Raw genomic sequence first — 46,530 nt, 5'->3', positions numbered from 1 at the left:
CCGCGACGTCGATCTCTGCGTTGGAGCCTTCAAACCCTTCCGGCAGGTGGGTCCTTTTTGGACGCCGATCCTGGGTCCCGATTGGACGCCGATTGACAGGCTGAGCTACGGTGACCTCTCCGCCCTCGTGGCCACACGCATCGGCCGACAGGCCTCGAACCTGCTGTGGGAACTCGCCCGAGATCGGCTGAGCCTCACCGATGAGGCGGCATTCGTGGATGCCGTCAGCGACAGCTTGAGCGCCGGCGCCTTCGACCTCGTGGTGCTCGGGGACGGTATCCGCTTGGAGAGCGTGGATGCCTTCGTGTCGACCGACGAAGAGGCTCAGCTCGCATGGTTGGTGCAGACGAGCGATCGGCTCGTGTCAGCCTTTCGGCCGCGCTTGTCCGCGCTCGGTTAGCGATCAGGCATTTGTCTGATGGCAGACAGTCGGTGATATGGCGTTGGGCGGGGCGAATGCCAGCGACGGTGCAGTCGTGCGGATCAGGTCCTCCACTGCCTCCGTAAAACGCTGCACGGCTTCCTCGGCTTCGCGGCGGTGGTCGTCGTCCCTCGTGAGCGGGCTTACAGTCACGTCGAGGTCGCGCGCGGCCTGCGCGACACTGACACCCCGTTCCCGAACCAGTCGAACCGCCTTGATCTTGAACTCACGTCCGAACTTGCGACGCTGCATGGAGCACCTCCTGCTTCACCATCACACCTAAACCAGGTGTCCGTGAAACCGCAGCAGGCCAGTCTGCACCTCGATCTGGCGCAGCTTCACAACGACCTGCTCCGCGCTCGTCTTCTGTCCTCGCCGTATGTCCGACTCCTTCGATCCTGGCTGATCCTCTCAATCGGCCTGGTCCAAAGCCAGCTGGTCAGGTCAGTAGAATTATAAATATACATTTCACTATGACATTATCAAACTTGCGGAAACTTCGGGAGAATAAAGAACTTGGCGATGTCCATCATGTGTACCGAAAAAAATGCTCAGGCAAGTTTGTATGGTTTGCGAGCAGGCAGCGCTCAATTGCAGTTTCTTGACGGACTCCGGCGTAAACACCAAACAATGGTACGGAGCCTTGCGAGCCAAATTTCCATGCATACGGTAAGAAAAGCTGGATATTTCTATGTATTGCTCGATTTGCGATGGAGTTAAGTCTTCGGGCAAACTGTTTTCCTGCGTACTAATTTCTGCTGTGTAGAGACGGCCGGTGAGGACGTCAAAATGACCTTCCCGCGCGGCGGCGGCATAGACCTGCTTCCAGCGGCCTGAGAGCACATACTCAGCATTCACCAGCAGCAGAGATGACGCGCGCAATCCATCGCAGTGGGCGGCAAGTGCTGCCGACACGCTCGGGAACGCGGTCGCCTCTCCATCCGGACCGACGCCCGCAGCACCTTCGCTGCCCTGAGGCCAAGCGGCCGCAAGATGGCGATAATTGGCGACGACCGCGCGATTGGCCTGCCGCCAACGCGCGAACGCCGCGGCATCGCGGGCGTGGACGAACACCGCCAACGGCGTGACCGGCGCATCGTCGGCATCTCGCAGGTCGGGCAACCGCATCCGCAGACGCAGCCGCGCCAAGTTTGAGACGTAGTCCTCGACGAAGGTGATCTGATTGTCCGCCCGAGCGATCCGGTAGCGACACAGCGTCACCGGCAGGAACACCGGCGGACGACACGCGGTGTAGCGTAGGATCAGTTCCCAGTCGACGAGGCGGCGCATGCTCTCGTCGAAGCCGCCGAGTTCGTTGTAGCAGCCGCGGCGATGCATGAAGACGTTGAGGTCGATGAAGTTGCGTCGTTCCAGACGGCTGCGGTTGAATGGCGCCGCACGTAGGAAGCGGAACTCGTCGCAATCGAGGTGCGGTAGATATTCCCAGACTTCCTGACCGGCGTAGGCCGTTGTCGCTTCAGGTGCCGTGCGGAAGGCGTCGAGCATGCAAGCGAGATAGTGCGGGCTCCAGATGTTGTCGGAATCGAGATAGGCGACGAATAGTCCGCTAGCCGCGCGCAAACCGGCGTTGCGGGCGGCCGAGACACCGCCATTCTGGGGCAATTCGATCAGGCGGATGCGCGGATCGTCGAAGCTCTTCGCCACGTCGGCGCTGCCGTCGGTGCTGCCGTCATCGACGATCAGGAGTTCGAAGTTCCGATAGGTCTGGTCGAGGACGGACCGCAACGCCTCGCCAACAATCGTCTCCCGGTTGAACACCGGCATGACGACGCTAACAAGATCGGTCTGCGGCGCCGACTCGGAGCGGGCGATGCGCAACATCCGCTCCAGCTCGACCGCACCGAGGATGGCCGGAATATCGTCCATTTGGCCGTAAGGCATCCGATCCTCATTGAAGGACCAGCGCAGAAATTGCTCGAAGTCGAAATCAGCGTTAAACCCTCGGCTCGGATTATCAACCCGAAGCTGCTCTTGAAGCAGGATTTCTTGTTGTCCGGACCGACGCACCACTACATCCAATGATTTTTCCTTGAAAACAGAATTTGGAAGCGCAATTTCAAATCCGTGATGTCCATTGCCGACTCCCGCCTGTTCGAGATCCGACCGAAAAATATCAGCACGCACTCCACTTATGAATACATCCTTTCCAATAGAAACATCCAATATTAATGGAATTTCAGGAAATAATTGGTTCAACGCCCAGCCCTTGAGGCGGCCGGCAAAAAGAGTTCCGAGCCTGATCTTATACATCAACTAATTTTCCGAACCTCAACAGCCTGCTTTCGGCTCGTAATCTTTTTTAGAGCGCATCGGTCGAATGGCGATGCCCATGGCCGTGCCGAGTCTGGCCAACAAGTCTTCATAACCATCAGTGCATTGGCTGCCAAGCTGCAAGGCACCGCGGAACGTCGGCGGTGGTGTCACATTCACCGGCGATATCGGGAGCGGCAGGGCTTGGCCTGCTCGTTCGGCAATCGCTGAGTTGACCGGACCGGCGGTTTAATCTCGCCGAGCGGTTGCGAGGCGCCGATCGTTTGATCCGCCCCGGTGGTGAATGTCTCGTTTGCGCGACAACTCGACGCCCCCGACAGCCTGGCGCTCGATGTACCAACAAATGATGGCAACCGTTCCCTGCTAAGCGGTCTACCGGAAGGCGGCGACCAGTGGGACGCCCTTAGTGCCTAGACGATCAGCAGAATACGCAGCTGAAGCGCGAAACGCGGTGGACATCGACCGTGCCGGAGGGCATGCGCATCGTTGGCGCACGGTGCCGAGCCGCGCCCGCCGTATTGAGCCCGGCATTTCCTCAATCGAGGCTGCAGCGGATGAACACAGCCTTCGCGGCACCTCGTTGACAGCCGATCGTGGCAGACGATCAGAACACGTCGATCAATCGGTTCGTTCGATGGTGGTCCCTTACAGTGCCGCTCGCTCGCGATAGACCGCCAGCGCGCCGGACGATTTGTGGCACTGTCGCACGCCTATTGCGTGCAACGCGCGGAAAGTACAGTTTCAGTTGGTGCACTGGCGGAGCGGCAACCGTGCACTTCCGGTGCATGGGGCTTCGCCGACGCCGGGCGCCTCATAGACACCGAATCGTGACGATTTAAACGCTGAAAGTGGCGCGATCCGGCGGTAGGTCGTGCCCACAGCGCGTTCGAGGATGCAGGAAGCCATCACGATGTCGGGTGACGTTCAAGCTGATGAGCCGCTGCCGCGTGTCACGCTCACTGAGACGTTGGAAGCGCAGCCCACCATCAAGCCGGTGAGCCACCATCCCAACGCGAGCCTCGCCAACCTCGACGCGCCCCCTGCCTATCGCGGGATGATCGATTCGTTCGACGGGTTTGTCTTGAAAGGTTGGGCCTTGTTCGCCGCCGATCCAACAAAGCCTGTCGGGCTCGAATTATGGATCGCGGACGTCCTGGTGGTCCGGTTCACGACGGAGCAGGCGCGGATCGATATCGCGCAGATCGTGGGCCTGCCGGTGCAGGCGGGCATCCTGTTCGATCTCGAGGCCGCGCCTCGGATAGAGGCCCATCGGGCCGTTGCAGCCCTGCAACGACTTGCCGTCGACGTGGTCGAGTTGAGCGAAATCCTGTCCGTCCGGATCGAGGGCACTTCTCTGCAGTTGCCACTGAGCCGTCGCGCCCGTGCGATGCATGTCGAGATCGCCCGACTCGTCGGGCACCTCGCCGTGGGACGTAGAGATCTCGCACCCGATGTCCGAGACGTCGCGTCGACGAACGCTGTCGTCGATCGCGAACCGCTCGGCTGCAGCCTCAACCTCGAATCCTCTCCACATGGCGTCCGCGGCGCATTGCGGGCGGCGGAGTTGGTTCTGGCCGGGCGACCGCGCGCCGGGCTGCTGCTCGACCTGTCGGGCGCCGTCGAAGGCGGGTGCCTCGTACTGGAACGCCGCGAAGGCAAGTCGCCGCTGCTGCTCGACCTGATCTTCCGCGCCGCGCCGGAGGTGGTCGTCGAAGCAAGGCTGGGTTTGGATCAGATTGCGCAGCCCGCAGCCGATGCCGAGGGATGGTGTCGTCTTCTTGCTTTCTGGCCGGCAGACAATGGCCAGGCCGAGTTCGCCCTGGAACTACCCGGTGGTGGTGAGGTCGAGTTGGCCCTGCTCCAATTCACCCCTCTGCCCCCGGACAGTCCCGGGCTGCCGACGACCTCGTCCCTGCGATGGGCCGAGGCGGGATTGGCGGCTCAGCCCGACCTCTCCGTCCTGGCCCTCGGGGGCGGGTCGAACGGGGCGCGCCGCTTCCTGATCGTCGGCCCGGCCGCGGAGGGTCGCCCCGGCGGAGTCGTGGCCCGCACCGAGGACGGCGCGGCCCGCTGCTTCTCCGAGATGCGCGTGCTCGGCCCGAACTTGCGCTACCTCGAAGTAGTGGCCGGCCGCCCCGGGGCGGGGATCGAGCTTCTGGGCGTGACCGGGGACGGTTCGCCGCTCCCTCTCGAAGTGATGCCGGGGCTCGACGGCGCGGTGCTCTCGGCGGAGGCCACCTACCACGCGGGCGTGCTGCGCGCCGAGATGCGCTTCGCGGCCGATGCGGTTCCCCCCGGTACGACGGTCGAACTGCAGTCCGGCGGCCTCGGACTGTACCGCGCCGTGCTGGAGACCGACCCCCTCGCCCCCGACGCCAGCCGAGCCGCGATGGAGGTCCGCGCCTCCCGGCGCACGGCGGAACTCGGCCTCGCCATCGTCCTGCCGACGCTGGGCTTCTCCACCCCCTGCCGCCTCCTGGCAGCGGACGAGATGCCGACCAAGCCCGCGCTCCTGCCGCCCGCCGAGATCGATGCTGACGGCGAGGTCACCGGCTCGGTCGATGGACTGCGCATCGATTCCGCCGGGCGGCGCTTCGTCACCGGTTGGGCGCGCAGCTCGGACGTGGGCGGCGGTCCGGTCACCATCGACTTCGCGATGGACAGGTTGCCCGTCGCCGGCGCGCTCGCCGACCGCAACCGGCCCGACGTCGTCGCGCGCCTGGGCGGCTCCCCCCATTGTGGCTTTCAGGTCGAGGTTCCGAGCAACTTTCTCGCGGGCCGCGATGTCGCCGTGGTGGCCGCGCCGCGCTCCATGGCCGACAAGGCCGGCATGCGCGACCGCAACTGCCGCCTGCCGCCGTACGGCACGCGCCTCGACACCCGCCCGCGCGGGCCGCGCCTGCTCGTCGCCCCGCCCGCCGCGCGGGAGTCCACCGCGAGCGTCGCCGCGATCATCCTCAACCAAGACGGCTCGGCGCTCCTCGACGCGATGCTGGAGAGCGTCGCGCGCCACGACCCGAGCGGGTTCCGCCGCATCCTCGTCATCGACCACGGCTCCGAGGACGACAGCGAGGCGGTCGTGGCGCGCCACGCCGCCGGCCTGCCGGTGACCTTCGTGAAGCGGCCACGCGACGCCTCGTTCTCGGAGTCGAACAATCACGGCGCGGCTCTGTGCGACGAGGAGGTGCTGCTCTTCATCAACAACGACATCGTGCTGACGGAGCCGCTCGCGGGCGCGATGGCGCGCGCCCTGGAGCCGGGGGTCGGCCTCGTCGGCATCCGCCTGATGGACCCGGTCGTCGCCGACCGGACCGTGACGCACCAGGCGCAGCAGCATGTCGGCGTGCATTTCGAGCCGCTCGGCGGCGGCGTGATCCAGCCGATCGAGTCGCGCTACCTCACCGATGTCCCCGGAAGCGACACCGACCGGATCGCCACCCCGGCGACGACGGCGGCCTGCGTCGCCATGCGGCGCGACCTGTTCGCCACGCTCGGCGGCTTCGGCGAGGAGTATTACTACGGCTGGGAGGACACCGACCTCTGCCTCAAAGTGCGCGCCGCCGACCTGTCGGTGCTCACCCTGAACGACCTTTCGGCGGTGCATGTGCGCGGCGCCTCGCGCCGGCTGATGACGCAGCGGCAGATCGCCCGTCGCCGCCAGAACGAGCCCGCCTTCCGCGACCGCTGGACCTACGCCCTGCGGCGGGTGATGGCGCAGGCCGGGCCGGACGAGCACGGCTACTGGACCGGGCGGCGGATGGCGATCGGCTTCGTCGTCTCCGAGGTCGGGGAGAACGCGGTCGCAGGCGACTACATGACCGCGCTCGAACTGGCGCTAGCCTTCTCCGAGCGCGGGCCAATCCAGTGCTTCTTCTACGCCAAGACGCAACCCGTCGATGCGCTCGGCCTCGACAGCCTGATCGTCATGACCGACGATTTCGACGTGCGGAAGGTCGCCAACCGCTCAACGACGTGCCTGCTGATCGCCTGGGCGCGCAACTGGTTCCACCGCTGGGCGGCCCAGCCCTGGCGCGAGCTGTTCGGCCACTGGTTCGCCTCGTCCGAGCGCGCCTGCGAGTATTTGCGCACCGAACTCGGCCGCGATATCGGCCTCCTGCGGATCGCGACCAACCCGGCCCGGTTCTCGCCGGGCCCGGCGACCGCCGCCTTCCGCTGCACGGTGAGCTTCACCGGCAACAACTGGAACAGCCCGCGCGACATCAACACGCTGCTGCCGCGGGTGCGCGACCTCGACCTGCGGCTGTTCGGCAACGGCTGGGACCGAGACGAGGGCACACGGCCGATGGACGGCGGCTTCCAGCCCTATCACCGGCTGCCCCAGGTCTATCGCAGCAGCGACCTCGTGATCGACGACAGCAACTTCGCCACCGTCGCCTGGGGCTCGCTCAATAGCCGGGTGTTCGATGCCCTGGCCACGGGCACGCTCGTCGTGACGAACAATGCGGTGGGCGTGGCCGAAGCCTTCCCCGACCTGCTCCCGACCTACCGCGACGCGGCCTCGCTCGAAGCCACGATCCGCGAGGTTCTGGCCAACCCGGAGCAGCGTCGCGCGCTCGCCGACCAAGCCCGCGCCGAGGTTCTGCGCCACCACACCTACACGGTGCGCGCGCAGGAGATGTTCGAATACATCACCCGGCGGGCGGAAGCCGGCCTGCGCATCGCCATCAAGATCGCGGCGCCTTCGCTCGAACGGGTCGAGGGCTGGGGCGACTGGTACTTCGCCCGCTCGCTGCGGCGGGAACTGGAGGCGCTCGGCCACACGGTCCGGATCGACTGCCTCGACATGTGGAACGACGCCCAAACCCACGGCGACGACGCCGTGCTGGCGATCCGCGGCCTGTCGCGCTACCGGCCGCGCAAGGACCAGATCAACCTCCTGTGGATCATCAGCCACCCTGACATGATCAGCGCCGAGGAACTCGGCGAGTACGACCACGTCTTTGCCGCGAGCGAGGTGTTCGTCCGGCACTTCGACCGCATCGTGAAGAAGCCGGTCGAGTTCCTGCCGCAATGCACCGACCCGCAGATCTTCCATCCCGAGGCGCAAGCCCCCGCGCCGGGGCAGGAACTCGTGTTCGTCGGTAATTCCCGGCGGGTGCGCCGCCAGGTGGTGGCCGGGGCGGTGGCCTCCGGCCTGCCGCTGCGCATCTACGGCCTCGACTGGAAGGGTGTCGTGCCGGATGCCAATCTCATGGACGGCACGGTGCGCAACGAGATGGTGGGTGACCTCTATCGCGGCGCCGGCATCGTCCTGAACGACCATTGGGACGACATGCGCCGCTGGGGCTTCATCTCGAACCGGCTGTTCGACGCGGTGGCCTGCGGTGTGCCCGTCGTCTCGGACGCCATCGAGGGCCTCGAAACGCTGACGAGCGGCATCATTCGCACCTTCGGCCGCGAGGAGGATTTGCCGGGCCTGCTCGCCAACACACTGTCCATGCCCCCCGACGCCGCGGCTCTGCGGCGGGCGGCCGAGGCGGTGATCGCCGACCACAGCTTCGCCCGCCGTGCCGCCCGGTTCGACGAGGTCCTGCGCGGCGAGGATGCCCTGCGGGCGCGGTTCAAGCCGGTGCGGGCGGCTTAAGCCCACTCCCTGCGCTGAAGCGGCCGGCAGCGGTGTATCAGGCCGAGGCCGCCGCGCCGGCACCCGCCGACGCGGCAGCCACCGGCGGCGGCGGTGCCGGCTCGGGGCTCGCCAGCACCGCCGCCGCGGCCGGCGTCTCCTGGGCCGGCGCCTCGACGATCTGTAGCGTCTGCAGCAGCGCCTTCAGCACGCCGACATCCACGCGCATGTCGCGGTTGGGCGGCGACAGGCCCTCGTCCCCGGCCTCCTCGCACCCTACGACGTGATGCACCGCGCCGGACAAGGCAGCGAGTTCGCCGTACATCTTCGTCCGGTAGCGTGCCTTCTGCGGCATCAGCTCGACGACGACGGCGCCGCGCTTGGTGAAGACCGTGTGGGCCAGGGCCGAGCCGTGCGGGGCGACGATGACGTCCGCCTGCCGGAACAGCGCCACCTGCTCCTCGAAAGGGATCCGCTCCATCGCCACGGTGACGAAGCCGGCCTCCGTGAGCAGCGCCGTCACCTGGTCCTCGTTGACGATGCGCCGCGCCGTGGCGAGCGACCGGCTGATGAACACGCGCCTCGCCGGCTCGCCGGAGGGGGGCCGTTCGAGCGCGCAACGGCGCATCGGATGGAGAGCCTCCGCGATGCAGCTCGCCTTCGACGCGCAGAAGATCGCCTGCGCCAGAACCTGCTCCTCGCCCGGCAAGACCATCAGGCTGCGCTCCAGGCCGAAATAGCGCAGCATGTCGAAGAACAGGTCGCCCCACTTGGCTTCGAGATGGCGGAGCATGTCCTGTCGGACGACGACGACGGCGTCGGGATAGCTCTCCCTGGCCAGGATGGCCCGCGGGATCATGCCGATCAGCAGACGGTAGAAGTTGAGGTACCCGTAGGACAGGAACAGGATCGCTGGCCGCGCCACCGGGAACGGAGCCAACGCCGATTCGCCGCTTCGTCCGGCCGCCCGCTTTTCGACCCAGCGGGCGAGGTCGTTCTCCGATATGGCGACGTGGTTGAACGAGGCCGGCGCTCCGCCGACGTGGCGGGCCACCCCGTCCTCGTCGAGGCGGAGGGTGTCGACGCGCAGACGACGGGAGGTCCCCGCGACATCGACCGGATAGCGGTGGACGAAGGCCGGCTCCCGGTCCTCGAACGACTCGTACGTCGTCGCCTCAATCGGGTGGCGGCGCGTGGCGCGGCGGTTGCGGTCGATCCGGTCGCGGATGGCACCCCGGAACACGGTCAGATCGCGATCGATCGTCTCGTTGCGATCGTGGTCGGCGAAGTAGGTCCCGATGCGGCCGGCATACTTGTCGGTGCTCTCCGGCGGCCGGTTGGCGTTGCCGCGCTCGCGCTTCTGCTGGAATTCCTGGTTCGATTTCAGGACGTAGTGGTTGACCTGCGCGACGGCGTGGACGACCGACCGGGTGAAGCCGTTGCGCTCGATCTCGATTGGGCGGCCGAGCGTATCGACGTAGGCGCCGCTCTTGAGGAACGAGCGGTGGATGTGGACGTCGCCGGTGCAGACGACCTTCGAGAAGGTCTTGCAGTGGCGGTTGACGTGATAGTCCCGCGCCGCCGCACGATCGAACCGCGTCGTGATGAGTTCGTCCTCGAAATACGCATTGCCCGAGGTTCCGAACACCTTCCAATTGATCGCAACGGCACCGACGTCGGGCGCGAAGCGATTGAGGAAATCACTCACGACGGTATCGGATTTCAGGTTCAGGAATTCGTCGATGTCGACAAAGAGGATCCACTCCGCCGATGTCCGGCCCAGCGCGTCGCGATAGGCGGTGAGTTGCGGCGAGGCGCCCGGAACGCTCGGCCAGTCCCGATAGACGATGAGGCCTTGCGTCTGCATCGCGTCGAGCGTCGCTTGGCTGCCGTCGGTGCTGTCGTTGCTGTAGATCAGGATCTCGTCGAAGCCGAGCAGCTGATAGTAGGCAACCCATTCCTCGATATACATCGACTCGTTCTTCGCGATCGCGCAGACGGCCGTTCGGATGTGGGGGCTGTACATCGATGAGTTCCTCAACGTTCGGCGACCTCCGAGGGGACGGACTTACGGGGGCGGCAGGCGCAGGACCCGCTCAATCTTCTCCCGCGGGAACCCGCGCGCGCGAAGGCGGTCGATCTCGGCCTGGACCTTAGTCCGGTCCTGCCGGAAGGCCGGATTGCGGACCAACTTCGCCATGTAATGCTCGAAGCTGAGCACCGGATGGTAGATCTTGTCGTCCTTGTCCTTGGTCTCGACGAACGCTTCCTCCAAGAACGGCGGATCAAACTTGAATGTGGAACTGTCGTACATCGGCTTGATGCTGTTGAAGTCGCGCACCGTGAAGCCGGCCGCGACGGCGGCGGAGGCGAAGAACGCCTCGTCGTTCGGCCACAGCGTGTTGTCGGTCAGCATCGTGTTCGGCATGGCGTCCGATTGCTCCCGACGCAGCCGGTAGGCCGCCTGGATGACCGGGGGCTTGGCGAAGACCAGGGGGAAGCGGCAGCGGAACACCGTCATGCCGAACCTGTGGCAGGCCGTGTGCCAGGGCCAGTGCGCGTTCGCCTGGATGAAGTCAACGAGGAAGCAATCGCCCTCGGCGGGGAGGCTTCCGAAAAAGTGATCCGGCGCCCGATCGGTCGAGAAGCGCACGTCGCCTTCGGTCAGCAGGATGTCGTCGGTGACGCCCGTCTCGGCGACCAAGTACAACACGTAGTCGCCGCACTGCCACAGCGGACGCCGGAGGTTGGTGAATAGGCCGAGCTTCTCGACCTTCGCGACGCTGATCTCGACGACATCGTGCGGCCCCGTATCGAACCGGCCGGCAGCGAAGTCGGCGGCGAAGACGACCCGGTAGCCGCCGTCCGACAGCCATTGGGCCATGCGCAGGGTTTCGTCCGACCCGTAGTGTGCGCGAATGACGACCGTTATCATAGGACTTTCCAACCCAATCCGTCAGGCCGATTCGGCTGTGAAGATTGAGATTGCAGCGATCGAATGCTTGTCGCGCGTGGGCCGGCGCGAAAACATGCCTCCCTCATGCTGGTTCTGTTGCGCCATCGTCTACTCATGAAGGCCCATCTCGGATCGAAGCTCCCGACGACCCTACAGCCCCTCGACAAGCACGATCAACTCCCGAGAAAATTTCACCTTTCGATTGCATTTCACCCGATCGCATGGGCTCAGCAGTTCGGGCGTGCTTTCCGACGGTCGCCTTACCCCTCGGGCGGCCTGCGGGCGGCGTTCGAGGGTCTCGGGATACGGTGCCCGAGGAGCCGTCAGGGCCCGTGCCGAAGCCTTGCTAGGGCTTGCGTCGAAGGGTAGATGCATCCTCTCGACAGCCTTGAGGCCGGTGGAGCTTCCCGCAGGGGCTCGGCCGGGAAGCAAGTCGAGCCGGCGCCGACATCCAGTCGATTGCCGTCATCGCTCTTTGCAAACATGTGCCGCAGAATGATGCGGCATCAAGGTGTCCAGATGGAAAAGGTTTTCGACGTCTCTGTAGTCGCGATTGTCAAAGACGAGGAAACTTATCTGGAGGAATGGATCGCCTACCACGTCGCCATCGGTGTGGAGCACTTTTTCATCTTCGACAACAACTCGACCGACAATACCCGGCAACTGCTGCGGAAATACATCACCCTCGGCCTCGTCACGCTCATCGACTGGCCAATGAAGCCGGGGCAGATCTTCGCCTACAATTACGCGATAAAGATATTCGGGCTGACATCTAAGTGGATGGCCCTTATCGACATCGACGAATTTATCAACGTCGTCGATGACGTGAAGATCGATAAATTTCTGGAAGGGTACGCCGATTACAGCCAGTTGCTGGTGCCGTTCCTGTTCTACGGTAGCTCCGGGCACATCCTGCGCCCCGACGGCTTGGTGACGCAGAGCTACCTGCACGCCGAGGCCGAGACCGACAAGGTGGTGAAGTGCATCGTCCAGCCCTCCCGGGTAGCCTATGCCGACGTCCACCAGTGTTTCACCATCGACCGGCAGACCGTGAACGAAAACCGCGAGATCGTCCACGAGGGCTACCGCGTGGAAGCCGCCTCGGGCAAGAAGATCTCCATCAATCATTACTATACGAAGTCGATGGAAGAGTGGATCGGCAAGATCCGCAAGGGCCAGGACGATGAGAAGAAGAAGACCCTCGAACTGTTCCACGCGAAGGACTTCAAGGTCCCGAACACGTCGATGACCCGGTATCGGGATGCGATCACTGGCACGATGGCGCGGCTCGATGCCTACGAGGCGTCGCCCGCGACCTTCGCTCCGCTCTCCAACCTGTCGCGCCTGTCCTATTCGCGGGCGTGGTTCACACGGGCGCATCAGAGCATCCTCGGCTACCGGAGCGCGCTGGTCGAGCGGAAGCGCGACGCGGTCGTCAACAAGGTCGATCTATCCCGGGATCAGGCGATCCTGAACCTCAAGCCGGAGATCGACGGCGACGAGGTCGTCTCCGGTGCGGCGAGCGCGATCGAGGACGGCTTCCGCGGGTTCTTCAAGGAGGTTCTGTACCAGGCGTCCGCCCCCGGTCCCGAGGTCAGTGCGGCGATCACGGCGAGCGATTTCGGGCGGTACAGCTTCAATGCCGTCGTCACCTCCACGGAAGGAACTGTGCTGAAGGTCGTCATCGCCGGGCTGTCGCCGAACGGGGACGCCATCGAGCAGACCCGGACCATGCGCATCCAGCCCGGCCGCTCCGTGATCGTCGCCTCGATCGGCGAAGCCAGCCATCGCTGCACGTCGTTGACGATCGACGTGAAGGACAAGCAGAACACGTCGATCAACAGCTTCGATCTGCGGCGCTACTTCTGAGCGTTGGGCGCGGGGGCACCGGCGCGCACGCGTAGAGAACCGGTTCGGTCCGCCGCTGCTTGGCGGAAGGGGTCTCACTCATACTATCGTCCGCCGGCGTTCGCGGACAGGTGCCTGCGTTGCATATTTCTTATATGAAACAGCGGCTTATGGTGCCGGCTCCGGTGGCTGTGTTCGCTGGCGTTGACCTGACCGGCATTTTGGACCGAACCAATAACCTACTTCCTTGGCAGCGTGGTGCTGATCAAGGCGGCCGGCATGCCGCTGGCTCGGGTCGTCGACGACCAGCACCGCAAGACTGGATAGAGTAGCGCGGACCAAACTATAGCGGCCAAGATCAAAAAAAATTAAACATAATTTGCGATCTCTAGTCCGCATTCCAATTTTCAGCTACAGATTTATGAAGCAGTTCCGAGTTGACGTAGACTTAAGTTTTGTTGGCTTTTTGCGACTTAGGTGATCCGCTCCGAGGTGAACGGGTTCGGTGCCTGCGCTTAATCGTGCGCCCCAGAGGGGCTTCCAGCTTGATGGTGAGTTGCCGATGTCCAATGAAAGCCGAGAGGAAGGATGAACCGGCGCACGGAGGTGGAACGTCCGTTTCGGGGCAAGCGGCCGGGGTCCGGTCACCACCCTCAGCAGACTTTTACACAATCAAGCTGAATGGGTATTGGCCCTGAGGGTGAACGCGCGGGCCGAGGCGTTGTCCATCGACAAGGGGGCACCGCTCCGCTAGCGGTCCGCGCCCATGGCCGACCGACCTCCGGTTCGGGGCGTGGCGCGATTACGGCGCGCGGGTCCGGACACCGTCCCGTCCCCGCCGGTTCGGATCGCGCCACACGCTGTGGGACGAGGAGAAGGACGCGCATGCCGCTGCTGGAGAAGATCCGCCGAACGTTCGCGGAAAGCGGTGTGCGGGGCGCGTTGAACCGGGGCCTCGGCTTCGGGTACCGTCGCGGCCTGCGCCCGCTCCTGCCGAAAGGCCCGCCGGCGCGCATGGGCGGCGTGCCCACCTGCTATGAGATGAAGCGGATGGACGCCCACGTCCCGCTGTCGTGGCTGCCGTGGTGGGCCACCGATCCGACCGGCTGCCCGAGTTACGAAGCCGCCCTTGTGGCGGGCCTCAACGCGCATGTCCGGCCGGGCGACCGGGTCGTCGTCGTGGGCGGCGGCATCGGCGTCACCGCGGCGGTGGCCGCCCTGCGCGCCGGACATTCGGGCCGTGTCGATTGCTTCGAGGGCAGCCTGACGAACTGCGGGTTCGTCCGCGAGACCGCGGCCCTGAACGGCGTCGCGGAGACCCTGCGGGTCCATCATGCCGTGGTCGCGCAGGGCATCGCCGTCTACGGCATCGCCGCCGAGGCGGGCGCCGTCGTCCCCCCCGGCGACCTGCCCGCTTGCGACGTTCTCGAACTCGATTGCGAAGGGGCGGAGGTGCAGATTCTGCGCGAGATGACGATCCGGCCGCGTGTCCTGCTCGTCGAGACGCATGGGATCTACGGGGCGCCGACCGCGCTCGTGTCCGGCCTGATGCAGGCCGCCGGATACACGGTCTCGGATCTCGGCTGGGCGGAGCCGCTCCTGGCCGAGGCTTGCGCCCGCGACGACGTTCGAGTGCTTCAGGGCCTGCGCGACGGGCACGCCGGAGGCTGAGCCCGGCGTGCCCGGACCGGCCGAAGGCAATTCCCGACGAACACGGCCCGGAGGCGCACCGGGCTTTGTGTAAAAAGCTCTTAACCCCTGAGGCGAAACGACGATCTCGTTTCCATGCTGCACAGCATTAACGCCCGCGTAACCGCACTGCCTCTACCGTGACATCCAGAGAGTGCGGAATTCGGCCAGCCGGCCATCCGCGGACGACTGGTGCGAGCCGGGCCCGAGCCCCGGCGGTCGAGGCGAAGGTTTCGAGATGCGTGGCGTAGAAGGCCGGACCACGGGATCCCGTGCTGCCGCCGTCCTCCTCCTGGCGGCGGGCGTCCTCACCGCGGCGGTGGCCCCCGCCGAGGCGAGGAAGCGCGGCGGCCATCACCGCCCGGCGGGCGGCGGCTACAGCCCCCCCTACGCCGCCATGGTGGTGGACGTGAAATCGGGCCGCACCCTTCACGCGGTCAACGAGGACGCGCTGCGGCACCCGGCCTCGATCACCAAGGTGATGACCCTCTACATGCTGTTCGAACAGCTGGAGAAGGGCCGCTACGAGCTCGATTCCGATCTCGACATCACCGCCAACGCCGCCGCGCAGGCGCCGTCGAAGCTGGGCCTGCGCCCCGGTTCGACCATCACGGTCGAGGAGGCGATCAAGGCGCTCGTCACCAAGTCAGCCAACGACGTGGCCTGCGCCATCGGCGAGAACATCGCCGGTTCCGAGCCGCGCTTCGCCGAGATGATGACGCGCAAGGCCAAGTCGCTCGGCATGAGCCGCACCAACTATTCCAACGCCTCCGGCCTGCCCGACCCGGACCAGATCACCACCGCCCGCGACCTGACGATCCTGGCGCGCGCCATCCAGGACCGCTTCCCGCGCTACTACCGCTACTTCCAGACCCGCTCCTTCGCCTTCCGCGGCCGGGTCATCGGCAACCACAACCGGCTGCTCGGCACCGTCGAGGGCGTGGACGGCATCAAGACCGGCTACACCCGCGATTCCGGCTTCAACCTGATGACCGCGGCCCGCCTCGGCGACCGCCAGATCGTCGCGATCGTGCTCGGCGGCAAGTCGGGCGCCAGCCGCGACCGGATCATGGCCGACCTCGTCCGCTCCAGCCTGCCGCGCGCCTATGCCGGCGCCCGCCAGACCAACCCGGTCACGGAGGTCGCCGAGCGCGGCCGCCCGGCCGTCATTGCGGAAGCCGGCTCGCGCACCCGCACCGAGGTCGCATCGGCGGACGACGACGAGGTCGAGACCACCAGCTCGACCAGCCTTTCTCCTCCGGCCTCGATCGGCACCACCACCCCCGGCATGCGCCGCCCCGGGCTTCAGGCGCTGCCCGGCGCCGCCCAGGCCTATGCCGGATCGGCCGCCCAGGCGCCGTTCCCCTCGGCCAGTGGCAAGACCACGGCGCGGCTGCCCGCCGTCGAGGGCGTGGCCTCCCGCACGGAAGCCCCGCCGAAGGACGCCCGCACCGACGCGTTCCGCCCGGTCACGCCGACCCCGTGGGTGATCCAGCTCGGCGCCATGGACGACGAGGACAAGGCCAAGTCGATCCTCTCCGACGCCCGCACCCGCACCGGCGCGCTGGCCAAGGCCGCCCCCTACACCGTGCGGGTGACCCATGGCGGCACCACGCTCTACCGCGCCCGCTTCTCCGGCTTCACGGAGCAGGGCGCCGCCCAGGACGCCTGCGCCGCCCTGAAGAAGAACGGGTTTACGTGTTTCGCCACCCGGAGCTGATTTTTTGAAAGTATGGGGCCGGCCCTCGTTCAGGGCCGGCTCTGACGTCTTCCGCTGACTCACCGATTCGGGTGGGGCGCTCTCCTCCCCCTTGTGGGGAGGAGGAAGGAGATGGGGGTGGTTCGGGAGGCACCGTAACGCCTCATCCTGAACCACCCCCACCCCCAACCCCTCCCCACAAGGGGGAGGGGAGAGGCGGCACGACACCCAAGTCCCAAAAGAAATCTGACAACGCGCGTGGAGTATCAGCGATGTCGGTCCAAAAGCCTGTCCCGCGCCGCGTTGACGCGCGCCGCCCGTTCGACGCTGCCGCCCTGGTCGGGGTGGGCGCTCTTCATCAGCGCCCGATGGGCCGCCCGGACCTGCTCCAGGGTCGCCCCGCGCTCAAGCCCCAGGACCTGATAGGCCTCCTGCTCCGACATCGTCCCTGGCTGCGCCGGGCGGCCCGGCCGCGGGTGCGGATCGCGATCAGCGTCTACACGCCAGCCGGGATGCCGGCGGTCGAGATACGCCTGTAGCAGCCCCGCGCCCTCCGGGTCGTTGCCGGCCAGCAGCAGCGACAGCTCGGCGAGGTCGGCCGGCGGCACCTCCGAGAAGCGGCGTCCGGAGTAGGGACCGACGAAGATGTGGCCGTCGAGCGGCGCGCCGTCGGGCGCGAAGTCGAGTTCGACGGAAGCCGTGCGCCGCCGCTCGGGCTTGGGCTTGCCGCGCAGGCCCGGAATCCGCTGGAGCACGCCGTCGCGCCCCTCGTGCAGCCACACGCCCGCCAGCCCGATCACGCCCGCGAGCACGAGGCTGCCGCGCAGCGACAGCAGGAAGGCCGCGGCGAACGCGGCGTAGCCGGCGAGCCGGCGCGGGGTGAGCCCGAACGGAAGGCGCCCGCCGCTTCGGCCGAGCCACCAGAACCCGACGAGCGCCAAGAGGCCGAGGGCGATGAGCATGGTTGGCTCATCGACCGGTTCGACGCCCGCGTAAAGCGGCTGTGGAGCCGCAATCGGTTACAACCGCGGAGTCACAACCGCGATTGCGCCACGTCGGCGGTCGTCACCCGCACCGTCCGCACTCGCCCGTCGCGCTCGACCAGGAGATTGACCGGCTTGTCGAGGCCGGCATCCTCCACCACCGCGGTGAGGTCGGCGAGCCGATGCACGGGGCGGCCGTTGGCGCCGACGATGACGTCGCCGATCTCGCCGGTGCGGCGGTCGATGCCGGTGAGGCCGGCCTGGGCCGCGGGCGAGCCCGGCAGCACCTGCACCACCACCACGCCGTCGATGCCGAGCCGGGCCGCCGCCGCCTCCTGGCCGGCGATGATGCCGATGCCGGGGTTGCGCACCCGCCCGTTCTTGATGAGGTCCGGCACCGTGCGGTTGACCACATCGACCGGCACCGCGAAGCCGATGCCCGCGCTCGCCCCCGAGGGCGAGTAGATCGCGGTGTTGACGCCGATGAGCCGGCCGGCGGAATCGAGCAGCGGCCCGCCGGAATTGCCGGGGTTGATCGCCGCGTCCGTCTGGATCACGCCGGCCAACTCGCGCCCCTCCTGCGTCGGCAGGCGGCGCTGGAGCGCGCTGATGACGCCGGTCGTCAGCGTGTGGTCGAGGCCGAACGGGTTGCCGATGGCGAAGGCCGATTGCCCCACCTTCAGGTCGGCGGAGGTGCCGAGCGCCAGCGGCGGCGGCATCTTGGCGACGCGCCCGAGCTGGAGCACCGCGAGGTCGTAGCTCTTGGCGGTGCCGACGAGGCGGGCGCCCACCACCTCGCCGGAGGCGAGCCGCACCGAGATCGATCCGCCGCCCTTGGTCGCGGCCTCGACCACGTGATTGTTGGTGACGACGTGGCCGGCGGCATCCCAGACGAAGCCGGTGCCGGTCTGCGAGCCGCCGCCGCCCTGCTGCTGCCGGCCGCCCTCCTCGCCTTGCCCGTATCCTTGCCCGAACTGCCCGAACTCGTCGTCCGGCTCCATCAGGGACTGCCCGCGGGCGGCGGCCTTGGCGAAGACGTGGACCACCGACGGCGAGGCGCGGGCGAACAGATCGACGGTGGATTTTTCCAGCGCCGAGAGGTCGCCCCGCGCCGTGACCGCGCGCGGGCTGTCGGCGGAGTAGAGGAAGGCCAGGATGTAGGGCTGCGCCACGAAGACGACGAGCAGGCCCAACGTCACCCCGAGGGCGATGCGCACGAAACGATCAGGCACCGGTCGAATTCTCGCGGAACGGGTCGGGCCGCCCTCGGCACCGAATTTGGGCTTAGCTGTGTCGGGTGTGGCCGGCTTTCAACGAATCCCCGCTTTCCAGACCCGTCCGGGAGGGTGCGGCAGCGCACGGTCACGCTCGGGCCGTGAGGGTAACCAGTTGGTCACTGTTTCATATGCAGTGTCGAAACACTGATGAAAAAGCATCGGTGGGCGGGCGCGGACCAATCCTTGACCAAACCAAGGCAAGGTCGGCGTGAGGAACTGCGACGAAACGGTGACCGCTCGGATGACGAGCACCCGAATTGATCGCAAAGCCGCCCCAGAGATGCTTCGATCACCCTGGAAACTCTTCGCAGATCGGCTCGGCGACACTGTTCGCCGGGGCGGTCCTCTGCGGACGGACACGGTTCGAAAGGAAGAACAAGAGATGGAAACCGAAGCTCTCGAACGACCTGCAGACCTCACCATCTGGCGCACCCTGCCGGCCTCGTCCCCGCTGGCCCAGCCGCTGCGCTACGACACCCTGCGCGAGGCGCTGCTCGCCGCCCAGGGCGCGATGCGCGACCCGGCCCAGCAGCCCTGGATCATCACCGAGGAGGGCGAAATCCTCTCCCCGAACTGGATCCGCACCTACCTCAACTGATCGTTCCGGCCACCGTGCCGGGCAAAGCGGGATCGGAGGCCGGCGCGGCCTCCATCGGCTCCGGCCGGTTCACCGGCGTGGTGGACACGATCATCAAGAGGAACCACGAGCCGCGCTGGGCCGCCGAGACCGGCGGCCCGCCGGCCGCCTGGCTCGGGTAGAGCCGGACGCGGGCGCCGGTGCCGATCGTCTCGGCCAGCCCGAAGCCGACCAGAAGCGGCCCGTCGCGCGCCGCGCTCGATTCTTGCGCCCACGACTTTCCCCGCGCCGCGCGATTCGCCCGGCCCTTGCCTGTCCCTGAGAGACGAGCGGAAGCAGCGGCTGCAAGGCCGGTCCGAGCCTGTTTCCTGCTCAAACGGCGTGCTTTCGGCGTTCTGGATAACCGGCACGATCACAGCGGACCGGGCTGGGAAACCGGCCTGAGGGTTGAATATTTATCCAGAATCATTTTACCAAAAACATTCCTTTTATACTCAAGCTCCACCGTCTTTCCAGGGGTGAAGTCAGGTCCGCAATACTCTCGCTTTGTAAGGTTTTGTAGTAAATCTGTTTTCCCGTGTCTAATGTATATTTCGCACTGATTCGAAGAATTGAACCCTTTCGTCGTGCGATGATTTATCGTGCCGGTGGCGGTTTCCGAAATGCCGAATCCTTGGCTAAAAAATAAAACGAATACGCCGATGGGGATTATGAGCGATGCAGCCAGCGCAACTTGTTTGATGAATTCGAATATTTCTTTCCTCGTCCATCGATGAAACTTCACGCGCATCGCAAAAAGGCCTGATGCAAAAATTCCATGTCGGAGCGCGTGGCTGTGCCGGGTGAGATGACGATCAACGACACGTGTGACGGGGCCTGCTCGCGATGCCGGTGCCTGCGATCCGTCAGGAGGCACGCGCCATGCACTTGAAAGAGGGCATTTTGACAGGCCGAAGCGGCGGCGTGGACCAGAGGGGCGCTTTGGCGTTGGTTGTCCCTCGAGCCGCAAGCGAAATCGCGGATTCGTGATCCGAGGGAGGGGGCGTGCAGGCAAGCATCGAGCAACCCAAAACGGTGCGGCGCGTGGAGCGCGAACTCGCCCGGCTCGACGGGCTGATCGCGCGGGCTCGCCTCAGGCGGCGTCTCTTCCGGGGGCTGCGCGGCGGGCTCGGCGCCGGGGCGACGTTGCTGGTGCTGCTCAAGGCCAAGGTCGCGGCCTCGCTCGGGCTGAAGCTGGTGATCGCCGGCGTGGTCGGGCTCGGCTTGGCGTGGCCGGTGGCCGTGCTGGTCTTCGTGTTCGTGGCCGGGCTCGTCGTGACGATCCTCGGGGCGCTCACGGGGGAGGGCGGCCTGAGCGGGAGCGACTTCGACTGCTCGTGGGATTGCGGGTGCAAGCGCGAGCGGATGAAGCGGCTCAAGCATCTCATCGCTCTGCGCCGGGCGTGGCTCGCGGCGCCCAATGGGCCGGCGCCGAGCATCCGGCGCGATCCGGGCCGGCGCTTTCTCACGAAGAGGCGGCGCGCGTGAGGGCCGCCCAATGGACAGTAGCCGCGTTTGGTGGCTTGCCTATAATGCCAAAAGAAATTTGCCGTCCTCCGAACCCGCCGAGACCACCGCATGTCGTCACGGATTCCCGATTTCGCCGCGCTCAGCCTGTCAGACCGGTTGTTCCAGGCGCCGCCGCCCCCGGTCGGCGAGCCGTGGATGACGCCCGAGGGCATCCCGGTGAAGGGGTTCTACGGCCCGCAGGACCGTGAGGGGCTGGAGGGGATCGGCTCGTTCCCCGGCCTGCCGCCCTACCTGCGCGGGCCGTACCCGGCGATGTACGTCACCCAGCCCTGGACGATCCGGCAATATGCCGGCTTCTCCACGGCCGAGGATTCGAACGCGTTCTACCGGCGCAACCTCGCGGCGGGGCAGAAGGGCCTCTCGGTCGCCTTCGATCTCGCGACCCACCGCGGCTACGATTCGGACCATCCCCGCGTCTCGGGCGATGTCGGCATGGCGGGCGTCGCGATCGATTCAATCTACGACATGCGGACCCTGTTCTCCGGCATCCCGCTCGACGAGATGACGGTGTCGATGACGATGAACGGCGCGGTGCTGCCGGTGCTCGCCCTCTACATCGTCGCGGCGGAAGAGCAGGGCGTGCCGCCGGAGAAGCTCGCCGGTACGATCCAGAACGACATTCTCAAGGAATTCATGGTCCGCAACACCTACATCTATCCCCCCAAGGGATCGATGCGGATCATCTCGGATATTTTTGGATATACGTCCAGAAATATGCCGAAGTTCAATTCGATCTCGATTTCCGGCTACCATATGCAGGAGGCCGGGGCGACGCAGGATCTCGAACTCGCCTACACGCTCGCCGACGGCGTCGAATACATCAAGGCGGGTCTGGCCGCGGGCCTGACCATCGATCAGTTCGCCCCGCGCCTGTCGTTCTTCTGGGCGATCGGGATGAACTTCTTCATGGAGATCGCCAAGATGCGGGCCGCGCGCCTGATCTGGGCCAAGCTCGTCAAGGAGTTCGATCCCAAGAACGACAAGTCGCTGCCGCTTCGTACCCATTCGCAGACGAGCGGCTGGTCGCTCACCGCGCAGGACGTGTTCAACAACGTCACCCGCACCTGCATCGAGGCGATGGCGGCGACCCAAGGCGGGACGCAGTCGCTGCACACCAATGCGCTCGACGAGGCGCTGGCCCTGCCGACCGACTTCTCGGCCCGCATCGCGCGAAACACCCAGCTCTTCCTTCAGCAGGAGAGCGGCACGACGCGGATCATCGATCCGTGGGGCGGCTCCTACTATGTCGAGCGCCTGACCGCCGACATCGCCGCGCGCGCCTGGGACCATATCCGCGAGGTGAACGAACTCGGCGGCATGGCGAAAGCCATCGAGGCCGGCATCCCGAAGCTGCGCATCGAGGAGGCGGCGGCCCGCGCCCAGGCGCGGATCGATTCCGGCCGCCAGACCATCGTCGGCATCAACAAGTACAAGCCCGACGACGAGATGAAGATCGAGCTGCTGCGGGTCGACAACCATAACGTCCGCACGATGCAGATCGACAAGCTCAAGCGCCTGCGCTCCGAGCGCAGTCAGGCCGACGTCGATGCGGCGCTCGCCGCGCTGACCAGGGCCGTGGACACGAGCGACAATCTGCTAGAACTCGCGGTCAACGCGGCGCGGGCGAAGGCCACGGTCGGCGAGATCTCGGAGGCGCTGGAGAAGGCCTGGGGCCGTCACCGCGCCGAAATCCGCTCGATCTCAGGCGTCTACAAGCGGGAGGTGGGCGGCATGTCGCCGGTGGTGGAGAAGGTGCGCGGCCTCGTCGAGGCTTTTGAGGAAAACGACGGGCGCCGCCCGCGCATCCTCGTCGCCAAGATGGGTCAGGACGGGCACGACCGCGGCCAGAAGGTGATCGCCTCGGCCTTCGCCGACCTCGGCTTCGACGTGGATATCGGGCCGCTCTTCGCCACCCCGGCGGAGGCCGCGCGGCAGGCGGTGGAGAACGACGTGCACATCGTCGGCGTCTCCTCGCTGGCGGCGGGCCACCTGACCCTCGTGCCGGAGCTGAAGACGGCGCTGAAGGAGGAAGGTCGCGACGATGTGATGATCGTCATCGGCGGCGTGATCCCGCCGGGCGATTACGACGCCCTCTACGCGGCCGGCGCCTCGGCGATCTTCCCGCCCGGTACCGTCATCGCCGAGGCCGCGGTGAAGCTCTTGGGAGAGCTCAACGACCGCCTGGGATACGGCGAACGGCAGGCGGCGGAGTAGCGCCGTATTCCGCGCGCGATGAGCGCCCCGCGCAGCGGGCCTCGGTCAAGCCGAGGCCGTCGAGCGGAGCGAGAAGCCTGAGGTCGCGGACGCGACCGCCAGCGCTCGATGCCTGAGTAAGGCCACGCCCTTAAGCCTAACCGTTGGTTCGGCCGGCGCGGCCGCACGCGCGGGCCGGTTCCCCGTGGTGCGGCGCGGCATGTTGGGCTAAGACTCCCCGATTGAACGGGCGGCGACCGGCATCCTCACGGGGCGCACCGGTCCGGTTCGCCTTCGGCGACGGAGGGTTCGCAGGTCCGCATCGGCGTTTTGCGCTGCGGCAGACGAACCCTTCGCGAACGGCCGGCACGGTTTGAGAGGGATGGCGTGATGTCCGACGGGGGCCGGATTCTCCCTGTGATCCTGTGCGGGGGCTCGGGCACGCGGTTGTGGCCGGCCTCGCGCGAAAGCATGCCCAAGCAGTTCACGCCGCTGGTCGATCCGAATTCCTCGACCTTCCAGGCCACGGCCCGGCGTGTCGCCGACGCGGCCGTGTTCGCCCGGCCCACCGTCATCGCCTCGGCCGAATCCCGCTTCATCGTCGCCGAGCAGCTGGCGCAGGCCGGCGTCTCCGCCGACATCGTGCTGGAGCCGGATCGGCGCGATTCCGCCGCCGCGGTCGCGGTCGCCGCGCTCCATGCCGCGCGGCAGGGGCCCGAGACGGTGGTGCTGATCCTGGCCGCCGACCACGTAATCGAGGATGCCGCCGCCTTCGCCGAGGCCGCACGCCAAGCCGCCGCCGGGGCCCGGCTCGGCCAGATCATGACGCTCGGCATCGCGCCGCACCGCCCGGCGACCGATTACGGCTATATCCGCATGGGTGCCGCGGTGCCCGGCGCGCCCGGCGTCCACCGGGTCGAGCGCTTCGTCGAGAAGCCGGACGCGGCCGGCGCCGAGCGCCTGATCGACGAGGGCGCCCTGTGGAATTCGGGCTACTTCCTGTTCCGCGCCGACGTGATGATCGGCGAACTCGAGACTCACGCCCCCGACATCCTCGAAGCGGCCCGCGCCGCGCTCGACGCCGCCACCACCGATCTCGATTTCGTGCGCCTCGACGGCACCGCCTTCTCGCGTGCGCCGAAAACCTCGATCGACTACGCCGTGATGGAGCGGACCACCCGCGCCGGCGTGCTCAAGGTCTCGTTCGCGTGGTCCGACGTCGGCACCTGGGACGCGGTGTGGCAGGTGCTGGCCCGCGACGCGCAGGGCAACGCCGTGCGCGGCCGGGTGGAACTCGTCGAGACCACCGGCAGCCTCGTCCACAGCGAGGGCGAGGGCCTGACCACCGTGGTCGGTCTCGACGACGTGGTGGTGGTGGCGACCCCCGACGCCGTGCTGGTCTCGTCGAAGTCGCATTCCGGCAAGGTCAAGGACCTCGTCGGCGTGCTGCGCGAGAAGGCCCATCCGGAGGCCGACGCCCATCGCCGGATGTACCGGCCCTGGGGCTGGTACCAGCGCATCGACATCGGCGAGCGCTTTCAGGTGAAGCGCATCATGGTGACGCCGGGCGGCCGGCTATCGCTGCAGAAGCACTTCCACCGGGCCGAGCACTGGGTCGTGGTCAAGGGCACGGCCGAGGTGACGCTGAACGACCAAATCATCCTCGTCCACGAGAACGAGGCGGTCTACCTGCCGATCGGCTCGATGCACCGGCTCACCAACCCGGGAAAAATCCCGCTGGAGCTGATCGAGGTTCAGGTCGGTTCGTACACCGGCGAGGACGACATCATCCGCGTCGAGGACGTCTACGGGCGTTGAGGCTCAGCCCGCCTCGATCGTCCGCCCGGCCAGATGCCGGGCGAGCCGCGCCACGCCCGTCCGCCCCGTCCGCAGGCCGAGCTTGGTCCGCCGCCACAGGATGTCGTCGGGCGAGCGGGCCCATTCGGCACGCACGAGGTAATCGACCTCGCGGGCGGTGAGGCCGCCCTCGAAACTTTCGCCGAGGTCGGCCAGCGTGCGCGCGGCGCCGACGATGTTTTCGGCGCGGGTGCCGTAGGCGCGGGCGAGTCTCAGCGACAAGGCATCGGGTAGGAACGGGTAGGTTTTCCGGAAACTCTCGAGAAACGCGTCGAAATCACCGCCCGGAACATCGCCGCCGGGCAGCGGCGCGGTGCCGGTCCAGGCGGGCTTGAGGCCGGGTAGGTTCAGCTTCTCCAGGGCATGCTCGGCGAGCCGCCGGTAGGTGGTGATCTTGCCACCGAACACCGAGAGCACCGGCGGGCCCTCCGTATCGAGTTCCAGCACGTAGTCTCGGGTGACGGCAGACGCGTTCTCCGTGGCGTCGTCGTAGAGCGGGCGCACCCCCGAATAGCTCCACACCACGTCGTCCGGGCCCATATTCCCGGCAAACGACCGGTTGATGCAGTCGCAGAGGTAGCGCGTCTCTTCGGGAGAGATCGTCACCCGGCCGGGGCCGGCCTCGTAGGGCACGTCGGTGGTGCCGATCAGGGTGAAGTCGCGCTCGTAGGGGATGGCGAAGACGATCCGCCGGTCGGGCTGCTGCAGGATGTAGGCGTGCTCGCCCTCGTAGAGCTTGCGCGTGACGATGTGGCTGCCCTTGACGAGCCGCACCTTCGGCCGCGCCTCGACCGAGAGGGTGCGCAGCAGCGTCTGCGCGACCCAGGGGCCGGCGGCGTTGACGATCGCCCGCGCCCGCACGCTCTCGCGCCGCCCGGTCTCGGCATCGTGCAGGGTCGCGGTCCAGGCGCCGTCTTCGCGCCGCGCCGACTCGACGTTGGTGCGGGTGCGGATTGTTGCACCGCGTTCAGAAGCGTCGAGAGCGTTGAGGACGACGAGGCGGCTGTCCTCAACCCAGCAATCCGAATAGGCGAAGCCGCGGGTGAGACGCCGTTGCAGCGGCGCGCCGACCCCCTGCGCGGTGAGCTTCAGGGATTGCGAGCCCGGCAGCGCCCGCAGCCGCGAGAGGTGGTCGTAGAGAAACAGCCCGATCCGCAGGAGCCAGGCCGGGCGCAATCCTGAATCGTGCGGCAGCACGAAGCGCAGCGGCCAGATGATGTGGGGGGCGAGCCGCATGAGCCGCTCGCGCTCGGCCAGAGCCTCGCGCACCAGCCGGAACTCGTATTGTTCGAGATAGCGAAGCCCGCCATGGATCAGCTTGGTCGAGGCCGACGAGGTGTGTTCGGCCAGATCGCCCCGCTCGCACAGCAGCACCGAGAGGCCGCGCCCGGCGGCGTCGCGGGCGATGCCCGCCCCGTTGATGCCGCCGCCGATGACGAGGAGGTCGTACACGTCGCTCACCGCCTCACAGCAGACCCGCGAGGCTGAGCGCGAGGCCGAGAAGTCCGGCGGCGCCGAGGAAGCGCCTCCAGGGATTTACCCCCCTCGCGACCTCATCGACCGCCCAGACGGCAAGACCGATCAGAGCGGCGATCCGCAAGCCCAGGAAGAGCCAGGGCGGCAGGCCGGGAGTCACCGCCCCCAGCAGCCACTCCGCCGTGGAGGCCGCGATGAAGATCCAGAGCGGCGTGTTCGGCCACTGGCCGATCACGATCGCCCCGGTGCTGCGGTCCCGGAAGGCCCAGTCGATGAAGCTCTGCAAGCGCTCGCTCAGATCGGCTGCGTGTTCCGCGCGGCGCGGATCGATTCGCAAATCTGCGGGCTGATCTTGTCGAGATGCGGGCAGGCGTTGGTCTCGTACCAGCCGCGCAGCTCCGGCTGCTTGGGCGCGACGAACATCGCGGTCAGCACGAAGCCGCCCGCGATCAGGACGAGGAGGATGAGAAGGCTGCGCACCGGACGACTCCAATCGGGGGAGCCGGGTTGGCGGGCGCCCTCACCGCGCAGACGCGCCAGGACAGCCGGAGGTTCCCTCAGGTCAAGGGAGCGTGGCCTTATGGTGTCTCCGGCGCCGTCTTCGGCCCATCCAGCAGGGTTGGAGGCCGGGTATCGCTGTAGGGGCCCTGGCTGCCGGGCAGCAGGCCCATGTTCTGCATCCAGATCATCATCAGGACGGCGGCGATCAGGCTGCCCAGCGACATCAGGAAGCCGAGGTTGCGCTGCCGCACCACGATCAGCCCCAGCACGACGGCCAGGGCCACGGCGAGAAGGATCGTCAGCATGCAGCCTCCTCGCCGGGTTCAGACGCCCGCATACATCCGGCCCGGATTGAACAGCCCGGCGGGATCGTGCGCCGCCTTGATGCCGGTGGTGAGGCGCATCAGCGGCTCGGGCAGGGGCTCGAACACCGGCATTGCGGCCCGCACGGTCTCGGGGGCACGCACCAGGGTGGCGTGGCCACCCGCGGCTCGCACCGCCTCGCGGATCGCGACCGTGCCGGCATCCTCCGCGGCGTCGGTGGCGAGCCAGATCAGGCCGCCGCCCCAATCGTAGAACCAGCGCGCGGAACGCTGGCGGGCGACCGCTGCCGTCACCTCCGGCCCGCGGCCCGGCACGGTGGAAATTCGCCATACGGCCGCCTCGCGGGGCTCGGCCAGCAACGCGGCATCGCGCACGGCGCGCCACAGGGCGGCGCTGTCCTCGCCCTCGATCAGCGTCGCCTCGCCCCGGCGGCGGAGCAGGCGGCGCAGCTCGCCGAGGCGATACTCCACCGACTTGGAAAACCCCTCGATCCGCATCAGCGTGCGCGCCTCCGCCCCGCCGATCCCGGCGGGCAGGTGGGCGGCGCCGGTCAGCTCGAACGGCGAGCCGAGCGCCGCGGACAGGGCCTCGACCGCAGCGGTGTCGTCGAGGCCGGTCAGCACCAGGGTCACGACCCGCTCCTGCACGGGCAGTACCTTGAAGGTGACCTCGGTCAGCAGGCCGAGGGTGCCCCAGGAGCCCGCCATCAGCTTCACGAGGTCGAGGCCGGTGACGTTCTTCATCACCCGGCCCCCCGACTTGATCGCTTGCCCACGCCCGTTGACGAAGCGCACGCCGATCAGGCTGTCGCGGGCCGCCCCGGCATTGATGCGCCGGGGGCCGGAATTGTTGATCGCCGCCACCGCGCCGAAGGTCGGCGCCCCGGTTGAGCCCAGCAGCGGGCGGTGGTCCATCGGCTCGAACGGCAGCATCTGGCCGCGCTCGGCGAGCAGCGCCTCGACTTCGGCGAGCGGCGTGCCGGCGCGGGCGCCCACCACCATCTCGGCGGGCTCGTAGAGGGTGATGCCGGTGAGCCCCGTGCTCGCCAGCGTCGCCTCGTCCTGCGGCGGGCGCCCGAACGCGGCCTTGGTGTTGCCGCCGACGAGCCGAAGCCGCTCGGACCGGCCGGCAGCCTGCGCGACGATGGCCGTCGCCTCCCCCTCGCTCGCCGGCGCGTATGTCGTCATGATCCCGGTTTCCGTCCCGCCGGGCCTTCTTGAAGCGGCCCTCGCGGGTGACAAAACCCGGATCGGGGGGCGGTTGCAAGCGCGCGTGTTACTCCGCCGCAGCCGGCAACGCGGGCCGCAGCCGCTCCATCACGGCGCTGCGCAGGCCCGCGATGTCGAGGAGCCAGACCAGGGTGCCGTAGACGAGCACGCCCGTGCCGATGCAGGCCGGCAGCGCGAGCCAGGGGGCGAGGGTGCGCAGCGGCCAGACCGCGGCGGCCATCGCGACGGTGGCGAAGGTCGCCGTCGCGAGGTCGCGCCAGGGCAGTGCGATGCGGCCGGGGCCGGTCACCGCCAGGAAGGCGAGGAGGCCGAAGGCGGCCAGAAAGCCTAGCGTCTGCGCGACGGCGATGCCGGTGCCGCCGTAGGGGCCGGCGAGCGCCAGCAGGGCGAGCGCGTTGACGAGCGCGCCGAACAGGGCGGCGACGATCACCGGCATAGTGCGGCGGCGGATCTGGAAGACCGGGTTGAGGGCGTAGTTCATCGCGGCAAAGGCGACGAGGCCCGGCAGCATCGGCAGCAGGTAGGCGGTGAAGTGACCGCGGAAGGCGTCCGGGACCACGATGGCTTCGAGGGCGGGGAGTACCGCCCAGACGCCGGCCATGCTCGGCAGGATCAGGGCGGCGACCACGGCGAGGTTGCGGGCGACCTGGGCCTCGCCCGCTTGGCGCCCGCCTTCCTCCTCGGCACGCACCGCGATCTGGAACAGCAGCACGTCGAGGGCCGCGCCGAGCGTGCCGAAGATGCGGGTGCCGATGTCGGAGGCGAGCGAGAAGTAGCCGGACTCGGAAAACCCGCCGACGGCCGCGATGGCGCTGCGGTTGGCGAACGGCAGGAGCTGGTAGACCACGTTCGCCGCGATCAGCGGCAGGCCGTAGGTGACGAAGACCCGCAGCATCGTGCGCCCGCGCTCGACATCGGGGCGGTGGCGCGGATCGGTGAGGCCGCGGTGGATCAGAATCGCGGCGAGGAACTGGCTGACGCCCGCCGCCGCGATCACCGCGGTGGCGTCGCCCGTGGCCCAGGCGGTGCCGACCATGAGGACGAGCGCGAGCCCGCTCTTGACCAGCACCAGCTTGAGATACAGCCCGCCAATGAAGCGGGCGCGGGCGAGCGTCGTCTGATAGTCGAAGACGCCGATGCCGATGGCGGTCGCGACCGCCGCCGCGGCGAGCGTCGCGGGCGGGCCGGCCAGCGGGCGTCCGGCGAGGCACAGCAGGGTCGCGGCGACGAGGCACAGCGCCGTCGCCGCGTAGGCCCGGTCGAGCACGGCGCGAATCCACGGCTCCTCGCCGCGCACCCGCTCGGAATAGAACCGCGTCGCCGACAGCCGCAGCCACTCGAAGAACAAGGTGGTGAGCACCACCGAGCCGGCGATGCCCAGCGCGAAGCGGCCGAAATCCGCCGGGCCCAGGATCTGCGCGAGCAGCAGGCCGAGGGCGAGGTTCAGGACCGCGTTGACGACGTAGGCTGCGATGACCGCCATGGGTTTCGGTGTTCTGGTGGGTGCGGGGCGTGTGCCGGACGGTTGAGACGGATTTACGTCAGCGGGGCGCTACGCAAGGACGCAGCCGGGTTCCGACGCGCGGCTTCGTGCGCCGGCCGTAGCGCCACCTCGCGATAGATGCGCTCCAGCCGGTCGAGGTGGCGGTCGAGCGTCAGCGGATCGGCCCAGAAGCTGTCATAGGCGGCCCGGCTCATGGCGCGGGCGGTGGCGTCGTCGGCGAGCCGCGTCATCGCTTCACTGAGTGACGTGGGATCGCCGGAGCGGAACCACAGGCCGCTGAGCCCGTCTTCCACCGCTTCACGGCCGGCGCAGATGTCGCTGACGATCACCGGGGTGCCGAGCGCGAGCGATTCGAGCACGGTGAGCGGCTGGCCCTCGTACCAGACCGAGGGGAACACCAGGGCGCGGGCGGCGCGCAGGCGCTGCTTCACGCCGGCCGGGTCGTGCCAGCCGAGGAACTCGGCCTCCGGATAGGCGGCTTCCAACTCCGCCCGTTGCGGGCCGTCGCCCACGAAGATCGCCCGTTGCCCCGAGAGCCGCGCGGCCTCGGCGAACAGGCCGGCACCCTTCTCCGCCGAGAGGCGGCCGACGAAGACGAAGCCGCCGAGCGGGCCGTCGTCCTTGTGCCCGAGGGGCTCGGCGTCGATCGGGTTGCCGACATCGTACCATTGGGTATCCGCGGGCAGGTGCGGGGCCAGCACCTCGCGCTGGAGCCGGCTGATGGTGATGACGGCGGACAGGTTGTCGATCATGCCGGTATTGCGCATCAGCACGTGGCGGCCCACCCGCATCAGCTTGCGGGCATAGCCGCGGGAATCGCAGTTGTGCGAGATGCAAGCTAGCGAGACCGGGGACCGGTGGCAGGCTGCCGAGACGGGGTAGTCGTAGAAGCCGCCATTGGGGCAGGCGAGGTAATACTCGTGCATCGTGAACACGACCGGCGCCCGGCTGCCGGCCAGCACCGGCCCGATCGAGGGCGAGAGCGCTTTGGCCCAGGCATGGACGTGGACGACCGTCTCCTCCGGATCGTGGCGGGCCAAAAGTTCGCCGAGCGCGGCCGCCGCCTTCTGGTTCCACAGCCACTGCACGCCGAAGCGGGCGAGCGAGTTCGTCGTCGTCACGTCGGCCTGATCGAGCAGGATCGTCTCGATGCCGGCGCCCTCCATCCGCGGGTCGGCCGGGCCGACGGCGGCGAAAAAGGTCACGCGATGGCCCCGCGCCGCGAGGCCGAGCGCGCTTTCGATCGCGACCTTCGCCTGCCCGCCGTTGATGTGGGCGTGATCCGCCACGACGATGATCGGCATGGGAAGCGGCCTACTTGCGGGCGATGACGTAGGCGAAGCTCGTGAAGGTGCGCCAGTCGCGCGCCCGCGCCACCTTGGTGAAGGCGGCATCGACCTGCTTGAGGCCCGGAATCTTCCAGAAGTAGCTGTAGCCGTAGAACGGCAGCACCACGACCTCGCGGAAGCCGATCTCCCTCAGCACCGGCGCGATCACCGTCTCGCTGCCGCGGCAGAGATTGTAGTGGGCCGGAAATTTCGGGTTGTCGCCGTCGTCGGCGCGGTCGGGGAACAGGGTGTGCAGCACGGCGCGCGAGAGGCGCTCGGGCATGATCTGGTTGGCGGCGAAGGGCGGCGCGAACAGGGTCGGGAAGAAGCTCAGGGCGACGCCGCCGGGGGTGAGCAGGTCATGCACGTTGCGCCACATCTGCGCGACGTCGGGCAAGTGCTCCATCACCATCCGGCAATAGGCGAAGTCGAACTGTTCGCGCCCCGTGGCCCGCACCGTGTCCTTCGCTGCGATGTCGCAGCACAGCTTGGAGAAGGCGGGCGGAGCCAGATCGAGTTCGCGCTGCGACAGGTCGTTGATGGTGACCGCGATGTCGTGCTCGGTCAGCTCCGCCGGGCCGAACACCGGATCGCGCCCGCCGCCGATTTCGAGATGCTGGCGCAGGCCGTATTCCCGGCTCAGCGCCAGGATCATCGCCTTATAGTTCTCCCACGACCAGTTCCAGTCGGGCGAGTAGCCGAGATCGTCGGCGATCGCCTTCAGCCCGCGCGGAGCGAAGGCCTGGACCGGCTGCGCGATCTCGAAATTGTGGCGGACGTTCATCGGGCAAACCCCAATCGTGCGGCTGGCCCCGACGATGGGGGCCGCGCGATTTCGAAACGATTAAGCGGGGTTTACGGGGCCGCGGGTCTCGCGTCGGATGCTGTCCAAGACCTTAAAACGGGTCGGTCGGACGTGGCCGGGTCACAGCCACCCCTTCGACTTGAAATACACCAGCGGCACGATCGCCGAGATCGCGATCAGCGCCAGGCCGTAGGGATAGCCGTAGACCCAATCCAGCTCAGGCATGTGCTTGAAGTTCATGCCGTACAGCGACGCCACCAGCGTCGGCGGCACGCCTACCACCGAGACGACGGTGAGGATGCGGAAGGCATTGTTCTGCTCGACGTTGATGAGCCCGAGCGTCGCGTCGAGGAGGAATTGCAGCGTCTCGGAGAGCCGGGTCTCGAACTCGTCCAGCGAGGCGATGTCGCGGGCCGCCGTCTCGAAGCGGGGCGCGTCGCCATCGTCGAGGTGGTGGCCGCACTCGCCCTTGGCGAAGGCGACGATGCGCTCCAGCCCGAGCAGGCTGGCCCGGACCTTGGAGAGTGACTTGCCGTGGCGACCGATCGAGCGCAGCAGGCGCCGCAGCGCGAGGTCGCGGCGCTTCGGCGCGGTGGCGTCGCCTTTGCGGGCGCCAGGGCGGGCACCGGCGTCGAAGTCGAAGATGCGGGTCGAGAGGTTGTCGAGGTCGGCCGACATCTCCTCCAGCAGATCGGCGAGGTTGTCGACCAGTTCCTCGACCACCAGCAGGAACATCCGCGCGGCGGTGCTGCCGTCGCCGTCCTCCTCGTCCACGCGTTTGCGCACCGCCGCGAAGGCCCGCATGTCGTGGTAGCGGACGGTGACGAGGTGCGTCTTGTTCAGGAGGAAGCCGAGCGGCTTCAGGCTGAAATCCGAGCGGTCGAAGGTCACCATCGGGGTCGAGAGCGAGAGGCCGTCGCGGTTGCGCCGCAGCCGGCTCGACAGCTCGACCTCGCTCAGCGCGGCGCGCGAGGGCACGCGGATGCCGGTCTTCTCCTCGACGCAGGCCGCCTCCTCGGCGGTCGGATCGTTCAGGTCGATCCAGACGGCGTGATCGGGGAGTGCGGCGGTGCCGTGCAGGCGGCTCGTATCGACCGCCCCTTGCGGCCCGTGCAGGCTCATCATCGAAAGGGATGTTTCCGGATTGCGTGGGATTAAGAGAATTTCTCCGCGCCGTGGGGCGGGCGCGGGAGATGCGGCGTCTTGACTCGAAACCGGCCTGCGCCTATCTCGCGGCCGTCGTTGGCACTCACGAAACGAGAGTGCTAACAGCCAGGGTAGGCGCGGTCGCTCGGGCCGCATCAAGACCAACCGCTATTCCGAAGCAAGAGGGTAGCTCATGAACTTCCGTCCGCTCCACGACCGCGTCGTCGTCCGTCGTATCGAGGGTGAAGAGAAGACGAAGGGCGGCATCATCATCCCGGATACCGCCAAGGAGAAGCCGCAGGAGGGCGAGATCGTCGCCGTCGGTTCGGGCGCCCGTGACGAGCAGGGCCGCATCAACGCCCTCGACGTCAAGGTCGGCGACCGCGTCCTGTTCGGCAAGTGGTCGGGCACCGAGGTCAAGATCGACGGCCAGGATCTCCTCATCATGAAGGAATCCGACATCATGGGCGTCGTCGCCGTTTAAGGCCACGTCTGTTTCAGCGCCCTTGGAGACCGCCGATGCAGCAGCAGACGGCCGGTCTCGGGGCTCCCTTCCAGAATTCGAGGTAGTACTCACATGGCAGCGAAAGACGTTCGTTTCTCCGCCGACGCTCGCGACAAGATGCTGCGCGGCGTCGACATCCTCGCCGATGCGGTGAAGGTGACGCTGGGCCCCAAGGGCCGCAACGTCGTGATCGAGAAGAGCTTCGGCGCTCCCCGCATCACCAAGGACGGCGTCACCGTCGCCAAGGAGATCGAGCTCGCCGACCGCTTCGAGAACATGGGCGCCCAGATGGTGCGCGAAGTGGCCTCGAAGACCAACGACATCGCCGGTGACGGCACCACCACCGCGACCGTGCTGGCGCAGGCCATCGTCCGCGAGGGCGCCAAGTACGTCGCCGCCGGCATCAACCCGATGGACCTGAAGCGCGGCATCGACCTCGCCACGGCCGCCGCGGTGAAGGACATCACCAACCGCGCCAAGAAGGTCGCCTCGTCCGACGAGGTCGCCCAGGTCGGCACGATCTCCGCCAACGGCGACAAGGAGATCGGCGAGATGATCGCCCACGCCATGCAGAAGGTGGGCAACGAGGGCGTCATCACCGTCGAGGAGGCCAAGACCGCCGAGACCGAACTCGACGTCGTCGAGGGCATGCAGTTCGACCGTGGCTACCTCTCGCCGTACTTCGTGACCAACGCCGAGAAGATGGTCGCCGAGCTGGAAGACCCCTATATCCTCATCCACGAGAAGAAGCTGTCGTCGCTCCAGGCGATGCTGCCGGTGCTCGAGGCCGTGGTGCAGACCGGCAAGCCGCTGGTCATCATCGCCGAGGACATCGAGGGCGAGGCTCTGGCCACCCTCGTGGTGAACAAGCTGCGCGGCGGCCTCAAGGTCGCGGCCGTCAAGGCTCCGGGCTTCGGTGACCGCCGCAAGGCGATGCTCGAGGACATCGCGATCCTGACCAAGGGCCAGATGATCGCCGAGGATCTCGGCATCAAGCTCGAGAACGTGACGCTCCCCATGCTCGGCCGCGCCAAGCGCGTGCGCATCGAGAAGGAGACCACCACGATCATCGACGGTCTCGGCGAGAAGGCCGACATCGAGGCCCGCGTCGGCCAGATCAAGGCGCAGATCGAGGAGACCACCTCGGACTACGACCGTGAGAAGCTCCAGGAGCGTCTGGCCAAGCTCGCGGGCGGCGTCGCGGTGATCCGCGTCGGCGGCGCGACCGAGGTCGAGGTCAAGGAGAAGAAGGACCGCGTGGACGACGCGCTCAACGCCACCCGCGCTGCGGTGGAAGAGGGCATCGTTCCCGGCGGCGGCGTCGCGCTGCTGCTCGCCAAGAAGGCGGTCGCCCAGCTGAAGTCCGACATCCCGGACGTGCAGGCCGGCATCAAGATCGTCCTCAAGGCGCTCGAGGCCCCGATCCGTCAGATCGCCAGCAACGCGGGCGTCGAGGGCTCCATCGTCGTCGGCAAGATCACCGACAACGGCGGCGAGACCTTCGGCTTCAACGCCCAGACCGAAGAGTACGTTGACATGATCCAGGCCGGCATCGTCGACCCGGCCAAGGTCGTGCGCACCGCCCTCCAGGACGCCGCCTCGGTGGCCGGCCTGCTGGTGACCACGGAAGCCATGGTCGCCGACGCGCCGAAGAAGGACAGCGGCGCCCCGGCGATGCCGGGCGGCGGCGGCATGGGCGGCATGGACTTCTAAGTCCGAGCCATCCGTCACAGTCGGGAAGGGGGTCGCCGCGAGGCGGCCCCTTTTCTTTTGTCCGCGGCGTGGGCCGCGGTGTTGCCGGCAAGGACCGAAGAATGCCGCGGCTCCCCCCTCTCCCCGTGTGCGGGGAGAGGCCCGCAGACACCTTGTCGTGTCTGCGGAAAGCGGCGGCGAGGGGGAGTTTCCGGATGAGACACTTCCGGTGAGTCCCCCTCACCTTCGGCTGCCGCCTCGCCGCGCGGACGACAGGGTCGTCGCGGCCCTTTCCCCGCGTGCGGGGCGAGGGGATGCGCGTTCGCCTCGGCGATACTCTGGAGGTGGCGGAACTCGCTATCGCTCCCGAGACGGCCCGATTCCCATCCGGCGGATCAACAAAAACACCGCCACCGCCGAAACGACCGCCAAAACCATCGCCAGGGTCGAGCCGTCTTCCATTTCCGAAAACGGCAGCCCCTTGGTGTTCATCCCGAACAGGCCGGTGACCAGCGTCGGCGGCAGGAACAGGGCGGTGAGGATCGACAGCGTGTGGAGCTGGCGGTTCGAGGCGCGGGCGAGCTGGGCCGACAACTCGTCCTGAAGCAGGCGGCTGCGCTCGGCCAAGACCAGCATGTCGCGGTCGAGGGCGTCGAGGCGCTGCGCCATCCGCGCGGCGGTGGAGATGACCGGCTCGGGCAGGCCCTCGTCCTCCTCCTGTTCGAGACGGTGGAACACGGAAGCCAGCCCGAGCAGATGGCGGCGCAGGCGCACGGCCTCGCGGCGGATCGGCCCGAGGCGGCGGCTCTCGTCGCGGACCCCATCGTCGAGGATGTGATCCTCGATCTCGTCGAGTTCGTCGCCGCGATGCGCCACCGTCCTGGCCGTCTCGGCCACGACCCCGCCGACGAGGTGTTCGAGGAGTGCCGCCGGGGCCGGGAAGCGCCGTCCGGCGGTCGCCGCGTCGTGCGCGGCGTCGGGCCCCCGGATCGGGTGGCGGCGACCGGTGACGAGGATCGTTTCGGCCATGACGAAGTGCAGGCGGCCTGCGGCGTCGGGGCCGGGCCGCTGCCGGTCCTCGGCGCCGGCGCGCACCAGGTCGGCGACGACCCCGCCGACATGCGCATCCTCGATCGCCACGCGCTGGTGCGGGTCGGCGGCGAACGCCGCCGCCGCCAGCTCCGGGGGGCCGAACCGGCCCTCGGCGATCAGGGGGGCGAGACGGGCATCGACGAGGTTGAGGTGGAGCCAGAGGAAGCCGTCGCCGGGCCGCTCCGGCACCGGCTCTCCCGGCGCCAGCCGACGCCCGCGGCCGGCGTGGTCGAACTGCATCGCCCAGAGCAGCCCCGGCACGGACGGCTCGCACAGGAGCGGCGCGAGGATGCCGAGGGTCTCCTGCCCCTGCACCGACGATCCCGCCATGCCGAACGCGCTCCCCGTGCGGATCGGGGGGCGATCCGTCCTTCCAGGAAGCCTCGCTCGCGCTCTACGACACTCTGATGACGGCGGCGGGCCTCAGAAGTCGGAGGCGAGGCCCTTCACCTCCCAATCGGTGTAGCGCACCGGCTCCAGGCCGCCGCGGCCCTTCCGCTCGGGCTGCTTGGCGATCTCGGCGGCGCGGGCGTCGATGGCGGCGCGGCGCTCGGCGGCCTCGGCCAGCGCCCGCTGCGCTGCCGGGCTCGGTTCGCGGGTGTCGCGCGGCTCGGTCGCGTCGTCGCTCATATCTCTCTTTCCTTGCATCTGCTGCGCTCAGATGGGAGTGCGTCGGGTCCGGGGCGAGCCCCCATTCGTTTCCGCATCCGAGAACGGCCGAAAGCGTGGCACCGAGACCGACCCATCTCAACCCGACCCCGCCCCCGATCGATCTCTCGATCCCCGGCCTCGCGGCGCGGCGCGCGGCGGCCACCGCCGTCGCGACCCTGCTCGGCCCCGCCCGCGGGCTGGCCCTGGAGGATGCGCTGGCGCAATCCGGGCGTGGCCTGAACCTCGAACCGGGGGATGCTGCGCTCGCCCGCGCCATCGCCACGGCGAGCTTCCGGCGGCTCGGCTTCCTCACGGCGGCTTTGGCTGAGCGGCTGCGCGATGGGTTGCCGCAGAAGACGGATCTGCTGGCCCTGCTGGTGACGGGCTCGGCCCAGATCCTCGACCTCGCGGTGGCGGACCACGCCGCCGTCGATCTCGCGGTGCGCCTCGCCAAGGCCGATCCGCAGCTCACGCATCTCGCCCCCCTGGTAAACGCGGTTCTGCGCCGGGTCGTCCGCGAGCGCGATGCGATCCGCGCGGGCGAGGACGATCCGCTGGCGCGCAACACCCCGGACTGGCTCGCCCGGCGCTGGGTCGCGGCCTACGGCGAGGAGGCCGCCCGGGCCATCGCCGCCGCGCATGTCGAGGGTGCGGCCCTCGACGTGACCGTGCGCGACGATCCTGACTCGTCTGCCGAATCTTGGGCAGAGAAGCTCGGCGGGCGCCGGCTCGCGCTGGGCTCGCTGCGCCTCGAAGGCCGCGAGGCAGTGGCCGGGTTGCCGGGCTACGACGAGGGCGCATGGTGGGTGCAGGACGCCGCCGCGGCCCTGCCCGTGCGGCTGCTGGCGCCGCAGCCGGGCGAGCGCGTCGCCGATCTCTGCGCCGCGCCGGGTGGAAAGACCGCTCAGGTTGCCGCCGCAGGCGCGCATGTCACCGCCGTCGATCGGTCGGCCGTCCGGCTGGAGCGCCTGCAACGCAACCTGGAGCGGCTGAAGCTGTCGGCGGAGGTCGTCACTTCCGATGCCCTCGATCTGCCGGAGGACAAACCGTTCGACGCCGTGCTGCTCGACGCGCCCTGCTCGGCCACCGGTACGATCCGCCGTCACCCCGATGTCGCCTGGACCAAGAGCGAGGCCGACATTGTTCGCCTCGCCGGCCTCCAGCGCCGCCTGCTCGACAAGGCCGCCCGGCTGACGGCACCGGGCGGACGGCTCGTCTACTGCACCTGCTCGCTGGAACCGGAGGAGGGCCCGGCCCAGATCGCCGACTTCCTCGCCCGCCACGACGGTTTCGAGCGCGTGCCGCTCGACGTCGATCGGGTCGGCGGACACGCCGAACTGATCGACGGCAACGGCGATCTGCGCACCCTGCCGAGCCATCTCGGCGGCGGATCGAGCAGGGGAGGGGGGCTCGACGGGTTCTTTGCGAGTCTGCTGCGGCGGCGTGTGTAACGGTCGCCATTCCGGGGCTCGCTGAAGGCGAGTATCCTGAATCCACGACTGGCCGCGAGGCGTCGTTTAGCGTCGCATCACGAGTGGATTCCGGGTTCCGCTGCGCGGCCCCGGAATGACGGGCGTTGGGTACCCGGCAAACATCCGGTCGATGGTTCAAACCGAAATGTTCAGCCCCACCCCGATCACCGCGAGCCCCGCCACCAGCGCGACGCCGCCCGCGGTCTCCATCCGAGCGGTCCAGGCCGGGTAGCGTCCCGCCTGGACCGAGAGGGCGGCGCCGACGAGCAGGCAGGTGAGGCTGACGAGCACGGCCATTCGGTCTTCCCGGTGCAATCTGCGAATCGCCCGTCGCGTGGGTTGGCCGGGGCTCGTCCCAGCCTTGCCCACACCGGCTTCACGAATCGTCAACGCGCCCGAACCGAAGTTGGGCCTCCCCGCCATTCCCGTTGTCCACAGGCCGCACGCCCGGCCGGACGCCGTCTTCGCAGGGCGGAAAGGCACAGCCTGCGGGTGCAGGCGCGTTAACCTTCGGGAAAGGTCCGTCAACAAAACCTTAGCGGTACGCGTCGCATTTCGTTAAGTTTTCTCCAACGAAATCCTCTCTACCGATCCGGCGGCACCATGTCCCTCGTGTCCAGCTTTTGGGTGCGTTCTCCCGTCGTGCTTGCAACGGCCGCCGGGCTCCTCGTCCTCGGGACGGGGGCGGCGAGCGCCCACGTCAAATGGTTCTGCGCCTTCGACGTTGCGGGCCAGCCCCGCGGCCTCGCGGAGGTGCTCTGCACCGATTTCGAGCTGATGACCGGCTTGGCCATCCTCTGCCTGATGGTCGGGTGCCTCGCCGAGGGCACCGGCTTCGGCACGGCGCTGCTGAACGCCCTCGACCGAGCCACAGTTCGGCTGCGGGAGGACACCGGCCTGATCGTGCGGGCGGTGGTCGGCTTCTTCCTCGTCTCGGTGTGGAACCTCGGCGGCATCATCCTGACGCCCGAACTGAAGACCGACGCGGCCTGGATCCCGTGGCTGCAACTCGCCATGGCCGGCTGCCTGATCTGGAAGCGTACGCTGCCGCTCACGGCGCTGGGCATCGTCTTCCTGTTCGGCTTCGCCGTCTGGAACTACGGCGCGTTCCATCTCGCCGATTACCCGGTCTTCCTCGGCGTGGCCGCCTACCTCGCGCTCACCGGCCTCGACCGCACCTTCTTCGGCCACCGCCCGATCGACGTGGTGCGCGCCACCGCCGCCGTCACGCTGATGTGGGCCTCGGTCGAGAAGTGGGCCTACCCGCACTGGACCGACCCGCTGCTCGCGGCGAAGCCCGCCATGACCATGGGCGCCTCGCCGGAGACCTTCATGCGGGCGGCGGGCGTGATCGAGTTCACCCTGGCGTTTGCCCTAATCTGGACCCCGCTGGTGCGCCGCGCCGCGGCGATCATCCTGGCCGCGGTGTTCGTCTCGGCGATCGTCGAGTTCGGCAAGGTGGACGCGATCGGCCATTCGGGCATCATCGCGGTGCTGATCGCCATCGCGGCCGACGACGCCCGCGTGCCCGCCACCCGCCGCGACGCCGTGCTGGCACCGGTCTATTATGTCGGCGCGCTGACGGCCTTCCTCGGCGTCTACTACCTCGCCCACAGCGTGCTCTACGGCGACCTCTACGACGCCGCCGCAGCGGTGAGCGGCGTGCCGGTGATCTGAACGCGAAGCGGAAGCTCGACGGAGCCGTCGTGCCTTACGGGCGCGGCGGCTCTTCCGTGATCGGCCGATGGGCCGGTCCGTCGGCGCCGACATCGGTCAGGGTTTCGAGGAAGGCGATCAGGTCGGCCTTCTCCCCCGCCGACAGGTTGAGCGGGCGGATGTCGCGGGAGCGGCTCGGGCGCTCGATGCCGCCCTTGTCGTACAAAGCCACCACCGCGGCGAGGTCCGCGACCGAGCCGTCATGCATGTAGGGCGGGCGCCGGGCGACGTTGCGCAGCGTCGGCGTCTTGAAGGCGTAGCGGAGCGCCGTCGAGTTCGGGAAGAACCGGCCCCGGCCGATATCGTCGCCCGACGCGGTGCCGATATCGTGGAACGAGCCGTCGGTGAAGCTGTGGCCGGAATGGCAGGCGTCGCAGCCGGCCTTGCCGGTGAACAGGTCGAACCCGCGCTTGGCCGCCGGACTCACCGCCCTTGGATCGCTCGCGACCCAGGCGTCGAACGGGGCCGGGCCGGCCACGATCAGGCGCTGGAAGGTGGCGAGCGCCTGCTCGATCCGCCGCCGCGTGACCGGCTTCGCCTCGGCGGCGGCCTCCGGGAACGCGGAGCGGAACGCCTGCACATAGGCCGGCATCGCGTTCAGGCGCTCGTTCAGAAGCGCTTCCGGCATGTCCATGTTGGCCGGCGCCGTGATCGGCACGTAGGCGACCCCTTCGAGATCGCGGAAGCGCCCGTCCCAGCCGAGGCTGCGCTCGATCCAGGCGACGTCGAGGAGCGTCGGCGTGCGCACCGCCATCGGCCCATCGTCGTTGCGCATCGCCCGCGGCCGGTCGTCGGTCCAGTCCTGCGACGGGAGATGGCAGGTGGCGCAGGCCCGGCTCTCGTCGCGCGACAGGGCGGTGTCGAAGAACAGCGCGCGGCCGAGTTCGGCCTTGGCGCGGCTGTAGGGGTTGTCGTCGGGGAAGGGGATGGCGTCCGGCCGCCGGTACTCGGCCAGCCGCGCGGCCCGATCCGCTTCATCCGCCGGCTCACCGGCGACGCCGACCGCCCAGGCGCATCCCATGACGGCCATCAGAACCGCCGCCGCGTGTGCCGCCGCCTTTGCCGTTCTCTTCGCCATCCGAACCTCTGGGGACGGACGCTATCGCCGGATAGTTTTCGAATGATGAATTCGCCGGACAGTGTGTCCGCCGCGGCGCGATCACTTCACCGTGACGGCGAGCTTCATCTTGGGATGGATGCCGCACAGCACCGTGAAGCTGCCCTTGGTCGGAAAAGCCACGACGCTCCGGCTGCCCGGCGCCTGCTCGCCGATGTCGAAATTGAAATCCGGATGTTCGAGATAGGCGTGATGCACGAGTTCGCCGTCGTCGTTGACGATCTCGACCTTCTCCCCGGCATTGAGCGCGACGGCGCCGGGGGCGAAGGCGCGGCCTTTCTGGGTGACGCGCTGGGCGACCTGACCGACTGCCGCGAGGGCGACGGCGCCCGCGCCGACGAGGCATCCGGCCAGCACGCCCCCCGCCGCGAGTCGTTTCAGCCGAGTCCGGCCCCCGTGAGGCATGCGCTGATGTCCCGAAGACGGAGGAGCGCCCCGGCGCCCGCCCGGCTCCAACCTAGGGAGCGGCTGGTTGCACTTGCCTTAACGTGACTTTGCCCGCGAAGGGCGGCGGCGAAGGGGCCACCGTACGCGAGTCGATATTACCTTAACGAATGTGGAGGATTGTAATGGGGCGGAGTACCCCACGAGCCGATGACTGCCCTTCGGACCCCGACACGCAATGATCGCTGGCGCACGGCCTCCCGCGCGCTGTTGCGCGTCGGCGGGACCATCCGCGGCCGCATCCTCCTCGCCTTCCTGATGCTGAGCGCGATCACCGCTCTGCTCGGCGGCTACGCGGCGCTCGGCATCGCCACCACGGGCCGGCTCGTCGACAAGACCTACGACCGCTCGCTGATGTCGATCAATTACGCCCGCGCCGCCGCGGCCGACTTCGCGGCGATCCAGGCGGCGGTGGCTCGCGCGCGGCTCGCGACCGATCCGGGCGAGCGGCAGGACCAGGAGACCCGAATCTCGTCGCTGGTCGCGACCTTCGAGGAGGATCTCGGGATCGCCGCCGAGCGCGCGCAATCGGCCCGCGCCGCGGCGGAAGCCACTGCGGCCAAGGAGGCGCTGACCTACTGGCTCGCCGCCCGCCGCGAGTTCGGTGCCGGGGCGCAGACGGCCGACGTCTGGCAAGCCCTCGACGCGCACGCGAAGACGGCCGAGCAGCATATCGACCTGCTCATCAATTTCACCGCGGGCGACGGCTTCTCCTACCGTCAGGCGGCCCGCGGCCTCGTCGCCCGGGACGTGCGGCTCAGCATCGCCGCCACGCTGTTCGCCATCCTGCTCTCGGGCGTCGTCGCGCTGCTGCTGTCGCGCCAGATCGTGCGGCCGGTGGCCGAGGCCTCCGCCGCCGCGACCCGCATCGCCGCCGGTGATCTCGCCGTGCCGGTGCCGGAGGGCGGCGCCGACGAGTTCGGCGCGTTGCTGCGCGCCATGGACGGGATGCGCGGCAACATCGCCGCGATGATGCAGGAGGAGGTGGCCCAGCGCCGCTCGGCCCAGGGGCTTCTCGCCGACGCGGTCCAGGGGTCGAGCGAGGGCATCGTCGTGGCCGACGCCGCGGGCCGCATCGTCCTGGCCAACGACCGGTTCGCCGCTCTGCTCGGACGCGACCCGGCGGAGGTCGGCTCACTGCGTCTGGCCGATGCCGGCGGCTCGGTCGTCGCCCAGACCCTGCTCTCCATGCGGGCCCACGGCACGGCGGCCGTCGAGCGGCAGAACGCGGACGGGCGCTGGCTGCGCATCAGCCGCAGCCCGACCCGCGACGGTGGCTTCGTTGCCGTCTGCTCCGACATCTCCCGCCTCAAGCAGCAGGAGGACCAGCTCAAGCGCAGCAACCTCCAGCTCGATGCGGCGCTCGGCAACATGCTTCAGGGGCTATGCCTGTTCGATGCGGAAGGGGGGCTCCTCGTCCACAACCGCCGCTTCTGCGACATGTTCGGGGTCGAGCCCGGGGCCCTGCATCCCGGCATGAGCCTGCGCACCATGACCTCGGTGGTCGCGGCGGGCACGGCCTTCGACGACACCCGTGCCCTCGATCTTCTGCGGGAGCAGGAAGAACTCCTGCGTGCCGGCCGGAGCGGCGCCCTGTGCCGCTCGATCCGCGGCGACTTCATCGTCTCGGTGCGCCAGCAATCGACGCCCGAGGGCGGCTGGATCGCGACCTACGAGGACGTCACCCAGCGCTTCGAGGCGGAGGCGCGCATCATCACCATGGCCCGGCGCGACGCCCTGACGGGGCTCGCCAACCGCATGGTGTTCGCCGAGCGCCTGGAGGAGGCCGCCGCGCGCCTCGACGAGGGCGGCGGCTTCGCCGTTCTCTGCCTCGACCTCGACCGCTTCAAGGAAGTCAACGACAGCTTCGGCCATCCGGTCGGCGACGCGCTCCTCAAGGGCGTGGCCGAGCGGCTCCAGGCCTGCCTGCGCGAGAGCGACCTGCTGGCGCGTCTCGGCGGCGACGAGTTCGCCATCGTCCAGTCCGGTTCGCGCCTGCGCGACGACGTGGTGGCGCTGGCCAGCCGTCTGATCAGCATCTTCGAAGAGCCCTTCGTCCTCGACGGCCACGTCGTCTCGGTCGGCGTCAGCGTCGGCATCTCGCTCGCCCCCGATCACGGGTCGAACCCCGAGACGCTGCTCAAATGCGCCGACCTCGCGCTCTACCGCGCCAAGGCCGGCGGACGCGGCGGCTGGTCGTTCTTCGACGAGGAGATGGATCTCGAACTGCGCAAGCGCCGCGCGCTCGAACACGACCTCAAGCAGGCCGTCGGCAACGGCGAGCTGGAGCTGTTCTTCCAGCCGATCGTCAGCCTCACGCAGCAGCGCGTCGCCTGCTGCGAGGCGCTGCTGCGCTGGAAGCACCCCGAGCGCGGCTACGTCTCGCCCGCGGAGTTCATTCCGCTGGCGGAGGAGACCGGCACGATCGGCGCGATCGGCGAGTGGGTGCTGCGCCGCGCCTGCCGCGAGGCCGCGGGCTGGCCGGGTGGCGTCGCGGTCGCGGTCAACGTCTCGGCGGCCCAGTTCCGCAACGCCGCGGTGGTGCGCGCCGTGATGGAGGCACTGACCGAGAGTGGGCTGCCGGCCTACCGCCTCGAACTGGAGATCACCGAATCGGTGCTGCTCACCGACAACGTCGCGACGCTCGCCACCCTCCACACCCTCAAGCGCCTCGGCGTGCGCGTCGCCATGGACGATTTCGGCACCGGCTATTCCTCGCTCAGCTACCTGCAGAGCTTCCCCTTCGACAAGATCAAGATCGACCAGTCCTTCGTGCGCAACCTCGACGTCACAGGCAATTCTCGGCTGATCGTCCGCTCTGTGGTCGGCCTCGGCCGCAGCCTCGGCATGACGGTGACGGCGGAGGGCATCGAGACCGAGGCGCAGTTGGAGCAGTTGCGCCTGGAAGGCTGCGACGAGGCGCAGGGCTACCTGTTCAGCCGCCCCGTTCCCGCCACGGCGATCCACGCGCAGTTCGAGCGGCTGCGCCTCGAAGCCGCCTGAGCCTTCGAGCACGAGCCCAGGTACAATGACGACTAACCTAGGTTAGGTTGATGCACGCAAGAACATCATATGTTCTGCGACCCCATTCCTCAAAGCGTCTTCTGAACAATCCGTGATCCGGGCGACTTCCCGCCAATGAAGTCGCCGCACCGGTCGGCCTCTGGGCCCTGCTCCGGGCGCCGTCGTTGCGTGCGGTCCCGACGACCCGGAGAAACCCGATGGCCCTAGACGCCCGCGACATCTACGTCACCGCCCTCAAGAACACCCATGCCCTCGAAATGCAGGCGCTCCAGATCATGGAGCGGCAGGTCGAGCGGCTGCAGAACTATCCCGAGATGGAGGAGGCCCTGCGCCGCCACATCGAGGAGACCCACGGCCAGCGCACCCGCCTGGAGGAGGCGCTGCAATCGCTGGGCGACAGACCCTCGGCGATCAAGGAGGGTTTCTTGGGGTTCGTCGGCAACATGATGGCGCTTGGCCACACACCGGCCCAGGACGAAATCCTGAAGAACACCTACGCCAACCACGCCTTCGAGAATTTCGAGATCGCGGCCTACCATTCCCTCCTCACCATCGGCGACGCCACCGGCCAGGGCGCCAGCCTCACCGGCTTCCGCCAATCGCTGCAGGAAGAGGAGGCGATGGCCCAGCGCGTCCGCGCCCTGATCGAACCGACCACCCGCCGCTACGTCGATCTGACGGTCGCCGGCGAGAAGGCGGACCGCTGATTTTTTGGGATGCTGGTGACGTCGGAGAGGGGAGGGGGCTTCGACTCCTCCCCATCATTGCGAGGCGAAGCCGAAGCAATCCAGGGCTCCGCATTTGCTGAAGGGGTCGCGCCGCCGATGACGGTGTGGCCGAAGGGGTGGAGCCTTCTCGAACAGTGCCGAACGGCAAAAAGCCCCGTGCGGTAGCACGGGGCTTTTGGTCTGGCGTGTGTCTGTGATGTTGGTTGCGGGGGCTGGATTTGNCCTTCTCGAACAGTGCCGAACGGCAAAAAGCCCCGTGCGGTAGCACGGGGCTTTTGGTCTGGCGTGTGTCTGTGATGTTGGTTGCGGGGGCTGGATTTGAACCAGCGACCTTCAGGTTATGAGCCTGACGAGCTACCGGGCTGCTCCACCCCGCGGCGGTGTCGGTGTTGTTATYGGTATCGGTCGCGGCACGGTGTGCGTGGCGTCGGCCGATGACCGGTCGTGTCGAGGGAATGTGGTGCGTGAGTGTTCTTGTGCTGGGCAGGCCTGGCGGCGACCGACTCTCCCGTGTCTTGAGACACAGTACCATGGGCGCTGGTGCGTTTGACGGCCGAGTTCGAGATGGGATCGGGTCCTGGGCACACCGCTCAGGCCACCAGGCCGGCGCAGCACAAGGTTTTTGTCACTTGGGGGTTCGGCAAGCAGGAACGGCGGCGTGTGCCGTCGTTGGTCTTTGATCGTGATGGTGTGGCGTCTGACGGCCTCCGCTTTTCAGCGGCTGCCGGTCAGGTCCGGACACGGATCATGAGAGCGATCAAGCCGATCGGGCGATTAGTACCGGTCAGCTCAGCGCGTTACCGCGCTTGCACTCCCGGCCTATCGACGTGG

General features: G+C 68.0%; 35 protein-coding genes, 1 tRNA gene, 2 rRNA genes and 2 pseudogenes. 15 read left to right on the top strand and 25 right to left on the bottom strand.

Annotation, left to right across the window (positions count from 1 at the left end; all coding sequences use genetic code 11):
- Nucleotides 1–400 (top strand): annotated as a pseudogene (locus tag ASG52_RS27670) (hypothetical protein); the annotation flags it as partial.
- Nucleotides 401–571: 171 nt separating this feature from the next.
- On the opposite strand, the pseudogene ASG52_RS12460 reads toward ASG52_RS27670, so the two are convergent.
- A pseudogene (locus tag ASG52_RS12460) lies at nt 572–673 on the bottom strand (transposase); the annotation flags it as partial.
- 219 nt (nt 674–892) lie between these two features.
- Entirely contained in the window at nt 893–2,692 is a 1,800-nt protein-coding gene (locus ASG52_RS12455; protein WP_082552515.1) for a glycosyltransferase family 2 protein, read from the bottom strand.
- A 931-nt stretch (nt 2,693–3,623) separates the two neighbouring features.
- On the opposite strand from ASG52_RS12455, the gene ASG52_RS12450 reads away from it, so the two are divergent.
- On the top strand, nt 3,624–8,318 hold the full coding sequence (locus tag ASG52_RS12450; RefSeq protein WP_156383915.1) for a glycosyltransferase family protein: 4,695 nt from the start codon (nt 3,624–3,626) through the stop codon (nt 8,316–8,318).
- A gap of 37 nt (nt 8,319–8,355) precedes the next feature.
- On the opposite strand, the gene ASG52_RS12445 is transcribed toward ASG52_RS12450, so the two are convergent.
- Both ASG52_RS12445 and ASG52_RS12440 read right to left on the bottom strand, forming a co-directional pair.
- Nucleotides 8,356–10,323: a glycosyltransferase 61 family protein gene (locus ASG52_RS12445; RefSeq protein ID WP_056243405.1), complete on the bottom strand. Its 1,968-nt coding sequence runs from the start codon at nt 10,321–10,323 to the stop codon at nt 8,356–8,358.
- Between the two features lie 42 nt (nt 10,324–10,365).
- Nucleotides 10,366–11,181: a hypothetical protein gene (locus ASG52_RS12440; RefSeq protein ID WP_056243403.1), complete on the bottom strand. Its 816-nt coding sequence runs from the start codon at nt 11,179–11,181 to the stop codon at nt 10,366–10,368.
- 591 nt (nt 11,182–11,772) lie between these two features.
- Here ASG52_RS12440 and ASG52_RS12435 point away from each other — a divergent pair.
- The 3 genes from ASG52_RS12435 to ASG52_RS12425 all read left to right on the top strand — a co-directional run bounded on the left by ASG52_RS12435 (nt 11,773) and on the right by ASG52_RS12425 (nt 16,510).
- The gene (locus ASG52_RS12435) at nt 11,773–13,122 is read left to right on the top strand and encodes a glycosyltransferase family 92 protein (RefSeq protein ID WP_056243402.1); all 1,350 of its coding nucleotides are present in this window, start codon (nt 11,773–11,775) and stop codon (nt 13,120–13,122) included.
- An 864-nt stretch (nt 13,123–13,986) separates the two neighbouring features.
- A complete protein-coding gene (locus ASG52_RS12430) occupies nt 13,987–14,772 on the top strand; it encodes a class I SAM-dependent methyltransferase (protein ID WP_056243399.1) in 786 nt (261 codons plus the stop codon).
- Between the two features lie 256 nt (nt 14,773–15,028).
- Entirely contained in the window at nt 15,029–16,510 is a 1,482-nt protein-coding gene (locus ASG52_RS12425) for a D-alanyl-D-alanine carboxypeptidase (protein ID WP_056243398.1), read from the top strand.
- Nucleotides 16,511–16,755: 245 nt separating this feature from the next.
- Here the strand turns inward: ASG52_RS12425 and ASG52_RS12420 are convergent, their stop codons facing one another.
- Nucleotides 16,756–17,451 (bottom strand): J domain-containing protein, encoded by a 696-nt coding sequence (locus tag ASG52_RS12420; RefSeq protein ID WP_056243395.1) that lies wholly within the window; start codon nt 17,449–17,451, stop codon nt 16,756–16,758.
- A gap of 71 nt (nt 17,452–17,522) precedes the next feature.
- Complete coding sequence (locus ASG52_RS12415) at nt 17,523–18,704, bottom strand: S1C family serine protease (RefSeq protein ID WP_056243393.1); 1,182 nt, start codon at nt 18,702–18,704, stop codon at nt 17,523–17,525.
- A gap of 427 nt (nt 18,705–19,131) precedes the next feature.
- Between ASG52_RS12415 and ASG52_RS12410 the strand changes: the two genes are divergently transcribed.
- Complete coding sequence (locus ASG52_RS12410; RefSeq protein ID WP_056243391.1) at nt 19,132–19,347, top strand: hypothetical protein; 216 nt, start codon at nt 19,132–19,134, stop codon at nt 19,345–19,347.
- Here ASG52_RS12410 and ASG52_RS28765 read toward each other — a convergent pair.
- Nucleotides 19,340–19,702, bottom strand: coding sequence for a hypothetical protein (locus ASG52_RS28765; protein WP_502691054.1), 363 nt, complete (start codon nt 19,700–19,702; stop codon nt 19,340–19,342). The genes ASG52_RS12410 and ASG52_RS28765 overlap by 8 nt on opposite strands.
- Nucleotides 19,703–19,738: 36 nt before the next feature.
- On the bottom strand, nt 19,739–20,335 hold the full coding sequence (locus ASG52_RS27125; protein ID WP_156383914.1) for a hypothetical protein: 597 nt from the start codon (nt 20,333–20,335) through the stop codon (nt 19,739–19,741).
- Nucleotides 20,336–20,370: 35 nt separating this feature from the next.
- Here ASG52_RS27125 and ASG52_RS12405 point away from each other — a divergent pair, with 35 nt between their 5' ends.
- The 3 genes from ASG52_RS12405 (at nt 20,371) to ASG52_RS12395 (ending at nt 24,906) form a co-directional block, all read left to right on the top strand.
- A complete protein-coding gene (locus ASG52_RS12405; protein WP_056243389.1) occupies nt 20,371–20,853 on the top strand; it encodes a hypothetical protein in 483 nt (160 codons plus the stop codon).
- A 90-nt stretch (nt 20,854–20,943) separates the two neighbouring features.
- The gene (scpA, locus tag ASG52_RS12400) at nt 20,944–23,109 is read left to right on the top strand and encodes a methylmalonyl-CoA mutase (protein ID WP_056243388.1); all 2,166 of its coding nucleotides are present in this window, start codon (nt 20,944–20,946) and stop codon (nt 23,107–23,109) included.
- 369 nt (nt 23,110–23,478) lie between these two features.
- Nucleotides 23,479–24,906, top strand: coding sequence for a mannose-1-phosphate guanylyltransferase/mannose-6-phosphate isomerase (locus tag ASG52_RS12395; protein ID WP_056243385.1), 1,428 nt, complete (start codon nt 23,479–23,481; stop codon nt 24,904–24,906).
- A gap of 3 nt (nt 24,907–24,909) precedes the next feature.
- Here ASG52_RS12395 and glpD read toward each other — a convergent pair whose 3' ends face one another.
- From glpD to ASG52_RS12350, 9 genes are all read right to left on the bottom strand, one after another.
- Nucleotides 24,910–26,406, bottom strand: coding sequence for a glycerol-3-phosphate dehydrogenase (glpD, locus tag ASG52_RS12390; protein WP_056243384.1), 1,497 nt, complete (start codon nt 26,404–26,406; stop codon nt 24,910–24,912).
- A gap of 4 nt (nt 26,407–26,410) precedes the next feature.
- Nucleotides 26,411–26,707 carry a hypothetical protein gene (locus ASG52_RS12385; RefSeq protein WP_056243382.1) on the bottom strand — a complete coding sequence of 99 codons (297 nt, stop codon included), beginning with the start codon at nt 26,705–26,707 and terminating at the stop codon, nt 26,411–26,413.
- 8 nt (nt 26,708–26,715) lie between these two features.
- The gene (locus ASG52_RS12380; protein WP_056243380.1) at nt 26,716–26,901 is read right to left on the bottom strand and encodes a hypothetical protein; all 186 of its coding nucleotides are present in this window, start codon (nt 26,899–26,901) and stop codon (nt 26,716–26,718) included.
- Between the two features lie 98 nt (nt 26,902–26,999).
- Nucleotides 27,000–27,227, bottom strand: a complete 228-nt coding sequence (locus tag ASG52_RS12375) for a hypothetical protein (RefSeq protein WP_056243379.1) — start codon at nt 27,225–27,227, stop codon at nt 27,000–27,002.
- 18 nt (nt 27,228–27,245) lie between these two features.
- Nucleotides 27,246–28,433, bottom strand: a complete 1,188-nt coding sequence (glcE, locus tag ASG52_RS12370; protein ID WP_056243377.1) for a glycolate oxidase subunit GlcE — start codon at nt 28,431–28,433, stop codon at nt 27,246–27,248.
- 88 nt (nt 28,434–28,521) lie between these two features.
- Nucleotides 28,522–29,958 (bottom strand): lipopolysaccharide biosynthesis protein, encoded by a 1,437-nt coding sequence (locus tag ASG52_RS12365; RefSeq protein ID WP_056243375.1) that lies wholly within the window; start codon nt 29,956–29,958, stop codon nt 28,522–28,524.
- Between the two features lie 53 nt (nt 29,959–30,011).
- Complete coding sequence (locus ASG52_RS12360) at nt 30,012–31,283, bottom strand: glycosyltransferase family 4 protein (protein WP_056243373.1); 1,272 nt, start codon at nt 31,281–31,283, stop codon at nt 30,012–30,014.
- Nucleotides 31,284–31,293: 10 nt separating this feature from the next.
- Complete coding sequence (locus ASG52_RS12355; protein ID WP_056243371.1) at nt 31,294–32,091, bottom strand: class I SAM-dependent methyltransferase; 798 nt, start codon at nt 32,089–32,091, stop codon at nt 31,294–31,296.
- A gap of 141 nt (nt 32,092–32,232) precedes the next feature.
- Nucleotides 32,233–33,237 carry a magnesium transporter CorA family protein gene (locus ASG52_RS12350; RefSeq protein ID WP_056243370.1) on the bottom strand — a complete coding sequence of 335 codons (1,005 nt, stop codon included), beginning with the start codon at nt 33,235–33,237 and terminating at the stop codon, nt 32,233–32,235.
- Between the two features lie 214 nt (nt 33,238–33,451).
- Here ASG52_RS12350 and groES point away from each other — a divergent pair, with 214 nt between their 5' ends.
- Both groES and groL read left to right on the top strand, forming a co-directional pair.
- Complete coding sequence (groES, locus tag ASG52_RS12345; protein ID WP_056243368.1) at nt 33,452–33,742, top strand: co-chaperone GroES; 291 nt, start codon at nt 33,452–33,454, stop codon at nt 33,740–33,742.
- Nucleotides 33,743–33,835: 93 nt separating this feature from the next.
- The gene (groL, locus tag ASG52_RS12340; protein ID WP_056243366.1) at nt 33,836–35,476 is read left to right on the top strand and encodes a chaperonin GroEL; all 1,641 of its coding nucleotides are present in this window, start codon (nt 33,836–33,838) and stop codon (nt 35,474–35,476) included.
- Between the two features lie 336 nt (nt 35,477–35,812).
- Here groL and ASG52_RS12335 read toward each other — a convergent pair whose 3' ends face one another.
- Nucleotides 35,813–36,877 (bottom strand): CorA family divalent cation transporter, encoded by a 1,065-nt coding sequence (locus ASG52_RS12335; protein ID WP_056243364.1) that lies wholly within the window; start codon nt 36,875–36,877, stop codon nt 35,813–35,815.
- A 93-nt stretch (nt 36,878–36,970) separates the two neighbouring features.
- The gene (locus ASG52_RS12330; protein ID WP_156383913.1) at nt 36,971–37,177 is read right to left on the bottom strand and encodes a DUF1674 domain-containing protein; all 207 of its coding nucleotides are present in this window, start codon (nt 37,175–37,177) and stop codon (nt 36,971–36,973) included.
- Between the two features lie 149 nt (nt 37,178–37,326).
- On the opposite strand from ASG52_RS12330, the gene ASG52_RS12325 reads away from it, so the two are divergent.
- Complete coding sequence (locus tag ASG52_RS12325; RefSeq protein ID WP_056243413.1) at nt 37,327–38,649, top strand: RsmB/NOP family class I SAM-dependent RNA methyltransferase; 1,323 nt, start codon at nt 37,327–37,329, stop codon at nt 38,647–38,649.
- A 156-nt stretch (nt 38,650–38,805) separates the two neighbouring features.
- Here the strand turns inward: ASG52_RS12325 and ASG52_RS27860 are convergent, their stop codons facing one another.
- On the bottom strand, nt 38,806–38,967 hold the full coding sequence (locus tag ASG52_RS27860; protein ID WP_200945602.1) for a hypothetical protein: 162 nt from the start codon (nt 38,965–38,967) through the stop codon (nt 38,806–38,808).
- Nucleotides 38,968–39,273: 306 nt separating this feature from the next.
- Between ASG52_RS27860 and ASG52_RS12320 the strand changes: the two genes are divergently transcribed.
- Nucleotides 39,274–40,347, top strand: coding sequence for a hypothetical protein (locus ASG52_RS12320; RefSeq protein WP_056243361.1), 1,074 nt, complete (start codon nt 39,274–39,276; stop codon nt 40,345–40,347).
- A 34-nt stretch (nt 40,348–40,381) separates the two neighbouring features.
- Here ASG52_RS12320 and ASG52_RS12315 read toward each other — a convergent pair whose 3' ends face one another.
- Together ASG52_RS12315 and ASG52_RS12310 are read right to left on the bottom strand one after the other, a co-directional pair.
- Entirely contained in the window at nt 40,382–41,464 is a 1,083-nt protein-coding gene (locus tag ASG52_RS12315; protein WP_056243359.1) for a cytochrome-c peroxidase, read from the bottom strand.
- An 81-nt stretch (nt 41,465–41,545) separates the two neighbouring features.
- On the bottom strand, nt 41,546–41,908 hold the full coding sequence (locus tag ASG52_RS12310; protein ID WP_286159028.1) for a cupredoxin domain-containing protein: 363 nt from the start codon (nt 41,906–41,908) through the stop codon (nt 41,546–41,548).
- Nucleotides 41,909–42,097: 189 nt separating this feature from the next.
- Here ASG52_RS12310 and ASG52_RS12305 point away from each other — a divergent pair, with 189 nt between their 5' ends.
- Nucleotides 42,098–44,950, top strand: a complete 2,853-nt coding sequence (locus tag ASG52_RS12305) for an EAL domain-containing protein (protein ID WP_056243357.1) — start codon at nt 42,098–42,100, stop codon at nt 44,948–44,950.
- A gap of 218 nt (nt 44,951–45,168) precedes the next feature.
- The gene (locus ASG52_RS12300; RefSeq protein ID WP_056243356.1) at nt 45,169–45,678 is read left to right on the top strand and encodes a ferritin-like domain-containing protein; all 510 of its coding nucleotides are present in this window, start codon (nt 45,169–45,171) and stop codon (nt 45,676–45,678) included.
- Nucleotides 45,679–45,999: 321 nt separating this feature from the next.
- Here the strand turns inward: ASG52_RS12300 and ASG52_RS12295 are convergent.
- The 3 genes from ASG52_RS12295 to ASG52_RS12285 form a co-directional block, all read right to left on the bottom strand.
- Nucleotides 46,000–46,076: transfer RNA gene (locus tag ASG52_RS12295), tRNA-Met, on the bottom strand.
- Nucleotides 46,077–46,186: 110 nt separating this feature from the next.
- Nucleotides 46,187–46,302: ribosomal RNA gene (gene rrf, locus ASG52_RS12290) — 5S ribosomal RNA — on the bottom strand.
- Between the two features lie 150 nt (nt 46,303–46,452).
- Nucleotides 46,453–46,530: ribosomal RNA gene (locus tag ASG52_RS12285) — 23S ribosomal RNA — on the bottom strand; the annotation flags it as partial.

Origin of the sequence: Methylobacterium sp. Leaf456 (genome assembly GCF_001425465.1) — a bacterium.
Classification (GTDB): domain Bacteria; phylum Pseudomonadota; class Alphaproteobacteria; order Rhizobiales; family Beijerinckiaceae; genus Methylobacterium.
Note: the sequence above shows the minus strand (reverse complement) of the source record. Positions and strands in the feature narration are given on the sequence as shown.

Coding starts and splice junctions, on each gene's coding strand:
- ASG52_RS12455 (WP_082552515.1), bottom strand. CDS start 2,692: ATGTATAAGATCAGGCTCGGAACTCTTTTTGCCGGCCGCCTCAAGGGC.
- ASG52_RS12350 (WP_056243370.1), bottom strand. CDS start 33,237: ATGATGAGCCTGCACGGGCCGCAAGGGGCGGTCGATACGAGCCGCCTG.
- ASG52_RS12440 (WP_056243403.1), bottom strand. CDS start 11,181: ATGGCCCAATGGCTGTCGGACGGCGGCTACCGGGTCGTCTTCGCCGCC.
- ASG52_RS12335 (WP_056243364.1), bottom strand. CDS start 36,877: ATGGCGGGATCGTCGGTGCAGGGGCAGGAGACCCTCGGCATCCTCGCG.
- ASG52_RS12395 (WP_056243385.1), top strand. CDS start 23,479: ATGTCCGACGGGGGCCGGATTCTCCCTGTGATCCTGTGCGGGGGCTCG.
- ASG52_RS12330 (WP_156383913.1), bottom strand. CDS start 37,177: ATGAGCGACGACGCGACCGAGCCGCGCGACACCCGCGAACCGAGCCCG.
- ASG52_RS12410 (WP_056243391.1), top strand. CDS start 19,132: ATGGAAACCGAAGCTCTCGAACGACCTGCAGACCTCACCATCTGGCGC.
- ASG52_RS27860 (WP_200945602.1), bottom strand. CDS start 38,967: ATGGCCGTGCTCGTCAGCCTCACCTGCCTGCTCGTCGGCGCCGCCCTC.
- ASG52_RS12305 (WP_056243357.1), top strand. CDS start 42,098: ATGACTGCCCTTCGGACCCCGACACGCAATGATCGCTGGCGCACGGCC.
- ASG52_RS12445 (WP_056243405.1), bottom strand. CDS start 10,323: ATGTACAGCCCCCACATCCGAACGGCCGTCTGCGCGATCGCGAAGAAC.
- ASG52_RS12450 (WP_156383915.1), top strand. CDS start 3,624: ATGTCGGGTGACGTTCAAGCTGATGAGCCGCTGCCGCGTGTCACGCTC.
- ASG52_RS12315 (WP_056243359.1), bottom strand. CDS start 41,464: ATGGCGAAGAGAACGGCAAAGGCGGCGGCACACGCGGCGGCGGTTCTG.
- ASG52_RS12375 (WP_056243379.1), bottom strand. CDS start 27,227: ATGCTGACGATCCTTCTCGCCGTGGCCCTGGCCGTCGTGCTGGGGCTG.
- ASG52_RS12360 (WP_056243373.1), bottom strand. CDS start 31,283: ATGCCGATCATCGTCGTGGCGGATCACGCCCACATCAACGGCGGGCAG.
- ASG52_RS12425 (WP_056243398.1), top strand. CDS start 15,029: ATGCGTGGCGTAGAAGGCCGGACCACGGGATCCCGTGCTGCCGCCGTC.
- ASG52_RS12320 (WP_056243361.1), top strand. CDS start 39,274: ATGTCCCTCGTGTCCAGCTTTTGGGTGCGTTCTCCCGTCGTGCTTGCA.
- ASG52_RS12310 (WP_286159028.1), bottom strand. CDS start 41,908: ATGCCTCACGGGGGCCGGACTCGGCTGAAACGACTCGCGGCGGGGGGC.
- ASG52_RS12435 (WP_056243402.1), top strand. CDS start 11,773: ATGGAAAAGGTTTTCGACGTCTCTGTAGTCGCGATTGTCAAAGACGAG.
- groES (WP_056243368.1), top strand. CDS start 33,452: ATGAACTTCCGTCCGCTCCACGACCGCGTCGTCGTCCGTCGTATCGAG.
- glcE (WP_056243377.1), bottom strand. CDS start 28,433: ATGACGACATACGCGCCGGCGAGCGAGGGGGAGGCGACGGCCATCGTC.
- ASG52_RS12420 (WP_056243395.1), bottom strand. CDS start 17,451: ATGCTCATCGCCCTCGGCCTCTTGGCGCTCGTCGGGTTCTGGTGGCTC.
- groL (WP_056243366.1), top strand. CDS start 33,836: ATGGCAGCGAAAGACGTTCGTTTCTCCGCCGACGCTCGCGACAAGATG.
- ASG52_RS12365 (WP_056243375.1), bottom strand. CDS start 29,958: ATGGCGGTCATCGCAGCCTACGTCGTCAACGCGGTCCTGAACCTCGCC.
- scpA (WP_056243388.1), top strand. CDS start 20,944: ATGTCGTCACGGATTCCCGATTTCGCCGCGCTCAGCCTGTCAGACCGG.
- ASG52_RS12300 (WP_056243356.1), top strand. CDS start 45,169: ATGGCCCTAGACGCCCGCGACATCTACGTCACCGCCCTCAAGAACACC.
- ASG52_RS12430 (WP_056243399.1), top strand. CDS start 13,987: ATGCCGCTGCTGGAGAAGATCCGCCGAACGTTCGCGGAAAGCGGTGTG.
- ASG52_RS12355 (WP_056243371.1), bottom strand. CDS start 32,091: ATGAACGTCCGCCACAATTTCGAGATCGCGCAGCCGGTCCAGGCCTTC.